Genomic DNA, 56,717 nt, shown 5'->3' on the forward strand with positions numbered 1-56,717 from the left:
GTGCGAGTCGTTCGTGGCGAGCATCGGGATGTCGAGGTCCCGGGCGATCTTGGTGAGGTCCTCGAGCACCCTCCGTTCGATCGACAGGCCGTGATCCATGATCTCGGCGAAGTAGTTCTCCTTGCCGAAGATGTCCTGGAACTCCGCCGCTGCAGCGCGTGCCGCGTCGTACTGCCCCAGCCGGAGCCTCGTCTGGATCTCACCCGAGGGGCAGCCCGTCGTGGCGATGAGTCCCTTGGAGTACTTCTGCAGGATCTCGCGATCCATGCGGGGCTTGAAGTAGTAGCCCTCCATGCTCGCCAGCGACGACAACCGGAAGAGGTTGTGCATGCCCTCGGTCGACTCCGACAGAAGCGTCATATGGGTGTACGCCCCCGCGCCGGAGACATCGTCGCTGGACTGCTCGGGCGATCCCCACCGCACCCGCGCCTTGTCGGAACGATGCGTTCCGGGGGTCACGTACGCTTCGATCCCGACGATCGGCTTGACCCCCACGTCCTTCGCCGCCTTGTAGAACTCGAAGGCCGCGAAGGTGTTCCCGTGGTCGGTGACCGCGATCGCCGGCATCTCGAGCCGGGCGGCCTCCTGGACCATCGAGTTGATGCGGGCGGCGCCGTCGAGCATCGAGTACTCGCTGTGTACGTGCAGATGAACGAAGGAGTCGGAGGCCACCCGACGAGTCTAAATCGCGCCTCCGACGCCGCGGCCGGCGGGCACGGCGGGTCGGCTAGCGTTGACCACGTGCCCACCCCCGACTTCATCCTCGAGTTGCGCCGCTTCGTCGGCACACGACCGCTCTTCCTCACCGGCGTCACCGCCGTCATCGTGCGCGACGACGACGTCCTGCTGGGCCGGCGAGCCGACAACGGCGCGTTGACCCCGATCACCGGCATCGTCGATCCGGGCGAGGAGCCGGCCGACGCGGCGGCGCGCGAAGCCGAAGAGGAGGCGGCGGTGCGCATTCGTGTCGACCGCCTGTCGTGGGTGCACCAGATCCCGAGGATCGTCTACGCGAACGGCGACCAGACGGACTACCTCGACCTCACGTTCCGATGCTCATGGGTGGACGGAGAGCCGTTTCCCGCCGACGGCGAGATGACCGAAGTCGGTTGGTATGCACTCGCCGACCTCGACGCGTACGACATCGACGCCGACATGCGCGCACGGATCGCCGCTGCCCTCACAGACGGGCCCGCCGCCTTCGAGGGCGGCCGCTGACCGGGTCTGCCCGCTCAGTCCTCGCGCAGCACGGCAAGTGCGTGCGCGAGATCATCCGGATACGCGGAGGTGAAGCCCACCCACTCCCCTGAGACGGGGTGGTGGAAGGCGAGCTGACGCGCGTGCAGCCACTGCCGGATCAGGCCCAGACGCGCGGACATCGTCGGGTCCGCGCCGTAGAGCGGATCGCCGACGCACGGATGCCGATGCGCGGCCATGTGCACCCGGATCTGGTGGGTGCGACCGGTCTCGAGGTGGACCTCCAGCAGGGACGCGCCGCGGAACGCTTCGAGCGTCTCGTAGTGTGTCACCGAGTCCTTGCCGGCCGGGGTGACCGCGAACTTCCACGAGTGCGACGGGTGGCGGCCGATCGGAGCATCGATCGTCCCGGAGAGCGGATCCGGGTGGCCCTGCACGACAGCGTGGTAGATCTTCTCGACATCGCGTTCCTTGAACGCCCGCTTCAGCGCGGTGTAGGCGCGCTCGGTCTTGGCCACGACCATGAGACCGCTCGTTCCGACATCCAGCCGGTGCACCACTCCGCGGCGTTCGGAGGCTCCGCTGGTGGCGATGCGGAACCCACCCGCGGCCAGTGCACCCAACACCGTCGGCCCCTCCCAGCCCACCGAGGGATGCGCAGCCACACCGGAGGGCTTGTCGACGACGACGATGTCGTCGTCGTCGAAGACGATCCCGAGGTCCGGCACCTCGACGGGCACCACCTCGGGTTCACGCCGGTCTTCCCAGGTCACGTCGAGCCACGCTCCGGCCTCGAGCCGGTCGGACTTCCCGAGAGACCGACCACCGGAGACGACTCCGCCGGCTTCGGCGACATCGGCGGCGAAGGTGCGGGAGAACCCCAGCATCTTCGCCAGTGCCGCATCCACCCGCGCGCCCTCGAGGCCGTCCGGCACGGGGATCATCCGGGTGGGCACGTCAGTCCCTCACCGGCTCGTCCGCGCCCGGTGCCGTCTCGGCCGATTCACGCGTGCCGTCGAAACGGACGCCGCGCAGGATCAGCACCGCAACCACGATCATCATGGTGACGATGAAGATGTCGGCGACGTTGTAGATCGCCGGGTTCATCCAGAACCACATCCATGGCGTCAAAATGAAGTCGACCACGTGCCCGACGCCGAACCCCGGCTCGCGGAAGAGGCGGTCGAAGAGGTTGCCGAGCACACCGCCGAGCAGAAGCCCGAGCGTCACCGCCCACACGCGGGAACGCACCGACCGGATGACGATCACCGGTATCGCCACGGCGACGAGGGCAAGGGCGATCGTGAAGATCCACGTATAGCCCTCACCGAGCGAGAACGCCGCTCCCGGGTTGTAGACGAGGAACCACTGGAGGAACTCTCCCCACACCGGCACGGGCTCCCGCAGCGGGAGATTCTCGATCGCGAGGTACTTCGACAACTGGTCGGCGGCCAGCACCGACGCCGCGAGGATCGCGACGAGGATGCCGGCCGCCGCCGTGTGAAGAGGGGCTCGGCCTGTCAAAGGCCGATCGCCGACACCGGGGTCGAGCCCGACGAGGTCGACGTGGTCTCGAGGTCGCGGAGCTTGCCCTCGATGTAGCTGCGCAACTGCGCGCGGTAGTCCCGCTCGAAGTTGCGGAGTTCGGTGATACGGCCTTCGAGCGTGGTGCGCTCGCGCTCGAGGCGCGCCATCTCGTCGCGTCCCTTGGCCTCGGCGTCGGCCACGATCGTTGCGGCGCGCGACTGGGCGTCGGCGATCAACTGGTCGCGCTGCGCCTGGCCCTCGGCGACGTGCTCATCGTGCAGGCGCTGGGCCAGCTCGATGATGCCGGCGCTCTGGGCGCCGGGAGCGCCGGCGGCCGGGGCCGGGGCCTCCGCTGCGGGTGCCTCCGCGGCCGGCGATTCCGTCGTTTCAGCGGCCGGAGCCTCGCCGGCGGGGGCCTGCTCACCGGACTCGTATGCGGCGAGCTTCGCCTTCAGCTCCTCGTTCTCGGCGAGGGCCTTGCGCCACTCCACGACGATCTCGTCGAGGAAGTCATCCACCTCGTCCGGGTCGAAGCCCTCCTTGAACCGGACGTGCTGGAACTGCTTGGTGACGACGTCATCGGGGGTCAATGCCATGGGTGGTACCTCTTTCGAGCGCGTATCGCTGGCCGATGTGGGGCCCGACGGCGGATGCCGACGGGGTCGCTTTCAGGAAAGCATAGCCCGGGGTCCCGGGGGTGTCGAAGACGATCAGCCCGCCGCGATCGCCCGTGTCACCGAAAGGAGGATGAAACACACGAGCATCGTGAGGGCGAAGCCGAAGTCGATCGCCACGGCGCCGACGCGCAGCGGAGGGATGAAACGACGGAACAGCCGGATGGGCGGGTCGGTGATCGTGTAGACGAGCTCGGCGAGCACGAGGCCGAAACCCCGCGGACGCCACTCGCGGTTGAACACCGGGATCCACTCGAGGACGAGTCGCCCGAGCAGGATGAAGACATAGATCAGCAGCAGGAAGTTCAGGACCCCTGCGACGATCTGGACGACGCCCACGACCTACGAGGAGTGTGCGAACGGCACTGCGTCGGGGTCGGCCTGGGCGACGGCGCCCTCGCCGGACACCGAGACGTTCTCCGGCGAGAGCAGGAAGACCTTGCTGGTCACGCGCTCGATGCGTCCGTACAGCCCGAGGGAGAGCCCGCTGGCGAAGTCGATGAGGCGACGCGCGTCAGCATCGCTCATCTGCGAGAGATTGATGATCACGGGCACACCGTCGCGGAAGCTCTCGGCGATGACCTGCGCGTCGCGATACTGCTTCGGGTGGACCGTCAGGATCTCACTGACCTGCGTGGCGACCGGCTGACGCACGACGGCGGGGCGATGGATCGGCGTGACCGGCGCAGTGGTCTTCTCCGGTGCCTGCGTCTTGCGCGCAGGCTGCGACTCGGTCTCGTCGTAGACCTCTTCTTCGTCCGCGAGTCCGAGGTACACCATGGACTTCTTCAGCACGTTCGACATCGTTCCTCCCTGTTCGCCTGTCGGCGAGGATCGCTCATCCTTTTCCGAGGCTAACCGCGGTCGGGCCTCGGACCCGTGATTGCCGAGCCGATCCGCAGGTGTGTCGCACCCGCGGCGATCGCCTCGGCGAAGTCTGCCGTCATTCCCGCCGACATCCAGGTCGCGTCCGGCACAACCCGCCGCACACGCTCGGCATAGCCGGCCAGGGCGTCGAAGGCGGGCGCGGCTTCCTGACCCAACGGCGCAACCGCCATCACTCCGCGCAGCACGAGAGTCCCGCACCCCGCGACATGCTCGGCGAGGCCCTCGAGCTCGTCGGGCGCGACACCGCCGCGCCCGACATCGTCCGTCAGGTTGACCTGGAGCAGCACGTCCAGCGGCGGCATCCCGTCACCGGCGCGATCCAGCGCATCCGCGAGCTTCGCACGGTCGACCGAGTGCACGACGGCGGCGGACGCCCGGATCGCCCGGGCCTTCTTGGTCTGGGCTTGCCCGACGAAGTGCCACCGGAGCCCCTCCAAGGGGCCGACGTCTCCGACCTTGGCGCTGAACTCCTGTTGGCGGTTCTCCCCCACATCCCGCACACCGAGGCGGTGGAGCTCGGACACCAGGCTCGCGGGATGGAATTTCGTCACCACGATGCGCGTGATCTCCGCGGGCGAACGACCGACCGCCCGCGCCGCATGCGCGACGCGGGCGTCGATGTCCGCGAGCCGACCCGCGAGGGTGTCTTCGGTCACCGCTTACTTCAGGAAGTCGGGGATGTCGAGGTCGTCGTCGTTGAAAGCCGAGTCGTAGGACGACTCGGGAAGCGCGGGCGCGGCGACGGAGACCTTCTCCGCGACGGCGGGCGCCGGCTCCTCGTCGCGGTCCTTGGCGGCTTCGTCCGCCGGGGTCGCCGGGAGCACGGGCGTCGTGGCGGTCGTCACACGGGCGGTCCCGACCGGGTCGAGCCGCAGCGACGGTTCGCCTCCGTCGAAGCCGGCGGCGATGACCGTGACCCGGACCTCGTCTCCGAGCGTGTCGTCGATGACGGTCCCGAAGATGATGTTCGCCTCCGGGTGGGCCGCCTCTTTGACCAGCTGGGCCGCGTCGTTGATCTCGAAGATGCCCAGGTTCGACCCGCCCTGGATCGACAGCAGGACGCCATGCGCACCCTCGATCGACGCCTCGAGCAGCGGCGATTCGACAGCCAGCTCGGCCGCTTTGATCGCGCGGTCCGCGCCGCGGGCCGAACCGATCCCCATGAGCGCGGATCCGGCGCCCTGCATGACGGACTTGACGTCGGCGAAGTCGAGGTTGATGAGACCGGGCGTCGTGATGAGGTCGGTGATGCCCTGCACACCGGCGAGGAGGACCTGGTCGGCGGTGGCGAAGGCCTCCATCATCGAGATGCCGCGGTCGCTGATCTCCAGGAGCCGGTCGTTCGGCACCACGATGAGGGTGTCGACCTCCTCCTTCAGCTTCGCCACGCCCGACTCGGCCTGGCTCTGCCGGCGTCGTCCCTCGAAGGAGAAGGGCTTGGTGACGACACCGATGGTGAGGGCGCCGATCGACTTGGCGATCTTGGCGACCACCGGCGCACCGCCGGTGCCCGTTCCGCCGCCTTCGCCCGCGGTGACGAAGACCATGTCGGCCCCGCGCAGCGCCTCTTCGATCTCGTCCGCGTGGTCCTCCGCCGCGCGGCGGCCGACCTCGGGATCGGCTCCGGCGCCGAGGCCGCGTGTCAGTTCGCGTCCGACGTCGAGCTTGACGTCCGCGTCACTCATCAGCAGCGCCTGCGCATCGGTGTTCACCGCGATGAACTCGACGCCGCGAAGGCCGAGCTCGATCATGCGGTTGACCGCGTTGACGCCGCCGCCGCCGACGCCGACGACCTTGATCACCGCAAGGTAGTTCTGGTTCTGGCTCATGCGGGCCTCCGTCTCGTCCGAACCCAACCTTCAACCTCTACTAGAGGCTTAAAGAATTGCCCGGTATGCAATTCCTGAGAACGACGGTATGCGCACGCGGCGCGTGCGTCCGGAGGGTCGCGGCGTGTCGCGCAAACCTTGTCGCCGACACCCGGGCGGTGTGTGCGTCGATCAGCCGACGACGACCACATCCGGTGACGAGACGTCGTAGAGCGACACCTCTTCGGGTGGGGTGACCGCCATCTGGCGCTCCAAGACGAGCGCCTTCAGCGCCGACTCCGCGGCGTTCCCCCACACCACTTCCGTGTCGGTGCCGCCGAGTGTCAGGGTGACGTCGTCCGCCGAGGTCGCCGCCACGCCCGTCACCTGTGCGCGGATGCCCTCCGGCAGACTCCGGACGACGTGGCCGACCGCCTCGAAGGCGGCCGAATCCGTTCCGCCGACGATGTCGAGCACCGGCTCCCCCTCGGGAACCTCGGGGGTCGTCGACAGCGTCACACCCGCGGCGTCGACGAGGGTGTAGCCCGCGGCGCCCGAGATCACGCCCACAGGGGTGCGCTCCACGATCCTGACGACGAGTTCGTGGGGCGGACGCGCCTCCAGCGTGTAGGTCTCGACGAGCGGGAAGGTCACGAGCATCGCCTTCACGGCACTCTCGTCGACGAGCGGCAGCGGTGTGCCCAGCTGACCGACGAGAGCATCCTCCACGGCGCTCGAGTCGAGGCTCTCCGCGCCGACCACCCGGATGCGCTCCACCGCGAACAGCGGCGAGTAGGCGGCTCCGAGGGTGACCACCACGAGAGCGACCAACGCACCGACGGACCACAGCCACACGGCGCGCCGGCGACGCTGACGCGCCGTGAAGCGCCGCATCTCCGCCCGCAGCGCCCGTCGGCGCGCCCGCGCGGCGCGCCATACGGCCCGCCACCCGACCTGCTCCTGCTCGGCGGAGTCCACGGTCGCGTCCTGGTCAGACGCATCCCGGTGCCCGCGATGGCCATGCAGGTCACGGACGGGGGCGGGCACGCCGGTGTCGGCGACATCCCTCCGGTCGGGGTCGGTCGGCGATGTCCGGCCGGCATCGGAAGCGGAGTCCTCGCCGACCGCGGTCGCCCCCGCCGCAGGGTCTGCGTGCGCGGACTCCGCGCGGCGCTCGGTCTCGTCCTCGCGGTTCGAACGCGGCGGCGGAGGGAGCGGGGCGGGCCGACGCACCGGTGCCTACTCCCCCGCCGCGGATCCCGCGCCGCCCGCGAGGGCCTCCAGCAGCTGCGGGATGATCAGATAGACGTTTCCGCAACCGAGCGTGATGATGTAGTCGCCGTCCCGCGCGACCGCAGCGGTGTGGTCTGCCGCAGCCTGCCAGTCCGCGACGAAGTGCACGCGCTCCCGGTCGGAGAAGGCGTCTGCCACCAGTGCGCCCGAGACCCCGGGCACCGGATCTTCACGAGCACCGTAGACATCGAGGACGACCGTGTGGTCGGCTTGAGTCTCGAGCACCTCCGCGAACTCGCGGTACATGGCCTGCGTGCGCGAATAGGTGTGAGGCTGATGAAGGGCGATGATGCGCCCGTCGCCCACGACCGTGCGCGCGGCCGCCAGCGCCGCGGCGACCTCGGTCGGATGGTGGGCGTAGTCGTCGAAGACGCTGACGCCTCGCTCCACACCGTGCAGTTCGAAGCGCCTCACGGTGCCGGAGAAGCCCTCGACGGCCCGGACGGACGCGGCGAGGGTCCACCCGAGGGAGAGGAGGACGGCCACGACGCCCGTCGCGTTGATCGCATTGTGCGACCCCGGGATCGGCAGCCGCGCCTCGGCGCGCTCCCCCGCGTGCTCGACCGTGAACGCGACGGGACCGTCGGTCCGGATGTCGGTGACGCGCACATCCGCGTCATCGCTCTCGCCGAAGGTGATCACGTTCTCGTGCGTCAGCCTCTCACGCACGCGGCGCGCACCGCGATCGTCGGCGGAGATCACAACGGCCTCGCGGGCCGCGTCGGCGAAGCGGACGAACGCATCGTCGAAGGCCTCGGCCGTTCCGTAGTGGTCCAGGTGGTCGGCGTCGATGTTGGTGATCAACGCGATCGAGGTCTCGTAGAGCAGGAACGTGCCGTCGGACTCGTCGGCCTCGATGACGACCAGGTCGTCCGTGCCCGTCCCACTGGACGCACCGAGCTGCGCGATGACACCTCCGTTGACGAAGGTCGGGTCGTCGCCGAGTTCACGCAGGGCCGTGACGATCATGCCGGTCGAGGTGGTCTTGCCATGCGCACCCGCGACCGACACCAGGCGACGACCGCCGATCAGCCAGAAGAGCGCCTGCGAGCGATGAATCACGTGCAGTCCGCGCTCCTTGGCGAGGACGAATTCCGGGTTCTCCGGCCAGATGGCCCCGGTGTGCACGACGGTGTCGACGTCGTCTGCGAGGTTGGTGGCGTCGTGTCCGACGTGAACGGTCGCGCCGAGCTCGGCGAGCTCCTGGAGGGCGGCGCTGTCGGCACGATCCGAACCCGACACGCGGATGCCGCGCTGAAGGAACATGCGCGCCAGCCCCGACATGCCGGAGCCGCCGATGCCGATGAAGTGAGCGGCCTCGATCCGCGCGGGGATCGGAAGGGAGAGGTCGGGTCTGATCATGACCCGACAATCCTAGGCCGCGTGGAGGTGTCGACCCTCCCGGCGCGCTGTGAGCCCGGTGTTCGTGTTGACACATCGGCGCGGCGACGGCGATGATGAGCGCCGATGAGACTCGCCATCGACACCACCGTGTCCACACCGCCCTTCGAGCAGGTGCGCGCCCAGATCGTCGAAGCGGTCCGCGACGGGTCGCTCACCGCCGGCGCTCGCCTCTCTCCGGTGCGCACGCTCGCCCAGGAGCTCGACGTCGCACCGGGGACCGTCGCGCGGGCCTACCGTGAGCTCGAGCTGGCCGGCGTGATCGAGACCCGCGGCCGTGCCGGCACCTTCGTGGCGATGTCCACCGACCCCGCGCGGCGCCGGATCGAACTCGCCGCCGAGGACTTCGCAGCCCAGGCCCGCCTGGTGGGTATGGACCCGAGCGACGCTCTCGCCCTCGTCGCCGACGCCCTACGCCGCTGAGTCCGCCCGTCTCCTCCCCCGGTCGAGCGGAGGATCAGGACCACGAAAGCGCGCGGTCCAGCATCGCGATGACGTTGTCGGTGCCCGACCGGGTTCCGACATGGTTCGCCGCCCGCGCCATCGCCTCGCGTCGCTCGGCGTCGGCGAGGAGGGGCACGATCTCCTCGCGCACGCGGGCAGCTGTGAAGTCGCCGTCGGAGATGAGGCGGGCTGCGCCCGCGTTGACGGCCGATGCCGCGTTCAACGCCTGCTCGCCGTTGCCGACGGCGTACGGCACGTAGACGGCGGGGATCCCCAATGCGCTGACCTCCGACACGGTCGCCGCGCCCGCGCGGGAGACGATCATGTCAGCGAGGGCGAAGGCGAGGTCCATCCGGTCGACGTAACGCCGCACCGCATACCCGTCGACTCCGGGATCGGACAAGGTGGAGCGTTCACCCGTGACGTGCAGCAGCTGCCACCCGGCGTCGATGACGTCTCGCCAGGCTCCCCCGTGCCCCTCCCCGAAGGCCTCGTTGAGACGTCGGGCGCCGAGGGAACCACCGAAGACGAGCAGCACCGGCCGATCCGCGTCGAGACCGAAATGGTCCGCGGCCTCGGCACGCCGTTCTCGCCGATCGAGCTCGACGATCTCGCGGCGCAGGGGCATGCCGACGACCTCCGAGCGCTTCAGCGGGGTGCCGTCGAAGGCGACCCCGACCTCGGCCGCCCGACGCGCCCCGAGGATGTTCGCCAGACCGGGTTTGGCATTGGCCTCGTGGACGACGAACGGCACCTTCTCGCGGGATGCCGCGACGTACGCCGGTGCCGACGCATAGCCGCCGAACCCGACGACGACATCGACGCCGTGCGCCCGGATGTGCTCTCGGACCTGCGCGATCGCGCGCCGGAATCTCGCGGGGAACGCCGCTGCGTCACGATTGAGGCGACGCGGGAACGGGACCTTGTCGACGATGAGGAGTTCGTAGCCGCGCTCCGGAACCAAGCGGGCTTCCAGTCCCTCCCGGGTGCCGAGGACCAGAACGCCGTCTTCGAGCGCCCGCCCGCGGAGTCCGTCCGCGACGGCGAGGAGGGGGTTGACGTGTCCGGCGGTTCCCCCGCCGGCGAGAAGGTAGGTGGTCACTCACCCGATCTTCGCACGTCGGGGTGGATCCGGTGGTGCGGCGACCGATGACGTGCGGACGGGAAGGGAGCGTGCGCACGCGAGCAGGACCCCGGTGGCCACGAGCAGCGACAGCAGCGACGTTCCGCCCTGCGACATGAAGGGCAACGGCACGCCCAGGACCGGGAACACACGCAGCACGACGCCGATGTTGATGAGCGCCTGGCCGACGATCCACACGGTGACGGCTCCGGCGACGATGCGCACGAACGGGTCGTCGGTCTTGCGGATGACGTGAAAGGCCCCGACGGCGTACAACGCGAACAGCGCGAGCACCACGATGCATCCGATGAGGCCGAGCTCTTCGCCGACGATGGCGAAGATGTAGTCGTTCGCCGCGGCGGGGAGCCAGTCGTACTTCTCTTTGGAGTTCCCGAGACCCAGCCCGAAGACACCTCCCTGGGCGAGACCGAAGACGCCGTGCATGGGCTGGTAGCACTCATCGAAGTAGTCGCAGTCGGCGTCGAGGAAGCTCATGATGCGCGCCATGCGGTTCGGGCTCGTGACGGCCAGCGCCGCCACCGCGCCCACGGCGACGATGAGCGGAAGGATGAAGATGCGAAGCTTCACCCCGGAGAAGAAGAGTGCCGCGAGCACGATCAGTACGAGGACCATGCCGGTGCCGAGGTCGCGCCCGGCGAGAACGGTGGCGATGACCGCACCGGCGACCGGGACCACGGGGATGAAGACGTGGCGCCAGAGGCCGAGAAGCGTCTGCTTGCGGAAGAGGACGAACCCGAGCCACAGGGCGAGCGCGAGTTTGAGGAACTCGGAGGGCTGGGCTTGCACTCCACCGATCACGATCCAGTTCCGGTTGCCGTCGTTCTCCACGCCCAGGGGGGTGAACACCAGCAACTGGAAGACGGTCGCGCCGATCAGCGCGGGCCACGCGATGCGCTTCCAGAAGCGGATCGGCAGTCGACTGGCGATGAACATCAGCGGGATGCCGAGAGCCGCGAAGACACCCTGCTTCACCGCCGCATCCCAGGGCGCCTCGCCGACGGCGGTGGAGGTCGCCGATGTGGCCGAGAGGATCATCACCAGGCCGAAGACGGTCAGGATGAGCGCGGTGGAGGCGATGAGCAGGAATTCGCTCGGCACCGGCGCGAAGACCCGCCCGAGCGAGACGCGCGCGGTCAGACCCCCTGACCCGCCGTGCGGGTCGCCGTCGTCAGCGGTCGCCGGGGGCGGCGTCTGCGTCGTGCTCACCCTCGGTCCCCCTCGCGATCCGGTCCTTCACCGCTGCGGAGAAGCGCCGCCCGCGGTCGGCGTAGGAGGAGAACTGGTCGAAGGATGCCGCGGCGGGAGCGAGGAGGACCACGTCTCCGTCGGCGGCGACTCCGGCCGCCAGTTCGACGACCCGTGCCATGACCTCTTCAGTGTCATCGGAGGCGACCTCGAACACCGGCACCGTGGGCGCGTGTCGTTCGAATGCCGCCGTCAGCGCGGATCGATCCGTGCCGATGAGGATCGCCGCCTTGGTGCTCGGACCGCGCGTCGCGATGAGGCCACTGACATCGACGCCCTTCAGCAGACCACCCACGATCCAGACCGCCCCCGGGTAGGCGGCGAGCGACGAGTGGGCCGCGTGCGGGTTGGTCGCCTTCGAATCATCGACCCACGTGACCCCGTCGGCGATGGCGACGACCTCCATGCGGTGCGGGTCCAGCGTGAAGCCGGCCAGAGCGTCGCGGATCGCGGCAGGCGGCGCCCCGACCGCCCGCACGAGCGCCGCGGCGGCGAGGATGTTGGACACCAGGTGCGGCGCCGCCAGGCCTTGCGCGTCGAGGTCGACGAGCGTCGTGAGCTCCAACGCACTCGTGCGTCGATCGTCGAGGAATGCGCGGTCGACCACGATGCCGTCGACCACACCGAGGTCGCTCGGTCCCGGCACCCCGAGGTCGAACCCGATGGCACGGGCGCCTTCCACGACGTCCGCCTCCTCGACCATGAGGCGCGTGGCCTCGTCGGCTTTGTTGTACACGCAGGCGATGCGCGTGTTGTCGTAGACGTGCGCTTTGGCATCGCGGTAGGCCTGGAACGAACCGTGCCACTCGAGGTGGTCATCGGCGAGGTTCAGGCACACGCTCGCGGCAGGTGAGACCGGTTCGGGGCCGTCCTGGAGGCCGAGGTACCAGAGTTGGTGGCTGGACAGCTCGACGACGAGGACGTCGAAGCCGGCGGGGTCGCGGATCGCGTCGAGCACCGGTGTTCCGATGTTTCCGACCGGCGCGGCGCGCAGACCGGACGCGACGAGCATCGTCGCGGCCATCCGCGTGGTGGTCGTCTTGCCGTTCGTGCCGGTGACGAGAAGCCAGTCCGCGGGGGCGCCGTCGGCACGTGTGACCTTGTCTCGCACCCGCCAGGCGAGTTCCACATCGCCCCACAGCGGGATGCCCGCCCCCTGGGTCCAGCGGATGATCGCGTGATCGGGGGCGAACCCCGGAGAGGCGATGACGACCTCCGGCGCGAAGGCGAGGAGCTCCTCCGGAACCGTGTCCAGAGAACCGGTCCACGCGCGGACGCCGATGACCGGGAGCAGCCGTGCGTACTCCTCGGAGGCACTCTCGGTGAGCACGAGCACGTCCGCACCGAGCTCGGCGAGGGTGTCGGCGACGGAGAAGCCGGTGACGGAGAGTCCGAGGACGGCCACCCGCAGCCCTGTCCACTCGGCGTACCAGCTGGTGAGCGAGGAGAGGCGTTCGGACGTCATGTGCGGGTGAGCCATTCGACGTAGAAGAGTCCGACGCCCGAGACCGCGAGGAGGCCCGCGATGATCCACATCCGAACGACGATGGTCACCTCCGCCCAGCCGCGCATCTCGAGGTGATGATGCAGGGGGCTCATGAGGAACAGCCGTTTGCCGCGGGTCAGTTTGAAATACAGACGCTGCAGAATGACCGAGCCCGAGGCGATGACATACACGCCCGCGACCAGGACCATGAGCAGCTCGGTGCGGGTGAGGATCGCCATGGCGGCGATGACGCCGCCGATCGCCATCGATCCGACGTCGCCCATGAAGACGTTCGCCTTCGGGGCGTTCCACCAGAGGAAGCCGACCAGGGCGCCGACGAAGGCGGCCGACACGATCGCGAGGTCGAACGGATCTCGCACCTCGTAGCATCCCGCTTGGACGTCCGGCAGGAGCACTTTTCCGCCCGCGCACGCCTGGTTGAACTGCCAGAAGGCGATGAGCGAGTAGGCCCCCACGACGAAGATGCCGGCGCCCGCCGCGAGACCGTCGAGACCGTCGGTCACGTTGACCGAGTTCGAGGCGGCGACGCCGATGAGCATGATCCAGACGAGGTAGATGAGCCATCCGATGATCGGTCCGAGGGCGAAGAACCACAGGATGGGGACGTCACGGAACACGGAGACATATGGCGACGCCGGGGTCGTTCCCGCGAGGTTCTGGAAACTCAGGCCCACCACGGCGAAGGGGACGACGACGATCACCTGCCCGAGGACCTTCCGCCAGCCGGACAACCCGAGGCTGCGTTGACTGCGCACCTTCATCCAGTCGTCGACGAACCCGACGACCCCGAATCCGACCATGAGCCACAACACCATCAGCCCCGAGATCGTCGGCGGGTTGTTGCCGACGTACGCACCGATGACGTACCCGATGATCGTGCCGACGATGAAGATCGTCCCACCCATGGTGGGGGTGCCGCGCTTGGCACCGTGCTTGGGGTTGTTGCCCGTCTCAGGGGTGCGGATCACCTGCCCCCAGCCCCACGTGCGGAACAGGCGGAGGAACACCGGCGTGAGGAAGAGGGTGAAGGCGAGCGAGATCGCCGCCGCGGTCAGGAGCGATCTCACGCGAACGCCTCCCCGAGCCGGTCGCCGAGAAGACGCAGTCCGGCCGAGTTCGAAGACTTCACCAACACGCGGTCACCGTCCCGCAACTCGGTCTCCAGGTAGGTGAAGGCATCGTCCGCGGTCGGGAAGAAGACGGCTTCGCCGTCCCACGATCCTTCGCCCACCGCGGCGAGGAACAGGCGTCGTGCGTCGTCGCCGACCACGACGATGCGCTGGATCCCGAGTCGCACCGCCAGCAGACCGACGCGATCGTGCTCTTCGCCGGCGTACTCCCCCAACTCGCTCATGGCTCCCAGGACGGCCACCATGCGTTCGGTGGGAGCCGTGATCTGCGCGAGGGTGCGCAACGCCGCTGCCATGGAGTCGGGACTGGCGTTGTAGGCGTCGTTGATGATGCGCACACGGTCGCTCCCGAGCGGCTGCATGCGCCATCGCTCGGCGAGCTCGACGGCTTCGAGCCGCGCGATCGCGGCGTCGAGGTCCACGCCGAACGAGAGTGCGGCGGTGAGGGCGGCCAGGGCGTTCATCACGTGATGCTCGCCCAGGACGCGCAGGCGCAGGGTGCGTTCCTCGCCGTCGACGAGGAGAGACGCGGCCGTCCCCGAGGCCGAGACCTCGACATCGACGGCTCGCACGTCGGCGCGTTCGCCGCGCCCGAACCACCGCACGCTCGCACCGATCTCTTCGGCGATGGGCGCCATCGCCGCCACACGGGGGTCGTCGACGTTCAGCACGGCGACACCGCCCGTACGAAGGGCGCGGACGAGCTCGGACTTGGCGTGGAAGGTCGCCTCGATCCCGCCGAATCCGCCGGCGTGGGCCATGCCGACCATCAGCACGATTCCGAGATCGGGCTCGACCAGCCCTGCCAGACGGGCGATTTCGCCCGGGGCGCTGGCACCGAACTCGCTGACGAGGAACCGGGTGTCATCGGTGACGCGCAGCATGGTCAACGGGGCACCGACCTCATTGTTGAACGACGCGCGCGGCGCGACGGTCGGGCCTTCGCCCTCGAGGATGCGGGCGAGAAGGTTCTTGGTCGTGGTCTTGCCGTTGGAGCCGGTGATCCCCGCGATGCGCAGGTCCCCGCGAGTGCGCACGGTACCGACGACGTGCTTCGCGAGCTCGGCGATCGCGGTGACGACGTCATCGACGACCACCTGCGAGACGGCGGCGTCGACCTCGTGCTCGACCAATGCCAGAGCGGCGCCGGCGTGCGCCGCCCCGGGAACGAAGAGGTGGCCGTCCGTGGTCTCACCGGGCTTGGCGACGAAGACGTCGCCCGGCCCGATGTTGCGCGAATCGGTGTCCACCGTTCCGGACACCACCGTGTCGAGGGTGTCGTCGGCGGACAGGATGGGGCGGCCCGAGACGATCCGGGCGAGCTGTTCGATGGTGAGCGCGATCATAGGTTCTCCGGCCGTCTCACTCACCCGAATTTGGGGAGTTCCTCCGGCGACGTCGTCGAAGGCATCACCCGGTAGTTCTTGAGCACCTGGGTCATGGCCTTCTGGAACGCCGGGACGTTGGCCGAAGACGATGCTACCTTCGTCGGCTCGTCGAGGTTGACGAGGACGATGTACTGCGGGTCTTCTGCGGGGGCGTATCCGATGAGGCTCGTGAAGTAGGCCCCGACCTTGTAGCCGCCCTTCCCGTCGGTCTTCTCGGCGGTTCCGGTCTTCCCGGCCATGCGGTAACCGGCGATCGCGATGTCGTCGGCGTACGTGCTCTGCAAGAACACGTTCTCGAGCATGGCGCCGACCTGGTCGGCGGTCGACTCGCTGATCACACGCACCGGGTCGGCCTGCTCGGGCTCGACGACGGTCCCGTCTGACAGTGTGCAGGATTCGATGAGCGACAGGGGCACGCGGACGCCGTCGTTGGTGATGGCTGTGAACGCCTGCGCGAGCTCGGGCATGGTGGTCTCCAGGCCCTGCCCGAAGGACAGGTTGTAGAAGGTCTGGTTGTCCCATTCATCGACGGGACGGACGTAGCCGGACTGCGAGGCCGAGTAGCCGACGTCGACTCCAGCGCCGATCCCGAAGTCGGCGAGGTAGTCGTAGCGCGTCTGCGCCGAAACGCGCTCGCTGAATTTCGACACCGCGACGTTGGACGAGTCGATGAGGGCGCCGGTGAGGGTGTACGTGTACGAGGGGTGCACGAAGGCGTCGCGGACCCGCGCGCCGTTCGGGAAGGTCTCGAAGCTGGCGGCGTCGACCGTCGAGTACGGCGTCTGCGCCCCCGTGTCCAGGAGCGTGGCCGCCGTGAGCGCCTTGAACGTCGACCCGGGCTCGCGCCGAGCGGTGAACAGTTGACTGTAGCGGGCGTCGACGTCGGCGGATTCGACGTCGTTCGGGTCCACGGTGGGGTATTCCGCGGCCGCCCGGATCTTTCCGGTCTCGGCCTCGACGACCAGGATGCTCCCGTACTGCGCCCCCATGTCCTGCGCCTGCTCGGCGATCAGCTGCTGCATGTACCACTGCAGGTCGCGATCGATGGTGAGCATGAGCGTCCCGCCGTCGACGGCGGGCTCCTCGACCGACGTGCCGGGGATGATCACGCCGTCCTTGCCTTTCTGGTAGCTGAGCGTGCCGTCCGAGGCCTCGAGGCACGCGTTCTGGCTGAGCTCGAGGCCGGCGAGGGGTACCCCGTCGCTGCCGACGTATCCGACGAGCGCGCCGGCGACCGCACCGTCGACGTAGGTGCGGTCCGGTCGCGCCTCGAAGTACAGGAAAGGGACGCCGAGGGAGACGAGGTCGCGATACTGCTGTGTGGTCAACCCCTGAGCCAGCTGCGCGTACTGCGAGTTCGGATCGGCCGCGAGTGCGTCATCGACGACCCGCATGACCTCCTCGCCGCTTTGACCGGTGATCGACGCGATCTCGGCGGCCACCGTCGGCCACGGGACGACCTCGCTGTCGCCACTCGCGTCGGCGCGGCGGATGTCGCCCGCGTTGGAAGGGTCCAGCTGCGCGTCGTAGGTGAGGATGCTCCCGGCGAGCTGCTCACCGTCGGCGTCGACGATAGAGCCCCGCGTGCCGTAGAGCTCCTGTGATCCGCCGAACGCCCACGACAGTGAGTCCTCGATGTGGTCGTCGGCATTGACGACCTGGATGTCGACGAGTCGGACGATGAAGGCGGCGAGGACCGAGAGCACCACGGCGAGGGCGACGACGGTGCGGCGGCGTGGACTGCGGGTTGCGCGAGTCGTCATGGGATCAGCGTGTCGCAGGAGTGGGCAGTCCGTCGGCCACGGGGAGCGGCGTGTCGGCGGTGAGCCCCATCTCCTCGGCGGTGACGGGGTCTCCGGCGATCGTCGCATCCGGCGCGGTGACCAGCGGCGTTTCTGAGATCAACGCGTTTTCGACCGAGCCACGCCCGATCGCGTCGACGGAGGACGCGGCTCCCGCCGCCTCACCCGCGCCGATCACGGCGCCGTCGCTGAGTCGCAGGTAGGCCGGCGTCTCATCGATGACCATCCCGAGCGCGGCGGCGTTGGCGGCCAAGTACTGCGGCGAGCTCAGACCGGCGAGCTCATCGGCGAGGATCTGCTTCTCGTACGTGAGGTCGCGCTGCTGGGAGGTGAGTTCGGCGATCTCGTAGGACGTCTGCGTCGTCAGGACCGACAGCGCCATCTGCGCGCCCGCGATGGCGAACGCCCCGATCAGCGCGACGATGCCGTAGAGGAGCTTCGGGCGCCGCGCGCGGTCGGGTTCCGCCACGGCGTGGAGGCGACGCTGCGGCGGCGCGACGGGACGTCGGAGCGGACTGACGGCAGGAGCGGTGCTCATCGTGCCTCCCTCACTCGTTCGGCGGCGCGCAGCCGCACGGGGATCGCCCGTGAGTTCTGCGCGCGCTCTTCGTCGGATGCGAGCTCGGCACCCTTGACCAGCAGGCGGAAGCGGGGCGCATGCTCGGGGAGCTCGACGGGGAGGCCCGCGGGCGCGGTCGAGGAACTCGCCTCGGCGAAGGCTCGCTTGATGAGTCGATCTTCGAGCGACTGATACGACAGCACCACGATGCGCCCCCCGACCGCCAGCGCGTTCATCGCGGCGGGTACGGCGCGCTCGAGCGCGGCGAGTTCGCCGTTGACCTCGATGCGCAGGGCCTGGAAGACCCGCTTGGCCGGGTGCCCCGCCCGTTGGACCGCGGCCGGGGTCGCGTCGCTGAGAATCTTCACCAGCTGCCCGGACCGCTCGATCGGCGCGTGGGCACGGGCGGCGATGATGGCGCGGGCGTACCGCGCCGACAGCTTCTCCTCGCCGTAGCGCTCGAAGATGCGGCGGAGATCGCCTTCGCCGTACTCCCGTACGACGTCGGCGGCGGTGATGCCGACGCTCTGGTCCATCCGCATGTCCAGGGGCGCGTCCTGCGCGTACGCGAAGCCCCGATCGGCCACGTCGAGCTGGAGCGATGACACACCGAGGTCGTAGAGGATGCCGTCCACCCGGTCGACGCCCGCGGCGCGCAGCGCCGTGCTCACATCGTCGTAGACGGTATGGACGAGCGTCATCCGACCGGAGAACCGTTCCAGGCGACCGCCGGCGATCCGGAGGGCATCCTGATCGCGATCGAGGCCGATCAGATGCAGCTCCGGGAACCGCTCGAGGAAGGCCTCGGAGTGCCCGCCCATACCGAGCGTTCCGTCGATCAGCACGGCACCGGGCTTCTGGAGCGCCGGGGCCAACAGCTCGATGCAGCGCTCGAGCATGACCGGGGTGTGGAGGTCGCGTGCGTCCATGATGTCGACGGCCGGTCCCTCTTCGCTGATCCCCATCCGTTCCTGACCTGGCACCGGGGAAGTGGTGCCAGGGCTGAACGGCTGGGAGTCGACGGAGAGGGCTCAGAACAGGCCCGGGATCACCTCCTGCTCCATCTCGGCGTAGGTCTCTTCGTTGCTTTCGGCGTAGGCGTTCCACGCGGCGGCGTTCCAGATCTCGGCGTGGGCACCCACGCCGGTGACGACCAGGTCCTTTTCGAGCCCCGCGTACGCACGCAGGGGCGCCGGGATGGTGATCCGGTTCTGGCCGTCCGGCTTCTCGGCGCTGGCCCCCGAGAGGAACATGCGCAGGAAGTCGCGCGCCTGCTTGTTGGCCAGGGGCGCTTCGCGGATGCGCTCGTGCACGCGCTCGAACTCCTCCGTGGCGAAGACGTAGAGGCAGCGATCCTGGCCGCGGGTCACGACGACCCCTCCGCCGAGGTCATCGCGGAACTTGGAGGGAAGGATCACGCGGCCCTTGTCGTCGAGCTTGGGGGTGTGCGTGCCCAACAGCATGTGCCACTCACCCCCACCCTTCGTCCGGCCCCTCCAGGTTGACCCCCACTTTACTCCACTTCCCTCCACTTTGTAACACTCATGGCACGATTTTCTCCCCCTGACGGCCAGAAAGCCCCTCCCCGCGTCTCGCGGAAAGGGGCTCGAAGACAAAAAAACACCGGCCCGAAGGCCGGTGTTCTCAGAAGGTGGAGGGAGGTGGAGGGATCAGCTTTCGCCCTGGCGACGGTCCCACCTGTCGTTCATGCGATCCATGAACGACGGCCCCGCGGCGCGCGGCTGCGACGCCGACGTTCGCGGCTTGACCGACGGGCCGGCGGAGCCGCCGCGCATCGGTGTGACCGCCAGCACGACACCGCCCAGCATGACGACGAAGCCGATCACGCCCACGACGATCAACTGCACGGCAACGCCGACGATGAGGCCGGCGAGCCCGAGCAGCACCAGGATGGTTCCGTAGACGATGTTGCGATAGCTGAGGGAGCGGCCGCCTTCGGGGGCGGTGACCACGTCGGCCTCGTTGCGCATGAGATGGCGTTCCATCTCGTCGAGCAGACGCTGCTCCTGTTCGGACAGTGGCATGCATCCCCCTCTGGACTGCTGTTGTGTTCCCGCACATTCTACCCGGGCTGTCGATTACTAGGCTAGGCCCGTGTCAACCGCTCCAGACCTCCCCCAGGTGATTTCCCAGCGACTGGATACCTTCTTGTCCACCCAGCGTCGCGACGCACGGAACTGGGGCGACGAAGCGTCACTCCTGGTGGAGGCCGGCGCTGCGGCCGTGACGGGCGGAAAGCGACTGCGCGCCCGCTTCTGCATCACGGGTTGGCGCGCCGTCGCCGCCGCAGCCGCGCCCGTCGAGAGCATTCCGGCGCCGGTCCTGTCATCCGCCGCCGCCCTCGAGGTCTTCCACGCCGCCGCCCTCGTCCACGACGACATCATCGACAACTCCGATACGAGACGTGGCCGCCCCGCCGCGCATCGCTCGCTCGAGGCTCGGCATGTCGCCGCCGGGTGGAGCGGCGACCCCGCGGCGTTCGGCCGCTCGGGGGCGGTGCTGTTGGGCGATCTGCTGGTGGCGTGGTCCGACGACCTCCTCGAGGAAGGGCTCGCTGCGACCACGCCGGATCGCGCTGCCCGAACCCGCTCCGAGTACGCCACGATGCGCCGCGAAGTCACCGTCGGGCAGTTCCTCGACGTCGCCGAAGAGTCCGCGTGGACGACAGAGCCGGACCGGACGCACGCCGCGCGGGCTCTGCGTGTCGCAGAGATGAAGTCGGCACGGTACAGCATCCTCCAGCCGCTCCTCATCGGAGCCGCCCTCGCCGGAGCAGACGAGCAGCAGACGTCAGCGCTGGCGGCCTTCGGCACACCCGTCGGCCTCGCCTTCCAGCTCCGCGACGATGTGCTCGGCGTCTTCGGCGACACCGAACAGACCGGCAAACCGTCAGGAGACGACCTGCGCGAGGGAAAGCGCACCGTCCTCGTTGCCTATGCGCGCGAATCGCTCGATCCTGGTGCCCGGCGACTGATGGACGAGCTGCTCGGCGACCCTGGACTGGACGACGCGCAGATCGCGGCCCTCCAACGCACGATCATCGACTCGGGCGCCCTCGACCGCGTCGAGGCGCTGATCTCGGACTGGGCCGATCAGGCCGATCGTGCGCTGAGAGGAGTGCGGCTGGACAATGCCGCCGTCGGGCAGCTGCGCGACCTCGCTCGCGCGGCGACCGTGCGCGTCATGTGAGCCCGGGACTCAGGCGAGCGCCTGGGCGACGCGGCGCACCTCGCTCTTGCGCCCCTCACGGAGCGCGTCGATCGGCGCCGCCCCGATGGACTCCTCGGGCGCCAGCAACCAGTCGATCGTCTCGTCGTCGTCGAATCCGGCGTCCTGCAGCACGATCACCGTTCCCCGCAGCGCAGACAGCGGCTTGCCGTCGGCGATGAAGACGGCCGGCACACGGGGGGCGCCGTGACGGCGCGAAGCCACCAGATGGGACTCGTCGAGCAGGCGCTTGACCCGCCCGAGCGGCTCGTCGAGCAGCTCCGATAGCTCCGGCAGGGAGAGCCAGTCCGTCGGCGTCGGGGAAACATCCTCAGTCACCTTCCCACTATCTCACCCGGCGCCCCTCCCCTGCGGCACCGTCGGTGCGTCTGCGGCGATCGATCGCACGGGTCGATATGACAGAAGTCTCATCTTTCACACGAGTCACGATGGTTGACACTGGATGACACGCGTGACACCGTGGCGGGGCGAACGGAAGGATGCCCGTGAACCAGACCACCGATCTCTCCCGCCCGCGCGGTGCTCGCATCCACGCGCCTGCTGCGCTCCTCGGCTCGCTCGCCGTCCTCGCGACCACATTGCCGACAGAGGCTGCCGAGGCTGCCGACACGGGCATCATGGGTGCGAAGCACGGCCCCGCCGTCGAAGCCACCAACCGCGCCGCGACCACCACCACCGCAGCCATCACCACCGCGACACCGACGCGGCATGTCGTGCGCCCCGGAGACACCATCAGCGGGATCTCCTCGGCATACGGTCTGCGCACGGCGGACGTCCTGGCCCTCAACGGCCTCGGCTGGGCAAGCGTGATCCATCCCGGGCAGGAGATCATCCTCACCGCCGCTCCCGACGGGGCCGTCGCGGCGTCGGGCATCGGCGGCACCCACACCGTCGCCGCGGGCGACACCGTCTTCGCCATCGCCCAGCGCCATGACACGACGGTCGACGCCGTCTTGGCCGCCAACGGCCTCGGCCGCGACGCCATCATCTACCCGGGCCAGACCCTCGCGCTCCCCGACCGGATGGCGCTCGCGTCGGCGTCGTCCGCGACGACCGCGCCGGCGACGGGCTCGGGGTCGTCCGAGGCCGTCGACGCCCTCGATGCCGAGCAGATCGCGAACGTGCAGATGATCATCTCGATCGGTCGCGAGCTCGGCGTGAGCGAGCGCGGCATCGCCATCGCCCTCGGCACCGCGATGCAGGAGTCCTGGCTGCGCAACCTCGACTGGGGCGACCGCGACTCCCTCGGGCTGTTCCAACAACGCCCGAGCACCGGCTGGGGCACCGCGGACCAACTCCTGGACCGCCGGTACGCCATCCTCGTCTTCTTCGGCGGCGACGGGGACCCGAACGGCTACACCACCCGCGGCCTTCTCGACATCCCCGGCTGGGAGGCGATGTCGTACGCCGAGGCCGCGCAGGCCGTGCAGATCTCCGCCTACCCCGATCGGTACGCGCGGTGGGAGCAGCCTGCGTACGCGTGGCTCGCCGCCCACGGGTGATCACCGGCCGGAGTCCGATCGGGCGGTGCGCCGCACCGGGGCTCACAGCCAGGCGTCCGTAGACTTCACTCGTGAGCACGAGTCAGCAGACGGATCCGCTGATCGGCCGTCTGGTCGACGGTCGATACCGTGTGCGTGCCCGCATCGCCCGAGGCGGGATGGCCACCGTCTACGTCGCAACCGACCTGCGCCTGGAACGACGCATCGCCCTGAAGGTGATGCACGGCCACCTCAGTGACGATTCGGTGTTCCAGAGCCGATTCATCCAGGAAGCCCGCGCCGCCGCGCGTCTGGCCGATCCGCACGTCGTGAACGTCTTCGATCAGGGTCAGGACGGGGACATGGCCTACCTCGTCATGGAGTATCTCCCCGGGATCACGCTGCGCGAACTCCTCAAGGAGCAGCGAAGACTGACCGTCCCCCAGGCGATCTCCATCATGGATGCGATCCTCTCCGGGCTCGCCGCCGCGCATCGCGCGGGAATCGTGCACCGCGACGTCAAACCCGAGAACGTTCTGCTGGCCGAGGACGGTCGGATCAAGATCGGCGACTTCGGCCTGGCCCGGGCCACCACCGCCAACACCGCCACCGGGGCGCAGCTGCTGGGCACCATCGCCTACCTGGCGCCTGAGCTGGTGACGCGAGGCACGGCGGATGCACGCAGCGACATCTACGCGCTCGGGATCATGCTCTACGAGATGCTCACCGGTGAGCAGCCCTACAAGGGCGAGCAGCCGATGCAGATCGCCTACCAGCACGCGACGGATTCCGTCCCGCGACCCAGTGCGAAGAATCCCGGCGTGCCGGAGCAGTTGGACGAACTGGTCCTGTGGTCGACGGAGAAACTGCCCGATGACCGGCCGCTGGATGCGCGGGAGATGCTCGAACGCCTGCGGGAGATCGAGCGGGAGCTCGGCATCACGCCCCAGGTCGCACGGACCGTCGAGACCGGCATCACGCGCGAGGACAGCGGCGCGTCGGGCGAGCTCACCAAGGTCCTTCCCGCCGCGGTCACCGCGCCGTCCGCCGTCATCGAAGACGTCGACAACACCTCACGGCTCCGGCAGGCGACGCGGCGGCGCTCCCGGCGCGGTGCGTCGATCCTCGTCCTCGTTCTGCTCCTGACCGCTCTGGCGGGAGGAGCCGGGTGGTGGTTCGGCTCCGGGCCCGGGTCCCAGGTCGCGGTGCCCGACGTCTCGGGGCTGACCTTCGCCGACGCGCAGACCGCACTCGCTCAGGAGTCCTTGATCGGTGTCGAAGAGGGGGTATACAGCCTGGAGGTCGACACCGGTCTCGTCGTCGACACCGATCCGTCAGCCGGAGCGCGTCTCGACAAGGACGCCGAGGTCGCGGTCCGCGTCTCGCTCGGCCCCGCCGAGGTCACGCTGTCGGCCCTGAACGGAAGACCCGAGGACGATGTGCGAACCCAGCTCGAGGCAGCGCGGATCGCCGTCGGCGAGAGCAGTACGTACTACACCGACGCCGATGCCGGCGTCGTCATCGGCGTGGCCGTCACGCCCCGCGAGGGCGGGGATGCCGTGGAGTGCGGCGAGGAGTGCACCGTCCACGAAGGAGACAGCGCGACCCTGCGTGTCTCCCTCGGCCCGCTCCCGTCGGTCCGCGACATGACCGAAAGCGATGCCCGTTCGACCCTGGAGGCCGCCGGCATCGAGGTCGCGTCCGTCTCGCAGGAGGCCAGCACCGAGATCGCCGAAGGGCGCGTCATCTACATGACCGATCGCGAAGGCGGTGGGTCATGGCGGCCCGGCGATCGAACGACGCTGGTCGTCTCGAGCGGTCCTCCCCTGTTCCCCGTTCCGGACGTCGTGGGGATGACGCGGGACGGCGCGGCGGACGCCCTGAGAGCCGAAGGGTTCGAGGTGAACTACTCCGCCCTGTGGAACGTCTGGCCCGACGACCTCACCGAGGTGACGGCCCAGGATCCCGAGGGATCGAGCATGAGGGTCCGCGGAACCACGGTGACCCTGCAGATCACCGTGACCGGCTGACTCAGCGCTTCTCGAGCTCCTCGGCGACGAGGAACGCCAGCTCCAGTGACTGCATGTGGTTCAGTCGTGGGTCGCACAGCGACTCGTACCGCGTGGCGAGCGTCGCCTCGTCGATCATCTCGGATCCGCCGAGACACTCGGTGACGTCGTCGCCGGTCAGCTCCACGTGGATCCCGCCGGGATGCGTGCCGATGGCACGATGCGCTTCGAAGAACCCGCGGACCTCGTCCACCACGTCGTCGAACCGCCGCGTCTTGTACCCGGTCGGCGTCGTGATGCCGTTACCGTGCATCGGATCGGTGACCCACAGGGGCGTCGCACCCGAGTCCTTCACGGCCTCGAGCAGCGGCGGCAGGGCGTCCCGGATCTTGCCGGCACCCATGCGTGTGATGAAGGTGAGCCGACCGGGCTCGCGCTCCGGGTCGAGCTTGTCGATCAGCTCGAGCGCGACCTCGGGCGACGTGGTGGGGCCGAGCTTGACGCCGATGGGGTTGCGGATCTTCGAGAAGTAGTCGATGTGGGCGCCGTCGAGTTCGCGCGTGCGCTCACCCACCCACAGGAAGTGTGCCGAGGTGTTGTAGGGCGTCGCGGTGCGGGAGTCGATGCGCGTCATCGGGCGCTCGTAGTCCATCAGCAGCCCCTCGTGACCGGTGTAGAACTCGACGCGGCGCAGTTCCTCGAAGTCGGCCCCCGCCGCCTCCATGAACTTGATGGCGCGGTCGATCTCGGTCGCCAGGCCCTCGTAGCGCTGGTTGGCCGGGTTCTGGGCGAAGCCCTTGTTCCAGCTGTGCACCTCGCGCAGATCGGCGAAGCCACCCTGCGTGAAGGCGCGGATGAGGTTCAAGGTCGAAGCGGCGGTGTGGTAACCCTGCAGAAGCCGACGCGGATCGGCGGTGCGTGAGGCCTCGGTGAAATCGAATCCGTTGACGATGTCACCGCGGTAGGCGGGCAACGTCACGTCCCCGCGCGTTTCGGTGTCCTTCGACCGGGGCTTGGCGAACTGCCCCGCCATGCGACCCATCTTCACCACCGGCATCGACGCGCCGTAGGTGAGCACGACGGCCATCTGGAGCACCGTCTTGATCCGGTTGCGGATCTTCTCGGCCGTCGCGCCTGCGAAGGTCTCCGCGCAGTCGCCGCCCTGCAGGAGGAACGCCTGCCCCGCGGCCGCACCGGCCAGACGCTCGCGCAGCAGGTCGACCTCGCCGGCGAAGACGAGCGGCGGCAACCCGGCGATCTCGTCCGACACGGCCGCGACGGCGTCGGCGTCGGGCCACGCGGGCTGCTGCTTGATCGGGAGGTTCCGCCAGTGGTCGAGGGAGTCTAGCTGCTGGAGCACCAGCCAAGTCTAGCCGCGCTTGGGGAGGCGATCTTTCACCGTGGACGCGTACACGTCGTCATAGCGCTGCTCGCCCAGGCGCTGGAGCGCCACCATGATCTCGTCGGTGATGGATCGGAGGATGTAGCGGTCGCCCTCCATGCCCTCGAAGCGTGAGAAATCGAGCGGCTCGCCGATCACGACCCCCACCCGCACCACGCGCGGGACGCGGCGGCCGATCGGCATCATCGTGTCGGTGTCGACCATGACGACCGGCACCACCGGAACATGCGCCTCGAGGGCCATGCGTGCGATGCCGGTTCGGCCGCGGTACAGGCGCCCGTCCGGACTCCGGGTTCCCTCGGGGTAGATCCCGAGGAGATCTCCGCGACCGAGCACCTGGAGACCGGTGTTCAAGGACGCCTCCGACGCTTTGCCGCCCGACCGGTCGATCGGCAACTGGCCCGTCGCCTTGAAGAAGACGCGGGTCGCCCAGCCTCGCAGGCCCTTGCCCGTGAAGTAGTCGCTCTTGGCGAGGAACGAAACGGGCCGGTCGATCATCAGCGGGAGGAAGATGGAGTCGGCGAAGGACAGGTGGTTGCTGGCGAGGATCGCCGCCCCCTGGGCGGGGACGTTCCGCCGGCCGACGATCCACGGCCGGAACACGGCCTTGACGACGGGTCCGATGACCACGTACTTCATCAGCCAGTAGAACACCGCTACGCGACCTCCGCCAGATCCGCGACACCGATCAGACCGGCATCGTTGCCGAGTTGCGCGATCGCGAAGTCCGCGACCGGGCGATCGCCGTATCCGGGCAGCGCGGTCCGGTACGCCTCGCGCATCGGCACCAGGAGGTCCTCACCCAACTGGGCGACGCCGCCACCGATGACGAACAGCTCCGGGTCGAGCACAGCCTGGAAACCGCCGCACGCCTCGCCGAGGGCGGTCGCCACCCGATGCAGCGCCTCGACGGCGCCCGGGTCGCCCGCGAGGATCAAGCGGGAGATCGCCGGCCCCTTCAGCGCGCCGGTCTCCCGGCGCAGTTCTGCGAGCCCGGCGCCGATACCCGATTCGGCATCGGCGATCTCATGCGCCTCTCGCTGCAGGGCCCGACCGGAGGCATACTGCTCCAGGCATCCGTTCTGACCGCACCCGCACGGTCGCCCGTCGCGGATGAACCGGATGTGGCCGAGCTCGCCCGCGATGCCGTGACCGCCCACCAGCAGCGCACCGTCGATGACGACTGCGCCGCCGACCCCGGTTCCCATGGTGAGCATGGTCATGTTGTCGACGTCACGGCCGGCGCCGAAGCGGAACTCCCCCCATCCGGCTGCGTTCGCGTCGTTCTCGATGGTCACGGGGACATCGATGCGGGCGGCGAACGCGGCTTTGAGGGGCTCGTTGCGCCACGCGATGTTCGGCGCATGGAGCACGATCGCGCGGTCTCGGTCGATGAAGCCCGCGGCAGCCACGCCCACCGCGGCGATGTCGTGGTTCTGGGTGAAATGACGCGCCATGTCGACCACCGCGTCGGCGAGGGAGGCGGTGTCCGTGGGGGTGGCGACGCGCAGCTTCTCCACGATCCGTCCCTCGGCGTCGACGACGCCTCCCGCGATCTTCGTGCCACCGATGTCGATACCGACCTTGAGCAACGTCTTCCCTTCCGGCCGGCCGCGGTCGCGACGGCGCAACCACTCTAGTAGGGCGGGCCGCGCGGTGACCGCGACCCCGACGCGCAGACGTGAAGACCCACGAGAACCGAACGTCACTCGGTTACACTCGATTCACGACCCGACCGCCGTAACCGCAACCGGTACCAAAGGAGTTGCCGTGACCGAGTTCACCATCCCCGCCGTCGTTCCCGCCGATCCCGACGCGAACATCACCGACCTCCTCGTGGAGCGGGTCAAAGAGACCCCGAATCGCGCGCTGTTCGCCGTCCCCGAAGGGTCCGGCTGGCGCGACATCACCGCGGCGCAGTTCCACCAGCAGGTCGTCGCCCTCGCCAAAGGTTTCGTCGCGGCCGGTGTCGAACCGGGCGACAAAGTCGGCTTCATCGCGCGCACCACCTACGACTGGACGCTCGTGGACTTCGCGTTGTTCTTCGCCGGCGCGGTGATGGTCCCGATCTACGAGACCTCCTCTGCGTCGCAGATCGCGTGGAACCTCTCCGACTCCGGTGCCGTGGCGTGCATCGTGGAATCGGAGGATCACTCGTCACGGCTGGAAGAGGTCCGCGGCGACCTTCCTCTGATCCGTTCGGTCTGGGCGATGCATGGGGGCGACCTGGACCGCCTCGTCGCAGAAGGCACGGGCATCGAGGACGATGAGATCGAGCGACGCCGGAACCTCGCGCAGGGCGACGACATCGCCACGCTGATCTACACCTCCGGCTCGACCGGCCGCCCGAAGGGATGCGTCCTCACGCACAGCAACTTCGTCGAGCTTTCGCGGAACTGCTTCGTCTCCCTGAATGACGTGCTGACCACGCCCGGTGCCTCGACCCTGCTGTTCATCACCACCGCGCACGTCTTCGCACGATTCATCTCGATCCTCAACGTGCACGCCGGGGTCAAGACCGGACACCAGCCCGACACGAAGCAATTGCTCCCCGCACTCGGGTCCTTCAAGCCGACATACCTGCTCGCCGTCCCGCGGGTGTTCGAGAAGGTCTACAACTCGGCGGAGCAGAAGGCGGAAGCCGGCGGCAAGGGCAAGATCTTCCACGCCGCCGCGAACACGGCGATCGAGCACTCGAAGCTAGAACAGGAGGGGAAGCGGGTCCCGCTCGGGCTCCGCCTGAAGTTCCGCCTGTTCGACAAGCTCGTCTACAGCAAGCTGCGCGAGGCCATGGGCGGCAAGGTGGTCTACGCCGTGTCGGGTTCCGCCCCGCTCGGTCCGCGACTCGGCCACTTCTTCCACAGCCTGGGCGTCGTCATCCTCGAGGGGTACGGACTGACGGAGACGACCGCGCCCGCCACGGTCAACACGACGCAGTTGATGAAGATCGGCACCGTCGGGCCCGTCATCCCCGGCGTCGGCGTTCGCATCGCCGACGACGGCGAGATCCAGGTCAAGGGTGTCAACGTCTTCAAGGAGTACTGGCGGAATCCGGAGGCGACCGAGGCCGCCTTCGACGGCGAGTGGTTCCGCACCGGAGACATCGGGGCCTTCGATGCCGACGGGTGCCTGGCCATCACCGGCCGCAAGAAGGAGATCATCGTCACCGCCGGCGGAAAGAACGTTGCCCCTGCCGCGCTCGAGGATCCGATCCGGGCCAACCCGATCATCGGCCAAGTCGTCGTGGTGGGCGACCACAAGCCCTTCATCTCGGCGCTGATCACCCTCGACCCGGAGATGCTGCCGACCTGGCTGGCCAACAACGACCTTCCCGGCGACATGTCGCTGGAGGACGCAGCCAAGAACGACAAGGTCCGAGCCGAGGTCCAGAAGGCGATCGACCACGCCAACACCCTCGTCTCACGCGCCGAGTCGATCCGCAAGTTCACGATCCTCCCGACCGAGTGGACGGAGGCGTCGGGACACCTGACACCGAAGATGAGCATCAAGCGCAACGTCATCATGGACGACTTCTCAGCGCAGGTCGAGGAGATCTACGCCGTGCCGGTGAACACCACCAACGTCTCACTGAAGTAGCCGACGACGGCGGCGCACGCGCAGAGGTGGAGCCGGTGGCCGGTCAGGTCGCCGGCTCCACCTCTGCTCCTCGCCGCCCCGAAGCGACTCAGAACCAGTCGGACTCCCGGATCTCGCGCATCGCGAGCTTGCGGATCTCCGGTGTCAGCCTGCTGAGGTAGAGCTTCCCGTCGAGATGATCCGTCTCATGCTGGAGCGCCTGTGCCATGAGGCCGTCGCCTTCGACGACCACCTCGCGCCCGTCCAGGTCGATGCCGCGTGCGGCGGCGTGCGGGTATCGCAGAGCATCGTGCCAGAGGCCCGGTACCGACAGGCAGCCCTCCCCGATGTACTGGGGCTCGCCGGAGAGTTCGATGATCTCGGGGTTCAGCAGGTACCCGATGTCACCGTCGATGTTGTAGCTGAAGGCGCGCAATCCCACCCCGATCTGCGGGGCGGCTACTCCGGCCCGTCCGGGCAGCTCGACCGTGTCGATCAGGTCCTGCACCAGAGCCCTGATGCCGTCGTCGATCGTCTCGATCGTCGCACTGGGCGCCCGCAGGACGGGGTCGCCGAAGACGCGGATCGTGCGAACGGCCACGTCAGGCCGCCGTCGGTGTCGCGCGAAGGCCGTCGACGACCACAGCAGCGAGGTCCCGTGCGGCCTGCCGGGTACCGGCGTCGAGGTCCCGGAACACGATGGACGACCCCGTCGCGATGTGGGCGTCGTAGGGGATGCGGACGACCGCGCGCACGCGCGTCCGGAAATGCGCCTCGAGCTGGTCGAGCTGCACGAGCGGCGCACCCGGACGCCCGCTGTTGAGGACCACGACGGCCTTCCGGACCTGATCGGCGTATCCGTTCGCCTCCAGCCACGTCAGCGTCTCCGAGGCCAAGCGCGCCTCGTCGACGCTGAGCCCCGCGACGAGGACCAGCTGGTCGGCGAGATCGAGCGTCGCGCCCATCACGGAATGGACGACACCGGTCCCCGTGTCGGTGAGCACGATGGAGTAGTAATGGGCGGCGACGCTCGCGACGTCGTGATAGTCGCGGCCGCTGAAGGCTTCGGAGACCTGCGGGTCGGCGTCGGAGGCGAGCACGTCCAGCCGCGTCTCGTCGCGGGCGACGATCGTGGAGATGTCGCTGTACCCGGAGACCTGACCGCGCACGCGGGCGAGGTCGCGAACGGTCTTGCCGCTGGTGCGACCGATCCGGTCGGCGAGGGTTCCCCGGTCGGGGTTCGCGTCAACGGCGATGATGCGGTCATCCCGCGCGTCGGCGAGGGCCATGCCGAGGAGCGTCGTCACCGTCGTCTTGCCCACCCCGCCCTTTCGCGACATGACGGGAACGAATCGGGCAGCGCCGGGCAGGGGCGCGGCGATCTTGCGGTCGAGTTCCTTGCGGGCGCGCGCCTTCTTGCTGTCGCCGAGGTGGATACGCCGACCCGAGAGGGCGTAGATCAGCTGCTGCCAGTACCCCTCGGGCTCCGACCGCGCCATCTGGGCGGGGTCGAGGAGTCGGTCGGCGGTGAGCAGATCCGCGGTTTCGCGGTCGGCTTCGAACTCCCCGAGACGCTTCGAGGCGAGTGTGACATCGGCACGCGGCTGGACCCGCTCGACCTCCTCCATCCGACCGGTCGGATGCGGTTCGCCGGGGTGCTGAGCCTCCCACCGCGTGGCCGGCACGCTCCCGGTCGCGGTGGTGGGCGCAGGTTCTCTCGTCGGCGCGGTCACGGGTGCGTCGGCGGGGGTCTCGGTCACAGCCTCATCCTGCCCGAGTGACACGGGCGCAGGCGAACCGTGCGCCCGCTCGGGCGCGGCGGACGACCCGGTGCGCCCCTGGTCTCCGGCGTCCGGATCGGCGTGCTCGGCGCCGCGGACCTCGGGCTCGTCACCCATGACGGCGAATCCCCCGGGAGCCCCATCGGAAGCCCGGGCGGTCGTCGCGTCTGCTTCGTCGACGCCTTCGTCCGGTGTCTCGTCGGTGACGATCTCGGCCGTGTGCGCCTCGACGGGCGCGGGGTCGGACGGCAGCTCGTCGGCCTCCAGGTCTCCTTCGAAGACCTCCTCGGCAGACGCGGACGTCTCAACGTCGACGGTCTCCCCGTCGCGGCCGAGGTCGACCGCCGAAGCCGATGTCAGGACCTGGTCGTGCGAAAGCGGGTCGCCCAGGGGCGCGTGCACGAACGGGACCTCATCGTCGATGACGTCCTCGTCATCGTCGTCGTGGTCGGTCGGCAACGACACCGACACCTGCTGCGTCGATGTCCCGAGCAGTCCGATGGCGTGCGTGTCGAGGTTCCCGGCGTCGTCGAGGACGGCGTTCTCGGCCGCCTCGTCGTTCGGCGAGTGGTCGGGATGATCGGGGTTCACGGGGTGCTCCTGGGTTCTCACGCGCGTTCGCGCGCCGTCCAGGCTAACCCGCGGGTCTGATCACGAGCAAAAGATCGCCCGCATCGACCTGCGCCGTGGCGGCGATCGCGAGGCGCTCGACGACACCGTCGACGGGTGCGGTGATGGCCGCCTCCATCTTCATCGCCTCGATCGACGCGACAGCCTGCCCGGCCGCGACCGTGTCCCCCGCGCTCGCTTTCAGGGTCACCACTCCGGAGAACGGGGCGGCGACCTGGCCGGGTCGAGAGGTATCCGCCTTCTCGGCCTGGTGCGTCTCGACCGTGATACTGCGATCGCGCACGAAAACAGGACGCAGCTGCCCGTTGAGCGTGGTCATCACGGTCCGAATACCCTTGTCGTCCGCCTCGCCGATGGCTTCGAGCCCGACGAAGAGCTTCACGCCCCGATCGATCTCGACGACGTGCTCGCCCCCCGGTTCCAGCCCGTACAGATAGTCGGCGGTGTCGAGCACGCTCAGGTCACCGAACACGTCGCGCGACTGCTCGAACGCCCGCGTCGGGGCCGGGAACAGCAGTGTGTTCAGTGCACGGCGCCGCTCAGCGGCGTCGCCGCCGAGAGCGGCCGACTCGTCAGGTGTCAAGGGGGTGACGCCCGTCTTGATGTCACGCCCCTGGAGAACCTTCGAACGGAACGGCTCGGGCCACCCGCCGGGAAGGTCGCCCAGTTCCCCGGCCATGAATCCCACCACCGAGTCGGGAACGTCGTACTTCTCGGGATTCGCCTCGAAGTCGGCGGGGTCGGCCTTGACCGCCGCGAGGTGCAGGGCGAGGTCTCCCACCACCTTGGACGAAGGCGTCACCTTCGGTACGCGCCCGAGGATGCGGTTCGCGGCGGCGTACATGTCCTCGATGAGCTCGAAATCCTCCGCCAGACCGAGAGCGATCGCCTGCTGGCGGAGGTTGGACAGCTGCCCCCCGGGGATCTCATGGTGGTAGACGCGCCCGGTGGGTCCGGGCAGCCCCGACTCGAACGGGGCGTAGAGATTCCGCACCGCCTCCCAGTAGGGCTCGAGGTCGTTCACCGCCGTCAGGTCCAGGCCGGTGTCGCGTTCGGTGTGCGCGAGGGAGGCGACGAGGGCCGACAGAGACGGCTGGCTCGTCGTCCCGGACATCGGCGCCGATGCGGCGTCGACCGCGTCGGCCCCTGCGGCGCTCGCGGCGAGCAGCGTCGCAAGCTGGCCGCCCGCGGTGTCATGGGTGTGGACGTGCACGGGCACGTCGAATCGTTCGCGCAACGCCGAGACGAGCGTCGCCGCCGCTGCGGGACGCAACAGACCTGCCATGTCCTTGATCGCAAGCACGTGCGCACCCGCATCGACGATCTTCTCCGCGAGCCGGAGATAGTAGTCGAGGGTGTAGAGGTCTTCCGCTGGATTCAGCAGGTCACCGGTGTAGCACACCGCGACCTCGGCGACGGCTGTGCCGGTGGCGAGGACGGAGTCGATCGCCGGCCGCATCTGGGCGACGTCGTTGAGGGCGTCGAAGATCCGGAAGATGTCGATCCCCGTCGCGGCGGCTTCGTGCACGAAGGCGTCGGTCACCTCGGTCGGGTACGGCGTGTACCCCACCGTGTTGCGCCCGCGCAGCAGCATCTGGATCGCGACGTTCGGAAGGGCACCACGAAGCTTCTCGAGGCGTTCCCACGGATCTTCGCCGAGGAATCGCAGCGCGACGTCGTATGTCGCTCCGCCCCATGCCTCCACCGAGAGCAGCTGTGGCGTCATGCGCGCCACATACGGGGCGACCGCGAGGAGGTCTTTGGTGCGCACCCGCGTCGCCAGGAGCGACTGGTGCGCGTCGCGGAACGTCGTGTCGGTGACGCCCAGCGCCGTCTGCGACCGGAGGTCAGCGGCGAAGCCCGCGGGCCCGAGGGCACGCAGCCTCTGACGGCTGCCGTCCGGCGCGTCGGCCGCCAGATCGAGCGTCGGGAGCTTCTGACGCGGTTCGACGCTCACCGGGTTCGTGCCGTGTGGCTTGTTGACGGTGGTGTCGACGAGCCAGTTGAGGATCTTCGTCCCGCGGTCCTTCGATTCCCGCCCCTTGAGAAGGCCGGGTCGCTCATCGATGAACGAGGTGCTGATGTCACCGGCGATGAACGACGGGTCGTCCAGGACGGCCTGGAGGAAGGGGATGTTGGTGGAGACACCGCGGATGCGGAACTCCGCCAACGAACGCCGCGCCCGCAGCACAGCCGCACCGAAGTCACGCCCCCGGCAGGTGAGCTTGGAGAGCATGGAGTCGAAATGCGGGCTGATCTGGGCGCCCGCCGCCGTGGTCCCACCGTCGAGTCGGACGCCGGCGCCCCCGGGCGACCGGTACGTGGTGATCTTGCCGGTGTCGGGACGGAACCCCTGGGTGGGGTCCTCCGTCGTGATGCGGCACTGCAGGGCGGCTCCGCGCAGGTGGATGCTGTCCTGCGAGAGTCCGAGGTCCTCGAGCGACTGCCCCGACGCGATCCGCATCTGGGACTGCACGAGGTCCACATCCGTGACCTCCTCGGTGACGGTGTGCTCGACCTGGATGCGCGGGTTCATCTCGATGAAGACGGCCTCACCGGCGCGGGGCCCGGCGGTCTCGAGGAGGAACTCCACCGTGCCGGCGTTCTCGTATCCGATGGATCGGGCGAAGGCGATCGCGTGGGCGTGGAGCGCACGGGCGACTGCGGGGTCGAGATTCGGCGCCGGAGCGATCTCGATGACCTTCTGATGCCGCCGCTGCACCGAACAGTCGCGCTCGAAGAGATGGACGGTGTGGCCGGACTGGTCGGCCAGCACCTGCACTTCGACGTGGCGGGGCCGCTGCACGGCCTGCTCGAGGAAGACGCGCGCGTCCCCGAACGCGCTGCCGGCTTCGCGCATCGCCTCGGCGATCGCCGGGGCCAGCTCCTCGGCGGAGGCGACCCGGCGCATGCCTCGGCCGCCGCCTCCGGCGACCGCCTTGACGAAGATGGGGAACCCGATCCCGTCCGCCTGGGCGAGGAGTTCATCGACGTCATCCGATGCCGGCGTCGAGCGCAGCACCGGGACACCGGCCGCGATGGCGTGCTCTTTCGCCGTCACCTTGTTGCCCGCCATCTCGAGCACCTTCGCCGGCGGGCCGATGAAGACGATCCCGTTCGCCGCGGCTTTCTCCGCCAGTTCGGGGTTCTCCGACAGGAACCCGTAGCCGGGGTAGATCGCATCGGCGCCGGACTCGGTGGCGACACGGATGATCTCGTCGACATCGAGATAGGCGCGCACCGGATGTCCGGGTTCTCCGATCTGGTAGGCCTCGTCTGCCTTCAGCCGGTGGAGCGAGTTGCGATCCTCGTACGGAAAGACCGCGACGGTCCTCGCGCCGAGTTCGAACGCCGCACGGAACGCGCGGATGGCGATCTCCCCGCGATTGGCTACCAGGATCTTTCGGAACATGCGCACCTCGCTGAGCATGGCGGATCGGTCGAGTGTGCTCACAGCCTAGAGGACGGTAACGTAGTGCCTCGTGCACGTACTCTCCGTCAGCTCCCTCAAGGGCGGGGTCGGAAAGACGACGGTGACCCTCGGGCTCGCCTCCGCTGCGTTCGCGCGAGGCGTCCGCACTCTCGTCGTCGACCTCGACCCCCAATCCGACGTGTCTACGGGCATGGACATCCAGGTCGCCGGGCGACTGAACATCGCCGACGTCTTGGCCAATCCCAAGGACAAGGTCGTCAAGCAGGCGATCACCGCCAGCGGCTGGGCGAAGGTCCACCCCGGAACGATCGACGTGATGATCGGAAGCCCGTCGGCGATCAACTTCGACGGACCGCACCCGAGCGTGCGCGATGTGTGGAAGCTCGAGGAGGCGCTGGCGACGATCGAGTCGGAGTACGACCTCGTCCTGATCGACTGCGCGCCGTCGCTGAATGCGCTGACCCGCACCGCGTGGGCGGCGAGCGACCGTGTCGTCGTCGTCACCGAGCCCGGCCTGTTCTCGGTCGCGGCAGCCGACCGCGCGCTGCGCGCCATCGAGGAGATCCGGCGAGGTCTTTCGCCCCGCCTCCAGCCGCTGGGCATCGTCGTCAACCGCGTGCGACCGCAGTCGATCGAGCACCAGTTCCGGATCAAAGAGCTGCGCGACATGTTCGGTCCGCTCGTTCTGTCACCCCAGCTCCCGGAGAGAACCTCGCTCCAGCAGGCGCAAGGGGCGGCGAAGCCCCTGCACATCTGGCCCGGCGACTCCGCCCAGGAGTTGGCCGCCGATTTCGACGCTCTGCTGGACCGCGTGATCCGCATCGGGCGGATCCCGTCACCGCCACAAGGTCCCACTGCTTCTGCCTGATACTCCCTCGCAAGGCAGCATGCTCATCCGAGAGCTGCCGGAGAGTCATCGCGCACAGCTACCGAAGTACTAGTTGCGCATTTCGTCTCGATCGCACACCATGCCGTCATGGCATCATCGTCGCTGCACGTCGACAGCGCTGCCGTCCATGCCGGACGCGACGACCTCGCGGGCCTGGGCGTGCACGCACTCCCGATCGACCTGTCCTCCACCAACCCTCTGCCCGACGTCGAGCTGGGAGGTCACTCCTATGAGGTGATCGCCGGAGGCGGGCACCCTCCGGCGGATGGGTCGAGCGTGTACGCGCGCCTGTGGAATCCCACCGTCGCTCGGTTCGAGAAGGGCTTGGCGCGACTGGAGGGCGGAGCGGATGCGGTGGCCTTCGCGTCGGGGATGGCTGCCGTCACGGCGGCGCTGCTCACCCTGACATCCGCGCATCGCCGCCACATCGTCGCCGTGCGCCCCCTGTACGGCGGCACCGATCATCTCTTGGCGAGCGGCCTGCTGGGCACCACCACCACGTTCTGCGCGCCGGAACGGATCGCGTCATCCGTGCGGGCGGACACGGCCGCCGTCTTCCTCGAGACCCCCGCGAACCCCACCCTGGAGCTGGTGGACATCGCCGACGCCGTCGCGCAGGCCGACGGCGTTCCCGTCGTCGTCGACAACACCTTCGCCACCCCCGTGCTGCAGCGACCGCTCGCACACGGTGCAGCCATGTCATTGCACAGCGCCACGAAGTACATCGGCGGACACGGCGACGCGGTCGGCGGCGTCATCGCCTGCGACGACGACCTCGCGACCGCCCTGCGCCGCACCCGCGCGATCACCGGAGGCATCCTTCACCCGATGGCGGCTTACCTCCTGCACCGGGGTCTGCCGACCTTGCCCACCAGGGTTCGCGTGCAGCAGTCGACCGCACACGAGGTGGCCGCGTGGCTGACCACGCACCCCGCGGTCGAGCGCGTGCACCACCCGTCGCTGCCGGGCGCCGACCCTTCCGGGCTGATCGGCCGCCAGATGCACGGGCCGGGCGCGATGATCGGCGTCGTACTGACCGGCGGCTTCCCCGTTGCCGCCGCGCTCACGACCGCGGTGTCGCTGTTCACGCACGCTGTCTCGCTCGGTGGCGTCGACTCGCTGATCCAACACCCCGCGGCACTCACGCACCGGCCGGTCACCGCTGAGGCCCGCCCCTCCGAGGCCCTCGTGCGCCTGTCGATCGGGCTGGAGAACGCCGCGGACTTGATCGCCGACCTCGATCGTGCGCTGAGTCTCGCCGCACGCCAGGTCCCCTCCCCGGCAGGGGCGGGAACGCGCGTGCGCCCCTGAGAGCCCTTGTCGCCTCGCGCCGAGCCGTCCCGTGCGACAGGATGATGGGCATGCGGAAAGCCCCAGACACGCACGCCGACGTCGCATGGGCGAACGCATGAGAGTCCTGCTGGTCACGGCGGGTTCGCGTGGTGACATCGAGCCGTTCCTCGCACTTGCCAGACGCCTCGGCGCCGACGGCCATGACGCCGTCGTGGCCCTCCCCGACCGTTCCGGCGCAGTCACCGACGGCGTCGCGACGATCTCACTCGGCGCGGACTTCACGCGGGTGATCGAGCAACAGGGAGTGTCGCCGATCAGAGCCATGCGGTCACTGAGGTCGGTGATCCGCCCCATCATGCGCGCCGTCCTCGTCGGGACGGCACGGGCGATCGCCGACACGTCGCCCGATGTGGTGGTTTATCATCCGAAAGCGCTGTCGGCGCCGATGGCCGCCGATGCGTCGAGGATCCCGCATGTCGTCGCGGAGCTCGTCCCCGCGATGACCCCCACGCGGGCCTTCCCCGCCGCCGGCACCGTACCCTTCGACATCGGGCCGCTGAACCGCGCGACCTATGCCGCCGCGACCGCCGGTCGACGCATGTTCAGCGCCGAGATGGACGCTGCCGCAACCGCCCTGGGACTCTCGGAGCGCCCCCGCCTGGACTCCCCCGCCGCATCGAATCTCGTGCCGGTGAGTTCAACGCTTCTGTCGCGACCCGCCGACTGGCCCGCCACCACGACGCTCACCGGCGCGTGGGTCGACAAACCAGAGGGAGCACCGAACCTCGACCTCGACCTCGAGGAGTTCCTCCGTCTCGGCGACGTTCTCTACGCGGGGTTCGGCTCGATGGCCTCGCCGGGTGCTGCTCGACGGGGCCGCGCCGTCTTGCAAGCGGCCCGCTCGAACGGAATGCGGGTCCTCATGGCGACAGGGCTCGGCGGGCTCGAGATCGACGGAGACCTCGCGGGCTCCGATGTCTTGACGAGAACAAGCGTCGACCATCGGAGCGTCCTCCCCCGGGTGACGGCGGCGCTCCATCACGGCGGCGTCGGGACCGTGCACGCGGCGGTCGGCGCCGGTGTGCCTTCGGTCGTGGTGCCGTTCATCGCCGATCAGCCTTTCTGGGGCGCACGACTCGCCGACGCCGGTCTCGCCGCCGCTCTGATCCGCGCGTCGCGGCTCACCGCCGAGCGGCTCGCACGCGCGCTCGCGGATGTGGATCGTCTGCGACCGGCCACGATTGCAGCATCTCAACGGATGCGCGGTGAAGACGGCACGGGTACCGCCGTGCGGATCCTCGAACAGGTCACCCGCCGACGGGTGTGAACGTGGCGTGGCTCAGGCGCTGCGCGCTGCCCGACGTGCGGCCAGCTCGTCCATCTGATCAGGCTGTTGCGGGTCGAACTCGACGAGGGTGGACTCCACCTCTCGGAGCACCTTGCCCACCGCGATTCCGAACACGCCCTGACCGCGGCTGACCAGATCGATGACCTCATCGCTCGAGGTGCACAGGTACACGGACGCCCCGTCGCTCATCAGGGTCGTCCCGGTCAGATCCCGGATACCTGCGGCACGGAGCTGCTCGACGGCGGTACGGATCTGCTGCAGCGAGATCCCCGTGTCGAGAAGCCTCTTCACCAGCTTGAGCACGAGGATGTCGCGGAATCCGTAGAGACGCTGGGATCCGGAGCCGCTGGCTCCGCGCACGGTCGGTTCGACGAGCTCGGTCCGCGCCCAGTAGTCCAGTTGTCGGTAGGTGATGCCTGCCGCTCGTGCCGCGACGGCGCCCCGGTATCCGGTCTCATCGTCCATCTGGGGCAGACCGTCCGTGAAGAGAAGATCGGTCGCGAAAGCGGGTTCGTCACTCGCTTCGAATGCGCCCATGCGCGTCTCCTCCCGATCAGTTATCCCCAACGCTAGAACAGCGAAGGGCGCCGGGCAACGACATCGGGTGTCAGAGCTCGGCGTGTCGCGTTAGGTGAGCAGTCGATCCAGAGCGGCGCGCAGATAGATCCCACGCATCTCATCGAGCCGGCGGGCCAGTTCCGGGGCGATCTCCCCCGCGCGACCGCGAGAGGCAGCGTCGGTGCGGCGGAGAAGCGGGGCCAGAGCCGACTCGATGAGCGCGGCGTCCCGCTCGGCGCCCTGCCGAAGCGCGCGGACGTGCCGGGGTTCGATGCCGTGTCGATGCAGGGCGACCAACGAGCGGAGCAGCGTGACGGTCTGCTCGCCGTAGGTCTCGGCCCCCTGGATGACGCCGGTGCCGATCGCGTCGTTGAGCAGCTGCGGCGGACACCCGGCCTCGCTCAGGAGTTCCTCGCGCCGATAGCGCCGCGGTGCCGGCACGAGGGGGGCCGCATTCACCGAGGACGGCGGGGCCGGCTCGCGGCCGGCGTCGAGTTCGACGAGGTAATCGCGGATGACGCTCAGCGGCAAGTAGTGGTCCCGCTGAAGGGTCAGAGCGAGCCGGAGGCGCTCGACATCGTCCCTCGAGAACTTGCGGTAGCCGGATTCGGTGCGCACCGGGGTGACGATTCCCTGCACCTCGAGGAACCGCAGCTTGCTGGAGGTGAGGTTGGGGAACTCGGGAGCGAGACGGGCCAGGACCTGGCCGATGCTCAATAGGCCCGCGGACGGCATGCGTTCGCGGGCTGATGCCGGAGCCATCAGCCTTCCGAGGCGGGCAGATCGGACGGAGAAACGAAGAAGTTGAGACGGAACTTGCCGACCCGGACCTCCGCGCCGTTGTCCAGGCGCGCTCGATCCGCGCGTTCGCCGTTGACGTAGGTGCCGTTCAGCGAGCGCTGGTCGACGAGCTCGAAAGCCGTGCCCGAGCGCGTGATCTCGGCATGTCGACGCGACACCGTCACATCGTCGAAGAAGATGTCGGCTTCCGGGTGGCGTCCGACGGTGGTGACGTCGGAGTCGAGCAGATAGCGGGCACCGGCCGTCGGGCCCGACCGGACGAGCAGCAGAGCCGCGCCGGTCGGAAGCGCCTCGATGGCCTCGAGCTCAGCTTCGCTCAGCTCGCTGCCGAAGGGCACGTAGGACAGATCGGAGTCATGCCCGAAGGTCTGCGTGGTATCGCTCGGGACGGGCCGGTCGGCGCCGTCACCGGGTCGTCCGGCCCGGTGAATGTCGTCCGGTTCCGGGCGGCGGTATTCCTCCACGGTGGTCCTTCCTCTCCGATGCCCAAGCCTATCCGATCGGCGCCCTCGCGGAACCGCGCTCAGCGCGTGAGGGGGGTACTCGAAACTACTCAGAAACGACCGTCCGTGTCGAGCCGGCGGACGAGGCCGTCAGGCGGCGAAGACCGCGGAGTAAGCTCGGCCGGGTGACGCACGCGATTACTTCCCGATTCCGTTGCCTCCTCATCGCCCTCACCGCCCTCCTGCTGACCGTCGGCTCCCTCGCGACCGCGACGCCGGCGTCAGCTCACGACGAACTGGTGTCGACGGACCCTGAGTCGGGCTCCACGGTCGAAACCATGCCGGAAGAGCTCGTCCTCACCTTCAGTGGGATTCTTTCGACCGAGGACGGCGCGACGGAGCTCGCCGTCACGGATGCCGACGGCGCGTCGCTGGCCGATGGAGACCCCGAGGTCGTCGAAACGACGGTCACGCAGCCACTCGCGGGCGAAGCGACAGGGCCCATCACCGTGCAGTGGAAGGTGGTCTCCTCCGACGGCCACCCGATCTCGGGTGAGTTCTCCTTCGATGTCGCCGCACCGGATCCGACCCCGACTCCGACCCCGACCGCCTCGAGCCCCACCGCAGCACCGACGGCGACCGAGACACCCACAGCGACTCCGAGCGCCTCTCCCGAGACGCCCGCCGAGGCCTCGTCGACGGTGCCGTGGATCGTCGGCGGGATCGTCGCCCTCGCGGTCATCGCGGCCGTCGTCTACCTCGTCGCCTCACGGCGTCGCACTCCCCCGAGCGCCCCCGGTTCGAACAGCTCCGCCCCGGACTCCGACCAGCCCTCCGAACGATAGGCTTACAGCCATGCCTCACTACGACGTCGTCATCCTCGGCGCGGGTCCCGGCGGGTACGTCGCGGCCGTGCGCGCTTCCCAGCTCGGCAAGTCCGTCGCGATCATCGAAGAGAAGTACTGGGGCGGTGTGTGCCTGAATGTCGGGTGCATCCCCTCGAAGGCACTCCTGCGCAACGCCGACCTCGCGCACACGTTCACCCACAAGGCCGATCTGTTCGGCATCTCGGGCGATGTGTCCTTCGACTTCGGCACGGCATGGGACCGTAGCCGGAAAGTGGCGGAGACCCACGTCAAGGGCATCCACTACCTGATGAAGAAGAACTCCGTGACCGAGTACGACGGCCGCGGCACGTTCGTCGACGCGAACACCATCGACGTCGCCAAGAGCGACGGATCGTCGGAGCGGGTCACGTTCGACAACGCGATCATCGCCACCGGTTCGACCGTCCGCCTGCTGCCCGGCGTGCAGCTGAGTGAGAATGTCGTCACCTACGAGGAGCAGATCCTCGCCCGCGACCTGCCCGAGTCCATCGCGATCGTGGGCGCCGGCGCGATCGGCATGGAGTTCGCCTACGTGTTGACGAACTACGGCGTGAAGGTCACGATCATCGAGTTCCTCGACCGCGCACTGCCGAACGAGGACGCCGAGGTCTCCAAGGAGATCGCCCGTCAGTACAAGAAGCTCGGCGTCGAGATCCTGACCTCCACCAAGGTCGAGTCGATCACCGACCATGGCGACAAGGTCACCGTCGCCTACACCGGCAAGGACGGCGCGCAGGGTTCCGTCGACGCCGGCAAGGTGCTGATGTCCATCGGCTTCGCACCGAACGTCGAAGGCTACGGCCTCGACAAGGCCGGCGTGACACTGACCGAGCGCGGCGCCATCGAGATCGATGACTACATGCACACCAACGTGCCGCACATCTACGCCATCGGAGACGTCACGGCCAAGCTGCAGCTCGCTCACGTCGCCGAGGCGCAGGGCGTCGTGGCTGCCGAGACGATCGCGGGCGCCGAAACGATGGCGCTCGGCGACTACCGCATGATGCCGCGCGCGACGTTCTGCTCCCCGCAGGTCGCGAGCTTCGGCCTCACCGAACAGCAGGCGCGCGACGAGGGATACGACGTCAAGGTCGCGAAGTTCCCGTTCAGCGCGAACGGCAAAGCGAACGGCCTCGGCGAGCCCGTCGGATTCGTGAAGATCGTCGCCGACGGCGAGCACCTCGAACTGCTCGGGGCGCACATGATCGGCCCGGACGTGTCCGAGCTGCTGCCGGAGCTCACCCTCGCGCAGAAGTGGGATCTCACCGCGCTCGAGGCTGCCCGGAACGTTCACACCCACCCGACCCTGTCGGAAGCGGTGCAGGAGGCGTTCCACGGCATCGCCGGTCACATGATCAACATCTGATCGATCGAGCAACGAGAAAGGAGCGGGCCTTCCGGCCCGCTCCTTTCTCGTTGAGAATCGGCAGCTCGTCGGGGGCGCCTCATACGCCGAGCGCCCGAGCCAGTTTCGACTCGGACGTCGCCTCGGTCGCCCCCGCGGCGTGTGCGATGCGCGTGATCTCTTCGAACAACGCCTCGTGGTCAGCCGGAGCGGCCGGGCCGAGTTCGACCTCCCACTCGCGCCAGCGCCGCTCCACCCCGCCACGCTCGTCTTTCGTACTGACGTGGTCGTCCACGAACTCCGCGATCACCTCGCCGGCCGGATCGAGCATCTCGTACGCGACACGTTCGTTCCGGATGCGCGCCAGCGGCGCAAGCGCCCCCTCCGCGATGTGCGCGACGGCGGCGCGCACCGCTTCGGGGGGATCGTCCACGGGACCATCCCCCAGCGGCCAGCCGAGCTCCTCGCGTCCGGCGCCGAGGCGCGGACCCTTGACATGCCACCCCGCGTCGTGGCCGCCGGTCCGGCGGCGCAGCGCGTATCCCGCGCGACCGAGCTCGGCCTCCTCGGTGTCGAAGTACACGGCATCGAGCTCGCGTCGCTCCCCCGCCGTGACCGAGGCGACCGCCGAAACGATCGACCAGTCGGGAACGGCGACGTCTGCCTCGACGTCGAATTTCACCTCGACCTCGAGCGTGCGCTGCGGATCGGTCACTCTTCAGCGCCGATCGCGCGGTGAGTCGCTGTACGGGTCGATGTCGTCCTCCGACTCGACGAACCAGAACTCACCCTCGGTGGGTCCGTCGTCATCACCCGTGTTGGCAAGCTCGCCTCGCCGCTCGTAGACCACCTGGGTCTCGCTGTAGGGGACGATGAGCTGCTCCTGCTCGATGTCGTCGACAGGGATCACCTGTCCGTCGAGCGGACCTCCGTGAAGTCGTGCGATAGCCATGGCCCGAGCCTAGCCCTCGGGGTCTGCCATCGGATCCACCTTGCGATCGCCGCCCGGATGTGGTCCGTTCCCCGGTGCTCGCTGCTTGCCGCGCGGAAGCATCCGCACCCCACCGTCGGGTTATCGTGAGGTGTGAAGCCGTTCGTCCTCCTCGCCACGCGCGCCGAAGACGTGCCGGCCGATGAGGAGTACCGCCTCTTCCTCGAGGGCACCGGATTGACCGAGCGAGATCTGATACGAGTCCGGCTCGAGGCAGGTCCACTGCCCCCGCTGAACCTCGACGCCCTCTCGGGCATCTTCGTCGGCGGCGGACCGTTCAACGCGTCGGACCCGTTTGAGAAGAAGTCGCTCGTGCAGCGTCGCGTCGAGTCGGAGTTCGCCGCGCTCCTCGATGAGGTCGTCGCGCGCGACTTTCCCTTCCTCGGCGCCTGCTACGGCGTCGGCACCGTCGGAGCGCATCAAGGCGCCGTGATCGACCGCACCTTCGGTGAGCCGATCGGAGTGGCGGATATCACTCTCAGCGCGGATGGAGAGGCGGATCCCCTGCTCCGAGGCCTCCCCCGCGACTTCGGGGCATTCGTCGGCCACAAGGAGGCGATCAGGTCGTTGCCCCCTGACGCCGTGCTGCTGGCTTCGTCGCCGTCTTGCCCGGTGCAGATGTTCCGCGTGGGGACCAACGTCTACGCAACACAGTTCCACCCCGAGCTTGATCTCGACGGAATCATCGCGCGCATCCATGCCTATGCCGGCTACGGATACTTCGCGGCCGACGAGCTCGCGGCGACGTTGGCGGCAGTGCGACGAGAACCCGTGACGCAGCCGCGTCAGATCCTCCGCACATTCGTCGACCGCTATGCGCGCTGAGCGGCGCGCCCGTCCACGACCCGTTCCACCTCGACGAGGTCCAGCCCGTCGGGAAGGTCCAGTCCCAGGTCGACCAGGACGATCCGTCCGACCACTCCGGGGCCCGCTGCGACACCGACTCCGCGCTTGACGGCACCGAAGGTGACGGTGACGGCGGCGGGAAGGACCGCGTCGTCGGCGCTGCCTTCATCGGGATGCAGTCCGCTGGGCAGATCGACGGCCACCACCGGTGGGATGTCGGCACCGCGCATGGCTGACACCGTCTCACGGGCCGCCCCGCGAAGCGGCCCGCGCGCACCGAGGCCGACGATGCCATCGACGACGAGATCGTACGCGGTGGCATCGAGCCCGTCGGCTTCGATCCGACGCACGCCGGCGGACGTCGCCGCCGCCAGCGCGGCGACGTGGGCATCTCCCGAGGTCAGGAGGGTGTCGACGTCCATCCCTGACTCGACCAGGCGCTGTGCGGCGTACAACGCGTCTGCACCGTTGTCTCCGCGTCCGGCAAGGACCAGCACCCGCGGGTGCGGTCGCCCAACCAACTCATCGGCGATCACGCGCGCCAGCGCCGAGGCCGCCCACCGCATGAGAGGCTCGCCCGCTTCGAGGAGCGGCTTCTCTGCGGCGCGCACCTGGTCGGCGGTATAGGCCGGCGCGGTGGAGGTCATTCCGACTTCTCCCGTTCTTCCCGCTCGGCTTCGCGTGCTTCCTCCAGGTCGTCGACGGCGGTCCGCACGGCGCGTTCGGCGCGCTGGACGCGCCGCTGGGCGAAGGTGGAGGCGCCGTACTTGGCGCGCACCCGGTCACGGTCCTCTTCGACGCCGGTGACGATGTACGCGCTGGCGATGAGGATCACCTGCGCGGAGAGGTTGATCCACAGCAACAGGGCGATCAGGGACGCGAACGACGCCAGCAGCGGGTTGCTCGTGGCTCCTCCGACGAAGAGACCGGAGAGCTGCTGCAGCACCGTGAGGCCGACCGCCCCGAGCAGTGCTCCGCTCCACAGCGACCGCGCCGAGGCCCGCACGCCGGAGAGCAGCCGGAAGGACGCGGCGATGAGGCCGGCATCGAGTGCGAAGACCGCTGCGACGGTGACGGCACGGGTGAGGATGATCTCGACGGGCCCTTCATCCGGACGGCCGAGCCACTCCGTCACGATGCCGACACCGGCGGTGCCGAGGATGGTCACCGCGGCGGAAGCGGCGAGCCCGAGACCGATCCCGATCGCCAACGCGAGGTTGCGCAGGAGCACCCATACGATCATCAGGTCGTTGGGTGACTCGTCGGCGATAGTCCGCATCGCAAGGCGGAGTGAGCCGATCGCTCCGATGGCTGCTCCGACGAGTCCGATCGTGGCGATCGCCCCGGTGATGCTCAGTCCCGTCGGCGCGCTGATGGCCTCGGCGTCGATGAGGCCATCGCCGTCCGTGCCGATCAGGCCGGGAATGGCGCGGTTCACCGCATTCACGAGCGCCTGGAACGCCTCGGGATTGCCCGAGAGCCACAGGGCCGCGAAAGAGAATCCGAGCAGGACCCCGGCGAACACGCTGAACAGCGTGCGGTAGGTGACGCTGTCACTGAGCTGGGGACCGCGGCGCTCCGTATACAGGAGCACGGCACGCACGATCTTGAGGGTAAGGATCCACCGGACGGCGCGGGCGAGGACGTCCTTCATGTCGCTAGATTATCGAGCGCTCGGATCCCGGAATCCGACCTTGACGTCTTACCCGGTCACCCGATAGCGGCCGTAGTGATCGTGAGGAGGATCGCCCCCCAGGCGCCGGCGAGAAGCCAGGGTCCGAAAGCGATGCGCGTCTTTCCGCCCGCACGTCGAACGATCACCAGCACCGCCGCGAACAGCCCTGCGCCCGCGAAGGCGAGCAGGACTCCCACCAGCACCGCGTCCCACCCGAGCCAGCCGAGGTGGATGCCGATCAGACCGGCGAGCTTGACGTCGCCGCCCCCGATCGCATGCGGCGAGATGACCCTGACGACCAGCAGTGCGGCGAACAGGACGAGCCCAGCGCCGACGGCACGGAGAAGTGGCGCGGAGTCGCCTCCCGCGATGCCGGCGACGAGAAGAGCGACGCCCGCCGCGCCGTAGCCCGAACCGACGATGCGATTCGGGAGGCGGTGGGTGCGGGCATCGATGATCGCAAGGGTGACGCTCACGCCGCCGAACGAGGCGTACGCCGCGGCGATGGCGACGTGCGCGATCGTCTGCGCGGTATCGCCCTCCATGTCGGCGAGCCTAGATCCGTCTGCGCACCGGACCACGCGTTCCGGGGGATCTGTGGAGAACGCCGCGCATGCCGGGGTCGTCCTTTCAGCTCACCAGTGAGAGTGGATCGCCTCGCGAAGATGGCGATCGTACACATCCTGCACGGCACGGTCGAACTTATCGAGGTCGAAGCCTCCCTCGATGAGTTCGCCGGCGTCGGCGTTGCGCGATGCCTGCGTGACGTTGCGCGCGCCGGGGATGACGGTTGTCACACCGGGCCGGGTGGCGACCCAGGCGAGGGCGGCCGCCGCCAGCGGAACCGACTTCGGCAACGTGGCGGCCAGTTCGCGAGCCGCCTGCACGCCGACGCCGAAATCGACCCCCGAGAAGGTCTCGCCCCGATCGAAGGCCGCGCCGTCACGGTTGTAGGTGCGGTGATCGTTCGCAGCGAAGGTCGTCTGGGCCGTGTACTTCCCTGAGAGCAGTCCGGATGCGAGCGGCACGCGTGCGAACACGGCAACACCCGCCCGCTGCGCGGCTGGAAGGACCTCGTCGAGCGGCTTCAACCGGAACGGGTTGATGATGATCTGGATGTTGCTCACCTTCGGCCGGCTGATCGCCGAGAGCGCCTGGTCGCAGGTTTCCACCGACACTCCGTACGCGGCGATCCGGCCCTCGGCGACGAGTTCGTCGAGGGCCTGATAGGTGCCGTCGGATTCGATGATCTCGGTGGGCGGGCAGTGCAGCTGAACGAGATCGAGGGTTTCGGTGCGGAGGTTCTCCCGCGACCGGTCGGTCCAGGCGCGGAAGTTCTCGGGTGTGTAGTTCTGCGGCTCTTGCGCAACACGGCGCCCCATTTTCGTCGCGACGGTGACCTTGCGCTCGTGTCGCTCGGCGAGGAACTCTCCGATCAAAGTCTCGCTGCGCCCGTCTCCGTACACGTCCGCCGTGTCGAAGAGGTTGACGCCGCGATCGACGGAAGCGGCGAGGACCGCGCGGGCGTCGTCTTCCGACACGTCGCCCCAGTCGGCACCGAGCTGCCAGGTGCCCAGGCCGAGGGCGGATACGTTGCGGCCGGTACGGCCGAGGCTTCGCTGCTCCATATCCCCGATCCTACGGAGGCGGTCTCCGCGATTGTGGGTCTTGACATGCTCCCGCTCGAAGCCGGAGCCGAGGGGCTAGAACGGTGCGTTTTCGGTATCCGGTGTGAACATGACGGTGCGCGGCGGATCTTCGATGTACGAGCGGCCGAGAGGAGAGGTGAAGTGCAGACGCCCGCCGGGATGCTGGACGACGGTCCATCCCGCGACGTGTTTGAGGGTGTGGTGCCGTTTGCAGAACGCTCCGAGATTCTCCACGTCCGTTCTGCCGCCGAGTGCGTAGTCCTCGCGGTGATCCCACTCGCAGGTTCTCGCAGGTGTGCGGCATCCGGGAAACCGACATCGGACGTCGCGCGCTGTGAGGAACCGGCGTTGCGCAGCGGTCGCGGACCGGCGATCGACGGCGAGGACCGCGGCGGACACGGGGTCGAGGAAGACCCGATCGAATCCGGGGGCGTTCCCCGTGAGGATCTGCACGGTCTTGGGGTCGACCGCGCATGTGCCATCGAGCATTGCGCCGCCCTGCGTGCTGCCGGTGAGAGACGTGGCCGGGATGGTCACCTGAACCTGCGCGCGGATCGCGGCCAGCCCACCCTCGACGGCGTCCGCGGTCGGGTCGACCGTGGGGGTGGCCGTCAGCAGCATGTCCAGCAGCAGGTCGGCGCGCATCTGGTCAAGCGTGCGCTCGTCGAACGGAGGCGATGTCAGCGCGTCCGCCGCGGTCGCCTCCGGGGTGGCCGCATCCGACCCGGCCCCTTCGCGATCAGCGGCCTCTCGGCGAGCGGCTCGGTCGGCGGCCTTGAGCGCGCGACCCTGTCGCGTGAGGCGATCGTAGGTCCCGTGGATCTCTGCGCTCGGGCCGATGGCGCCGAGCATCGACATGCCGTCTCGGAGATCTTCGACCCACACCCGTCGCCCCTGCACGGCGTCGTCGTGGCGGTCCTGCATCGTGTGGGGGTCGTACTTCTCGGCGACCTGTTCGGCGAACGACCGCAACCGCGCAGCGGATGTCGACTCGCCGTACTCCACCACCTCCCGCTCGAACGCCGACCGCCGCTCCGGCTCGATGAGGTTCGCACCGGCATCAACGATGACCTGCACGTGCCGGCCTGAGAGCCTCCCCTCGTGCCACGCCGTCCAGGCCGCGGGGAACCGCGTCACGATGCGGTGAGCGTCGAACAGGCGGGTCTGCATCGTCCGGTCACTGACCCGCGCCGGCACCGCGAACTCGGCCGCCATCGCCCGCAACGGCATTTCACGCTCCCGGGTGGATGCATCACGGAGCCTGTCGGTCTGTGCCTGACTGATCGCGTATGCCTCGGCGAGCGCCCGCGATCTCCGCGCCTCCAGACGGGCGATCGCCGCGTCCACTTCCGCGGCGATCGCGACCAGCTCATCCGTTCGCCGCGCCTCCGCCGCTGTCGCGTTTCCCGTCATGATCCCCCCGCCTTCTGACACCACCGAGCCTAGGGACGGGTTCCGACATTTCTCCCCATGTGAACGATCAGTGAGATACGTAGGCTCGTACTTTTCCTCGAAGGATCAGCTCGACCACCGCGTCACTCCTGGTCAGTCCCAGGTCGAGAGACGGACCCGGGTGGGGTTCCCCACGTCGAGACCCTCGGCCTGACGGACCGACTTCTTGATCGGCAGCACGAAACAGCCCGACGACGTGTCTGGGAAGATCGACGTTTCCCAGCGGGACCCGCCGATCTCGACGCGAACCTTGACCGAGCCGAAACCGCGGCTCGGTCGGGGGAACTCTCGGATGTCCTCACTCGGCCCCGGCGGGACCGTCACGAAGTACCAGGACGAGTCGTTGCGCGCATCCCACAGCCACAGCTCCGCATCGAACTCGATGTTCACCCGGTGATCACCACCGGAGTCCCCAAGGGCAGTGCGGCGAGAGCTTCGGCACCGGCGGCGTCGATGCGCAGGCAGCCGTTGGAGACCGCCCCCGACCGCGCATCGTGGTAGTGGAAGGCTGTGATGGCGACGTCGGCGCCACCGAAACCGTCGAGGGTGGGACTCTGCACGGAGAGGTAGATGAGCGGATTGCCGCGCGTGTAGGCGAAGCTCGGCTCGGTGCGCACCGTCATCACGAACGATCGACCGACCGGTGTCGGCGTCGCCTCGACCCCGTACCCGAAGTCGGTCGCGACGCTCTCGCGGCGATCTCCTCTCACGATGTCGACGGTGCGGTCGCCGAGGGAGACTTCGACGACCGCATCCTGGGCCGTCAGCTCGACGTCTTGGGTTCTCATCCACCCGGTCAGCTGCGCCGGATCGCCGCTCGAGGGGTATGCCTGCCGCCCCACGAGCATCACACGGACCCATGCGTCGTACTGCTCGATCACCGGCACCACCGTGCCGTCGTAGACGTAGTCACGCGGAAGCGCCGCCACGGGTTCTCCACCGGGCTCCGCGAAGACCGGGGCACGTTCTTCGACGGAGCGCGCAGCGACACCGACGACGTCGCCCAGGGGGTCGTCGTCGACCGGGAGCTCGGGGATGACCGCGAAGACGGTCACTTCCGGGAGCCCGGAGAGGTCGTAGACCGTCGTGTCCGCGGCGGGCCCGGTCGGTGTGGGTGTCGCCGTGGGCGTTCGCACAGGTTCGACGGTGGCGGTCTGCACCGGGGCAGGGGTCGCGGCGGTCTGCCGACTCTCACCGGGCTGGGCGATCCAGGCGACGATGAGTGCTGTGACGACGAGCACGGCGGCAACGGCGAGCGCCATCCATCCCGCGTTCCGTCGGGTGAGCACGCGGTGCGAGGTCATGTATCCATCGTCGGCTCGGATGCTGGCCCGCGCAAGCGATCTGACGGCGGCGAGACGGGCGTGCGTACGGCTACCCGATAGGCTCGGCGACGATGCTTCCTCTCGCCATCATCACCATCACGCTCGCCCTGGTGCTGTACACGGTCGGGGTGTGGGCGGAGCGCATCCAGAAGACGCTTCGCTGGTGGCACGTGGTGTTCTTCGGTCTCGGCCTCGCCGCCGATACGACCGGGACGCTGATGATGACGGCCATTGCGGGCGAACGCCGTGACGCGGGCATCCAAGCGAATGCAGCGAATGTGCTGATGGCCTGGACGGGCACCTTCGCCATCCTCCTGATGGCGGTTCACCTCGTCTGGGCGATCGTCGTGCTCGTGCGCGGACGAGAGCGCGAACTGCACACCTTCCACCGCTTCAGCATCATCGTGTGGGCCGTTTGGCTGATCCCCTACGTCGCGGGCGCGGCCGGTTCGATGGCCGGCTGATCCTCCGTCGGCGTACAGGCTGGACATCTGCGCGACGAGCAGCGCGTGCTCTCGAACTGCGGCGTCAGAGCGCGGCCCGTTGCAGTTCACCGTAGGCGCCCTCGACCGCGGCGGCCAGTCCCGCGACGTCGGGCACCGCGGTGGGGTCGGTGCAGAATCCGATTCCCACGGCGTCGGCGTGCGAGATCGCGGCGATACGAAGTGTGTGGTGCGCGCCGGGCTCGGACGATGAGAACAGTTCCGCGACACGACGACCCGAGACGGTCGTCTCCCCACGGGGCCCCGGGACGTTCGAGATGGCGACGCTGAACTCGCGCGGACTCGACTCGACCCGATCGAGAAGTGTCGATGCGGAGGGCAGTCCCGCGATCGCGTGCAGCTGGCCGACGGCGTGCAGGAGGTCGTACATGAGCTCGGCATCGTCGGCCTGCTTCGCCGCACGGGTCTGCGCGCTGATCCGGTCGAGGCGGGTCAGCGGGTCGGATGCGCCGAGGGCGAGAGTGACGTTCATGAACGAGTCGCGATTCCCCACCCCGGGGCCATCGTCCTGGTGGTGGAGGCTCACCGGAATCTGGGCGCGCAGATCGAGATGGGCGGCAGTCTCCCCCAGCCACGACCGCAAACCGCCGGCGACCACGGCCATCAGCGCGTCATTCACGGTCGCATATGCGGGGCGAGAAGCGCCGATCGCCTTGAGTCCGCTGAGGGAGACCGTCGCGAATGCCAGCTCGCGGCGAGCGGTCAGGGGTCGGTCGAACGGCGAGCGCGAACCCGGATGCCCGAGCTCGCGGCCGATCGCTGCGGGGAGCCTGTGCCAGAGACTCCGACGCGGGCGGCGCGTGTGGGGGCGCACGCCGACCGTCGACGTGGGATCCTCCCGTGGATCTGCCACCAGGTCCTGAAGCAGTCTCGTGCCCGCGATGCCGTCGACCATGGCGTGATGCAGGCGGGCAGCCAACGCCTGTCGTCCGTCGTCGAGGGGCCCGATGACATCGACCGTCCACAACGGGTGGCGGTGATCGAGGTGCTCGGCCATGAGCGTCCCGACCGCACGGCGCAAGTCCTCGCTGGACGCGACGCGCTCCGGATAGCGGCGGACGTGGCGGCTGACATCGAAGTTCTCCGCCGCGACCCAACGGGGTCGACCTCCCTCGGTCTCGACTCGTTCCCGAGCCCTCGGGTGCTCGTGCAGCTGAGACTCGACGCGGCGGCGGATGTCCTCGAGGTCCAACGGTTCCCCGGGCTCGAGGATCATGAGTTTCAGCGTGTGGCCGGTGACGACCGCCGATTCGAGGGCGAGGATGCGCGCGTCGTCCGGGGAAAGGAATCCTTCTTCCGCCATCACGCCGCCAGCCTACTCAGGCGGATGCTGTTCCCCGGCGCCGCGCCCTCCATGCGGCGGCCGCGAGGCTGGCGGTGTGGGGCACTCGGCGTCTCGGGACTGCGGACTCCTGCGTCCGCCGAGGGGCGCGAAGGCCCCCGCAAGGGCGCTCGGGGACGCGCGGTAGCGGGTATTCCGTTGCGACAATAGGTGAGTGGACCGTCTGCGCGTGGCACAGCACGTCGAGATTCGTCGGTATCGAAGCGAGGATGCAGGAGCCACGCTGGCGGTGTTCCTCGATGCCGTAACGGTGACCGCTGCGGCTGACTACTCACCGGAGCAGATCAGTGCGTGGGCGCGCCCGCAGCAACGGAATTCGCATGCGTGGAACCGCGAAATGAGCGACCGGAACAGCTACGTCGCGCTCGTCGACGGTGCGGTCACCGGATTCTCCGATGTCACTGCGACCGGTCATATCCACATGATGTTCGTCTCCTCCCGCCACGCGCGTCGAGGCGTGGCCAGCGCGCTCCTCGGCCGGATGGAAACGGAGGCGTGGACCACGGGCGCCACCGCACTCTCTGCGGACGCGAGTATCACCGCGCGACCATTCTTCGCGCACCACGGCTTCGTCGTGGTAGCCGAACAGATCCCCGCTCCGGCCGGCGTGCCGATGACGAACTTCCACATGGTCAAGGACATCCACGAACCGCGCGGACAGGGGTGATGTCTCCGGACATGGCGGGGCGCGTCACCGGCGATCTCGCCGTCACCCGAACAGTGCGCACGTCGCGAACGTCCGACACCACATCCGCCCCTTCCCCCCGCGCACAACATCATCCGATGAGAACGTGACGCAGCACACGTCACCCCCCTCACCAGCCGGAGACGGCAACCACCCCGCTCACAGAACGATTCGGCGCGCCCGGAAACGAGCGGACTGAGCCCCCAACGATCCCGTCACCGCTCCACACGGGATCACGCAACCAATACCTGCGCACAAAACACCGAAAACACGAATGGCCTCTGCGAAACCGCAGAGGCCATTCGTGTTTTCCGACCTTGCCAAGCTGTTTTGCAATCACTATTGCCAACAGCCCTGCGGTGGGCTGTTGGCAAAACCTGTAGGGGCGCCGATCGCCCGCACCTCCCCTCTAGGTCTTTCCTGCGACGCTCCGCAGATTTTCCTGCAACCAGGCGTCGCACAATCCAGATCAACGCTCGCATCGGCGGACGCTGCTTTCCTCGCCCAGGGCCCACTGCAGCATTGGTTCCCTCTTTCGTCGAAGGTGACGTCACCCAGCCTCGGGACCGTGAGGCGCGCTGATTGTCGGCACATCCTCACTTACTGAACATGTTCACTAACGGTGTACAGTGATCGCATGCCGACGTTTCCGGGGCCAGTGGTCGTACTTGCTGGCGCGAGCGGGTTCATCGGGAGCGCGGTCGCTGACGCGTTCGTCGAGGACGGATACGAGGTGAGATTCGTCGGCCGCGATGCGCCTGTCCGGTGGGATGATCCCGATGCTCTCGGCCGCGCGGTGAACGGGGCCGACGTTGTCGTCAACTTCGCAGGCAAGTCTGTTAACTGCCGGTATACCGACCGAAACCGCTACGAGATCCTCGCCTCGCGCGTGCAGACGACCCGTGCGTTACGGGAGGCAATCGCGCACGCCGACCATCCCCCGCGGGTCTGGATGAACGCGTCGACGGCGACGATCTATCGGCACGCGATGGACCATGCAAATACGGAGGACTGCGGGGAACTCGGCTCGGGGTTCTCCGTCGATGTTGCGACGTCTTGGGAACGCGAGCTGTTCGCGGACTCGCTCCCCGCCACGCGCCGGGTGGCGCTTCGGATGGCGATCGTCGTCGGCGACGGACCTGCAACACGCATGCTGTTCAGGCTCACGCGGAGGGGTCTCGGTGGAACCCAGTTCGACGGCTGGTGCCCGCCGCATCGCCGCTACCGTGGAATCGGGGAGCACCCCACCGGCAGCGACCGTGCACCGTGGCACCGCACTCACGGACGTCAGAAGTTCAGCTGGGTCCATATCGACGATGTCGTCGCCGCCATTCGCTTCATCCGGGACGAGGAGAATCTGTCCGGCCCGATCAACATCGCGTCACCGCAGCCGTCCGATAACCGTGCGCTCATGCGAACGCTCCGGCGGGTCGTCGGCCGCCGGGTCGGCCTGCCGAGTCTTCGATGGATGCTGGAATGCGCGATGTGGGTGATGTCCACCGAGCCCGAACTTGTCCTCAAGAGCCGGTGGGTCATCCCGCAGGCCCTTACCGACGCCGGATTCACCTTTTCGCACCCCAACCTGCAGGAGGCGCTCACGGAAGTCCACACCCGCCATGCCAACACGACAACACCCGGGGCGGCCAGGACAGAGAAGACCACGAGCCATGCCGCGTAGCGCGGAACCTGGAACCAAAGGCGAGCGCACCCGCGAGCGCATCCGCACCGCCGCGCTCGCGTCCTTCCGCGACAACGGGTATGACGCAACGACGATCCGGAAGATCGCGGACGAACTCGGGATGTCTGTGGGAGCGACGAACTACCACTTCCCCTCGAAGAACCACCTCGTTCAGGAGCTGTACCTCGATGTGCAGCACGCGCACCGCGCCGCCGCCGAACGCCTGCTGGAAAACGAGACGCGACTCATCGACCGGCTGGCCATCGTCTACGCAACCGGAATCGACCAACTGATGCCGTACCACGCTCACGCCGGTGAATTCCTCTCGGCCGCGGTCTCGCCACGATCACCGATCAACCCGTTGTCGGCCGAATCCGCTAGCTCCCTCGACATTGTCGAGGAACTGTTCGCACAGGCGGTCGAAGGCGCCGCACCCTCGGGTCTGCCCGCCGACGTCCGCGCACTCCTCCCTCGCGCACTGGTTCTCGCGCACCTGCTGCTCGCGCTCTTCTGGGTGTACGACACCTCCGAAGGCCAGCGCCACACACGGGCGCTACTCGAGCGCGGTCTCAAGCTGTTGGGGAATGTGCTCCCGCTGGCCCGGGTGCCCATCCTCCGAGGCCCCCTACGCGACGTGCTCTCACTCGTCACCGAGGTCCGCGCATGACAGCGCCCGGACAGCGACCGGGATACATCACCTACGCGGCCGCGATGGTCGGACAGGGATCATAGGGATGGCCAATCCCGCGACGGCAACCAGAGGCCACCAGGTCGAGGTCATGACGGAAATGACGACACCGGTAAGCGCGATAACGCCCAGGGCGATCCAAAGGATCACGCGCGTATGAACAGACGCTGAAGACGCCGCTTTCGTCATGACCTCATGCTACGAAGGGCTCGCATTGTTCTCCACTGTCGCCGGGCGATCGCTCATGGACCGCTTACTGGGTGGCGCTGAGGAGGGCGTAGAGGTACCGGCGGCGGGCGAACAATTGCGCCGCCAGGCCATGTTGACCAAGAGGTTTCACTCCCGGCTAGGTGAGTCTTGAACGGTGACCTTCATGGTGGTGACCGCCGCAGAAGTGACCGCCCGCGAACTGTTCGATATCTCGCTCGACATCGACGCGCAGGCGTCTTAGATGCAGCAATCCGACGAGCGCGATCGCCGGGACAACGCGAGCAGGCGAAGATCGAAGGCGTCCGACTCGCGTGAGCATCGCGCGGCGGAGGGTGGAGTGGCGGCGTTGCCAGCCAGAATCAGGTAGTCGGATCCCCGGGGGCGGCGCGCCGGCCGACCGTCAGCCACGCGACCGAACCGATGAGCGGTACGAGAAGCACGACGACCGTCCACACCAATGCTTGCGTCGCAGCGAGCCGGCGCGCAGAACGAGCGAGCGTCACCAGCGCAACGATAGTGAGTGCGATGACGAGCACGACGA

The 56,717-nt window shown here is 68.6% G+C and carries 57 protein-coding genes (2 of these 57 running past the window's edge); 16 read left to right on the top strand and 41 right to left on the bottom strand.

The window, feature by feature from the left end; all coding sequences use genetic code 11:
• Positions 1–672, bottom strand: the 5' end (the start) of a protein-coding gene (dnaE, locus tag RZO50_RS14010) for a DNA polymerase III subunit alpha (RefSeq protein WP_322600348.1). The gene continues 2,847 nt to the left of window position 1, outside the view; 672 of the gene's 3,519 nt are visible here — the first part of the coding sequence; it begins with the start codon at positions 670–672; the stop codon falls past the left edge of the window.
• A gap of 69 nt (positions 673–741) precedes the next feature.
• On the opposite strand from dnaE, the gene RZO50_RS14015 reads away from it, so the two are divergent.
• Positions 742–1,218: an NUDIX domain-containing protein gene (locus RZO50_RS14015; RefSeq protein WP_322600349.1), complete on the top strand. Its 477-nt coding sequence runs from the start codon at positions 742–744 to the stop codon at positions 1,216–1,218.
• A 14-nt stretch (positions 1,219–1,232) separates the two neighbouring features.
• Here RZO50_RS14015 and RZO50_RS14020 read toward each other — a convergent pair whose 3' ends face one another.
• The 9 genes from RZO50_RS14020 to murC all read right to left on the bottom strand — a co-directional run bounded on the left by RZO50_RS14020 (position 1,233) and on the right by murC (position 8,749).
• Complete coding sequence (locus tag RZO50_RS14020) at positions 1,233–2,153, bottom strand: RluA family pseudouridine synthase (protein WP_322600350.1); 921 nt, start codon at positions 2,151–2,153, stop codon at positions 1,233–1,235.
• A gap of 1 nt (position 2,154) precedes the next feature.
• Positions 2,155–2,721 (bottom strand): signal peptidase II, encoded by a 567-nt coding sequence (lspA, locus tag RZO50_RS14025; RefSeq protein ID WP_322600351.1) that lies wholly within the window; start codon positions 2,719–2,721, stop codon positions 2,155–2,157.
• On the bottom strand, positions 2,718–3,320 hold the full coding sequence (locus RZO50_RS14030; protein WP_322600352.1) for a DivIVA domain-containing protein: 603 nt from the start codon (positions 3,318–3,320) through the stop codon (positions 2,718–2,720). The genes lspA and RZO50_RS14030 overlap by 4 nt, the downstream gene beginning before the upstream one ends.
• Positions 3,321–3,434: 114 nt before the next feature.
• Positions 3,435–3,737 (bottom strand): YggT family protein, encoded by a 303-nt coding sequence (locus RZO50_RS14035; RefSeq protein WP_322600353.1) that lies wholly within the window; start codon positions 3,735–3,737, stop codon positions 3,435–3,437.
• Positions 3,738–3,740: 3 nt separating this feature from the next.
• Positions 3,741–4,202, bottom strand: coding sequence for a cell division protein SepF (locus tag RZO50_RS14040; protein WP_322600354.1), 462 nt, complete (start codon positions 4,200–4,202; stop codon positions 3,741–3,743).
• Between the two features lie 50 nt (positions 4,203–4,252).
• Positions 4,253–4,942, bottom strand: coding sequence for a YggS family pyridoxal phosphate-dependent enzyme (locus tag RZO50_RS14045; protein WP_322600355.1), 690 nt, complete (start codon positions 4,940–4,942; stop codon positions 4,253–4,255).
• Between the two features lie 3 nt (positions 4,943–4,945).
• Positions 4,946–6,115 (bottom strand): cell division protein FtsZ, encoded by a 1,170-nt coding sequence (gene ftsZ, locus RZO50_RS14050; protein ID WP_416211608.1) that lies wholly within the window; start codon positions 6,113–6,115, stop codon positions 4,946–4,948.
• A gap of 171 nt (positions 6,116–6,286) precedes the next feature.
• Positions 6,287–7,327, bottom strand: a complete 1,041-nt coding sequence (locus RZO50_RS14055) for a cell division protein FtsQ/DivIB (protein ID WP_322600357.1) — start codon at positions 7,325–7,327, stop codon at positions 6,287–6,289.
• A 6-nt stretch (positions 7,328–7,333) separates the two neighbouring features.
• Positions 7,334–8,749: a UDP-N-acetylmuramate--L-alanine ligase gene (gene murC / locus RZO50_RS14060; RefSeq protein ID WP_322600358.1), complete on the bottom strand. Its 1,416-nt coding sequence runs from the start codon at positions 8,747–8,749 to the stop codon at positions 7,334–7,336.
• 105 nt (positions 8,750–8,854) lie between these two features.
• On the opposite strand from murC, the gene RZO50_RS14065 reads away from it, so the two are divergent.
• Complete coding sequence (locus tag RZO50_RS14065) at positions 8,855–9,211, top strand: GntR family transcriptional regulator (protein WP_322600359.1); 357 nt, start codon at positions 8,855–8,857, stop codon at positions 9,209–9,211.
• Positions 9,212–9,245: 34 nt separating this feature from the next.
• Here the strand turns inward: RZO50_RS14065 and RZO50_RS14070 are convergent, their stop codons facing one another.
• From RZO50_RS14070 to RZO50_RS14115, 10 genes are all read right to left on the bottom strand, one after another.
• Positions 9,246–10,334 carry a UDP-N-acetylglucosamine--N-acetylmuramyl-(pentapeptide) pyrophosphoryl-undecaprenol N-acetylglucosamine transferase gene (locus RZO50_RS14070; protein WP_322600360.1) on the bottom strand — a complete coding sequence of 363 codons (1,089 nt, stop codon included), beginning with the start codon at positions 10,332–10,334 and terminating at the stop codon, positions 9,246–9,248.
• The gene (gene ftsW / locus RZO50_RS14075) at positions 10,335–11,582 is read right to left on the bottom strand and encodes a putative lipid II flippase FtsW (RefSeq protein ID WP_416211609.1); all 1,248 of its coding nucleotides are present in this window, start codon (positions 11,580–11,582) and stop codon (positions 10,335–10,337) included.
• Positions 11,545–13,086, bottom strand: coding sequence for a UDP-N-acetylmuramoyl-L-alanine--D-glutamate ligase (murD, locus tag RZO50_RS14080; RefSeq protein WP_322600361.1), 1,542 nt, complete (start codon positions 13,084–13,086; stop codon positions 11,545–11,547). The genes ftsW and murD overlap by 38 nt, the downstream gene beginning before the upstream one ends.
• The gene (gene mraY / locus RZO50_RS14085) at positions 13,083–14,195 is read right to left on the bottom strand and encodes a phospho-N-acetylmuramoyl-pentapeptide-transferase (RefSeq protein ID WP_322600362.1); all 1,113 of its coding nucleotides are present in this window, start codon (positions 14,193–14,195) and stop codon (positions 13,083–13,085) included. Before mraY ends, murD begins: the two co-directional genes overlap by 4 nt.
• The gene (locus RZO50_RS14090) at positions 14,192–15,604 is read right to left on the bottom strand and encodes a UDP-N-acetylmuramoyl-tripeptide--D-alanyl-D-alanine ligase (protein WP_322600363.1); all 1,413 of its coding nucleotides are present in this window, start codon (positions 15,602–15,604) and stop codon (positions 14,192–14,194) included. Before RZO50_RS14090 ends, mraY begins: the two co-directional genes overlap by 4 nt.
• Positions 15,605–15,624: 20 nt before the next feature.
• Positions 15,625–17,409 carry a peptidoglycan D,D-transpeptidase FtsI family protein gene (locus RZO50_RS14095; RefSeq protein ID WP_322600364.1) on the bottom strand — a complete coding sequence of 595 codons (1,785 nt, stop codon included), beginning with the start codon at positions 17,407–17,409 and terminating at the stop codon, positions 15,625–15,627.
• Positions 17,410–17,413: 4 nt separating this feature from the next.
• Complete coding sequence (gene ftsL / locus RZO50_RS14100) at positions 17,414–17,986, bottom strand: cell division protein FtsL (RefSeq protein ID WP_322600365.1); 573 nt, start codon at positions 17,984–17,986, stop codon at positions 17,414–17,416.
• Positions 17,983–18,936: a 16S rRNA (cytosine(1402)-N(4))-methyltransferase RsmH gene (rsmH, locus tag RZO50_RS14105; RefSeq protein WP_322600452.1), complete on the bottom strand. Its 954-nt coding sequence runs from the start codon at positions 18,934–18,936 to the stop codon at positions 17,983–17,985. Before rsmH ends, ftsL begins: the two co-directional genes overlap by 4 nt.
• A 102-nt stretch (positions 18,937–19,038) precedes the next feature.
• Positions 19,039–19,470: a division/cell wall cluster transcriptional repressor MraZ gene (gene mraZ / locus RZO50_RS14110; protein WP_322600366.1), complete on the bottom strand. Its 432-nt coding sequence runs from the start codon at positions 19,468–19,470 to the stop codon at positions 19,039–19,041.
• A gap of 207 nt (positions 19,471–19,677) precedes the next feature.
• Positions 19,678–20,052 carry a DUF3040 domain-containing protein gene (locus RZO50_RS14115; RefSeq protein WP_322600367.1) on the bottom strand — a complete coding sequence of 125 codons (375 nt, stop codon included), beginning with the start codon at positions 20,050–20,052 and terminating at the stop codon, positions 19,678–19,680.
• Between the two features lie 70 nt (positions 20,053–20,122).
• Between RZO50_RS14115 and RZO50_RS14120 the strand changes: the two genes are divergently transcribed.
• Complete coding sequence (locus RZO50_RS14120; protein ID WP_322600368.1) at positions 20,123–21,217, top strand: polyprenyl synthetase family protein; 1,095 nt, start codon at positions 20,123–20,125, stop codon at positions 21,215–21,217.
• 9 nt (positions 21,218–21,226) lie between these two features.
• On the opposite strand, the gene RZO50_RS14125 is transcribed toward RZO50_RS14120, so the two are convergent.
• Complete coding sequence (locus tag RZO50_RS14125) at positions 21,227–21,574, bottom strand: Rv2175c family DNA-binding protein (RefSeq protein WP_322600369.1); 348 nt, start codon at positions 21,572–21,574, stop codon at positions 21,227–21,229.
• Positions 21,575–21,735: 161 nt separating this feature from the next.
• Here RZO50_RS14125 and RZO50_RS14130 point away from each other — a divergent pair, with 161 nt between their 5' ends.
• Positions 21,736–22,758 carry a LysM peptidoglycan-binding domain-containing protein gene (locus RZO50_RS14130; RefSeq protein ID WP_416211610.1) on the top strand — a complete coding sequence of 341 codons (1,023 nt, stop codon included), beginning with the start codon at positions 21,736–21,738 and terminating at the stop codon, positions 22,756–22,758.
• A gap of 71 nt (positions 22,759–22,829) precedes the next feature.
• Complete coding sequence (gene pknB / locus RZO50_RS14135; RefSeq protein ID WP_322600371.1) at positions 22,830–24,767, top strand: Stk1 family PASTA domain-containing Ser/Thr kinase; 1,938 nt, start codon at positions 22,830–22,832, stop codon at positions 24,765–24,767.
• A gap of 1 nt (position 24,768) precedes the next feature.
• Here the strand turns inward: pknB and RZO50_RS14140 are convergent, their stop codons facing one another.
• Genes RZO50_RS14140 through RZO50_RS14150 form a run of 3 tightly spaced genes read right to left on the bottom strand, consistent with a single transcriptional unit; the run spans position 24,769 to position 27,740 of the window.
• Positions 24,769–26,106 (bottom strand): class II 3-deoxy-7-phosphoheptulonate synthase, encoded by a 1,338-nt coding sequence (locus RZO50_RS14140; protein ID WP_322600372.1) that lies wholly within the window; start codon positions 26,104–26,106, stop codon positions 24,769–24,771.
• Positions 26,107–26,115: 9 nt separating this feature from the next.
• Complete coding sequence (locus RZO50_RS14145; RefSeq protein ID WP_322600373.1) at positions 26,116–26,802, bottom strand: lysophospholipid acyltransferase family protein; 687 nt, start codon at positions 26,800–26,802, stop codon at positions 26,116–26,118.
• Positions 26,803–26,804: 2 nt separating this feature from the next.
• Positions 26,805–27,740, bottom strand: coding sequence for an ROK family glucokinase (locus RZO50_RS14150; protein ID WP_322600374.1), 936 nt, complete (start codon positions 27,738–27,740; stop codon positions 26,805–26,807).
• Between the two features lie 178 nt (positions 27,741–27,918).
• Between RZO50_RS14150 and RZO50_RS14155 the strand changes: the two genes are divergently transcribed.
• Positions 27,919–29,745: an AMP-dependent synthetase/ligase gene (locus RZO50_RS14155; RefSeq protein WP_322600375.1), complete on the top strand. Its 1,827-nt coding sequence runs from the start codon at positions 27,919–27,921 to the stop codon at positions 29,743–29,745.
• Positions 29,746–29,833: 88 nt separating this feature from the next.
• On the opposite strand, the gene def is transcribed toward RZO50_RS14155, so the two are convergent.
• The 3 genes from def to RZO50_RS14170 are packed head-to-tail and all read right to left on the bottom strand — an operon-like array spanning position 29,834 to position 35,547.
• Positions 29,834–30,325, bottom strand: coding sequence for a peptide deformylase (gene def / locus RZO50_RS14160; protein WP_322600376.1), 492 nt, complete (start codon positions 30,323–30,325; stop codon positions 29,834–29,836).
• A 1-nt stretch (position 30,326) separates the two neighbouring features.
• Positions 30,327–32,096: a nucleotide-binding protein gene (locus RZO50_RS14165; RefSeq protein ID WP_322600377.1), complete on the bottom strand. Its 1,770-nt coding sequence runs from the start codon at positions 32,094–32,096 to the stop codon at positions 30,327–30,329.
• A gap of 43 nt (positions 32,097–32,139) precedes the next feature.
• The gene (locus RZO50_RS14170) at positions 32,140–35,547 is read right to left on the bottom strand and encodes a pyruvate carboxylase (RefSeq protein ID WP_322600453.1); all 3,408 of its coding nucleotides are present in this window, start codon (positions 35,545–35,547) and stop codon (positions 32,140–32,142) included.
• A 70-nt stretch (positions 35,548–35,617) separates the two neighbouring features.
• Between RZO50_RS14170 and RZO50_RS14175 the strand changes: the two genes are divergently transcribed.
• The 3 genes from RZO50_RS14175 to RZO50_RS14185 all read left to right on the top strand — a co-directional run bounded on the left by RZO50_RS14175 (position 35,618) and on the right by RZO50_RS14185 (position 39,077).
• Positions 35,618–36,436, top strand: coding sequence for a ParA family protein (locus RZO50_RS14175; protein ID WP_322600378.1), 819 nt, complete (start codon positions 35,618–35,620; stop codon positions 36,434–36,436).
• A gap of 108 nt (positions 36,437–36,544) precedes the next feature.
• Complete coding sequence (locus tag RZO50_RS14180) at positions 36,545–37,768, top strand: trans-sulfuration enzyme family protein (protein WP_322600379.1); 1,224 nt, start codon at positions 36,545–36,547, stop codon at positions 37,766–37,768.
• A 97-nt stretch (positions 37,769–37,865) separates the two neighbouring features.
• Positions 37,866–39,077: a glycosyltransferase gene (locus RZO50_RS14185; RefSeq protein ID WP_322600380.1), complete on the top strand. Its 1,212-nt coding sequence runs from the start codon at positions 37,866–37,868 to the stop codon at positions 39,075–39,077.
• A gap of 12 nt (positions 39,078–39,089) precedes the next feature.
• Here the strand turns inward: RZO50_RS14185 and RZO50_RS14190 are convergent, their stop codons facing one another.
• From RZO50_RS14190 to RZO50_RS14200, 3 genes are all read right to left on the bottom strand, one after another.
• Complete coding sequence (locus tag RZO50_RS14190) at positions 39,090–39,635, bottom strand: MerR family transcriptional regulator (protein ID WP_322600381.1); 546 nt, start codon at positions 39,633–39,635, stop codon at positions 39,090–39,092.
• A gap of 90 nt (positions 39,636–39,725) precedes the next feature.
• A complete protein-coding gene (gene ftsR, locus RZO50_RS14195) occupies positions 39,726–40,418 on the bottom strand; it encodes a transcriptional regulator FtsR (protein ID WP_322600382.1) in 693 nt (230 codons plus the stop codon).
• Positions 40,418–40,921: an FHA domain-containing protein gene (locus RZO50_RS14200; protein WP_322600383.1), complete on the bottom strand. Its 504-nt coding sequence runs from the start codon at positions 40,919–40,921 to the stop codon at positions 40,418–40,420. Before RZO50_RS14200 ends, ftsR begins: the two co-directional genes overlap by 1 nt.
• 164 nt (positions 40,922–41,085) lie before the next feature.
• On the opposite strand from RZO50_RS14200, the gene RZO50_RS14205 reads away from it, so the two are divergent.
• Together RZO50_RS14205 and lpdA are read left to right on the top strand one after the other, a co-directional pair.
• Complete coding sequence (locus RZO50_RS14205) at positions 41,086–41,745, top strand: copper resistance CopC family protein (RefSeq protein ID WP_322600384.1); 660 nt, start codon at positions 41,086–41,088, stop codon at positions 41,743–41,745.
• A 10-nt stretch (positions 41,746–41,755) separates the two neighbouring features.
• The gene (gene lpdA / locus RZO50_RS14210; protein ID WP_322600385.1) at positions 41,756–43,153 is read left to right on the top strand and encodes a dihydrolipoyl dehydrogenase; all 1,398 of its coding nucleotides are present in this window, start codon (positions 41,756–41,758) and stop codon (positions 43,151–43,153) included.
• 79 nt (positions 43,154–43,232) lie between these two features.
• Here lpdA and RZO50_RS14215 read toward each other — a convergent pair whose 3' ends face one another.
• Both RZO50_RS14215 and RZO50_RS14220 read right to left on the bottom strand, forming a co-directional pair.
• A complete protein-coding gene (locus tag RZO50_RS14215) occupies positions 43,233–43,847 on the bottom strand; it encodes a CYTH domain-containing protein (RefSeq protein WP_322600386.1) in 615 nt (204 codons plus the stop codon).
• Between the two features lie 3 nt (positions 43,848–43,850).
• A complete protein-coding gene (locus RZO50_RS14220; protein WP_322600387.1) occupies positions 43,851–44,084 on the bottom strand; it encodes a response regulator in 234 nt (77 codons plus the stop codon).
• 132 nt (positions 44,085–44,216) lie between these two features.
• On the opposite strand from RZO50_RS14220, the gene RZO50_RS14225 reads away from it, so the two are divergent.
• Entirely contained in the window at positions 44,217–44,948 is a 732-nt protein-coding gene (locus tag RZO50_RS14225) for a glutamine amidotransferase (protein WP_322600388.1), read from the top strand.
• Here RZO50_RS14225 and RZO50_RS14230 read toward each other — a convergent pair.
• The 7 genes from RZO50_RS14230 to RZO50_RS14260 form a co-directional block, all read right to left on the bottom strand.
• Positions 44,936–45,616 (bottom strand): NAD(P)H-hydrate epimerase, encoded by a 681-nt coding sequence (locus RZO50_RS14230; RefSeq protein ID WP_322600389.1) that lies wholly within the window; start codon positions 45,614–45,616, stop codon positions 44,936–44,938. The genes RZO50_RS14225 and RZO50_RS14230 overlap by 13 nt on opposite strands.
• Positions 45,613–46,623 carry a YihY/virulence factor BrkB family protein gene (locus RZO50_RS14235; RefSeq protein ID WP_322600390.1) on the bottom strand — a complete coding sequence of 337 codons (1,011 nt, stop codon included), beginning with the start codon at positions 46,621–46,623 and terminating at the stop codon, positions 45,613–45,615. Before RZO50_RS14235 ends, RZO50_RS14230 begins: the two co-directional genes overlap by 4 nt.
• Positions 46,624–46,679: 56 nt before the next feature.
• The gene (locus RZO50_RS14240; RefSeq protein ID WP_322600391.1) at positions 46,680–47,189 is read right to left on the bottom strand and encodes an A24 family peptidase; all 510 of its coding nucleotides are present in this window, start codon (positions 47,187–47,189) and stop codon (positions 46,680–46,682) included.
• A 90-nt stretch (positions 47,190–47,279) separates the two neighbouring features.
• The gene (locus RZO50_RS14245) at positions 47,280–48,272 is read right to left on the bottom strand and encodes an aldo/keto reductase (protein WP_322600392.1); all 993 of its coding nucleotides are present in this window, start codon (positions 48,270–48,272) and stop codon (positions 47,280–47,282) included.
• 75 nt (positions 48,273–48,347) lie between these two features.
• Entirely contained in the window at positions 48,348–49,706 is a 1,359-nt protein-coding gene (locus RZO50_RS14250; protein ID WP_322600393.1) for an HNH endonuclease signature motif containing protein, read from the bottom strand.
• 132 nt (positions 49,707–49,838) lie between these two features.
• Positions 49,839–50,135 (bottom strand): DUF1905 domain-containing protein, encoded by a 297-nt coding sequence (locus RZO50_RS14255; RefSeq protein ID WP_322600394.1) that lies wholly within the window; start codon positions 50,133–50,135, stop codon positions 49,839–49,841.
• Positions 50,132–51,049: a L,D-transpeptidase family protein gene (locus RZO50_RS14260; RefSeq protein ID WP_322600395.1), complete on the bottom strand. Its 918-nt coding sequence runs from the start codon at positions 51,047–51,049 to the stop codon at positions 50,132–50,134. The genes RZO50_RS14255 and RZO50_RS14260 overlap by 4 nt, the downstream gene beginning before the upstream one ends.
• A 92-nt stretch (positions 51,050–51,141) precedes the next feature.
• On the opposite strand from RZO50_RS14260, the gene RZO50_RS14265 reads away from it, so the two are divergent.
• The gene (locus RZO50_RS14265; protein ID WP_322600396.1) at positions 51,142–51,534 is read left to right on the top strand and encodes an HsmA family protein; all 393 of its coding nucleotides are present in this window, start codon (positions 51,142–51,144) and stop codon (positions 51,532–51,534) included.
• Positions 51,535–51,598: 64 nt separating this feature from the next.
• Here RZO50_RS14265 and RZO50_RS14270 read toward each other — a convergent pair whose 3' ends face one another.
• On the bottom strand, positions 51,599–52,876 hold the full coding sequence (locus RZO50_RS14270; RefSeq protein WP_322600454.1) for a wax ester/triacylglycerol synthase domain-containing protein: 1,278 nt from the start codon (positions 52,874–52,876) through the stop codon (positions 51,599–51,601).
• 208 nt (positions 52,877–53,084) lie between these two features.
• Between RZO50_RS14270 and RZO50_RS14275 the strand changes: the two genes are divergently transcribed.
• The 3 genes from RZO50_RS14275 (at position 53,085) to RZO50_RS14285 (ending at position 55,945) form a co-directional block, all read left to right on the top strand.
• The gene (locus RZO50_RS14275; protein WP_322600397.1) at positions 53,085–53,582 is read left to right on the top strand and encodes a GNAT family N-acetyltransferase; all 498 of its coding nucleotides are present in this window, start codon (positions 53,085–53,087) and stop codon (positions 53,580–53,582) included.
• A gap of 655 nt (positions 53,583–54,237) precedes the next feature.
• Positions 54,238–55,278, top strand: coding sequence for an epimerase (locus RZO50_RS14280; protein ID WP_322600398.1), 1,041 nt, complete (start codon positions 54,238–54,240; stop codon positions 55,276–55,278).
• Positions 55,268–55,945 carry a TetR/AcrR family transcriptional regulator gene (locus RZO50_RS14285; protein ID WP_322600399.1) on the top strand — a complete coding sequence of 226 codons (678 nt, stop codon included), beginning with the start codon at positions 55,268–55,270 and terminating at the stop codon, positions 55,943–55,945. Before RZO50_RS14280 ends, RZO50_RS14285 begins: the two co-directional genes overlap by 11 nt.
• Before the next feature lie 590 nt (positions 55,946–56,535).
• Here RZO50_RS14285 and RZO50_RS14290 read toward each other — a convergent pair.
• Positions 56,536–56,717, bottom strand: the 3' portion of a protein-coding gene (locus RZO50_RS14290; protein WP_194425379.1) for a PLDc N-terminal domain-containing protein. The gene runs 58 nt beyond the window's last position; 182 of the gene's 240 nt are visible here — the last part of the coding sequence; its start codon lies beyond the right edge, outside the window; the stop codon is at positions 56,536–56,538.

The organism is Microbacterium xanthum (assembly GCF_034531355.1).
In the GTDB taxonomy this organism is placed as follows: Bacteria; Actinomycetota; Actinomycetes; order Actinomycetales; family Microbacteriaceae; genus Microbacterium; species Microbacterium xanthum.

What these genes read in the sequence shown, in the direction of transcription:
- RZO50_RS14030 (WP_322600352.1), bottom strand. Translation starts at nt 3,320, where the DNA reads ATGGCATTGACCCCCGATGACGTCGTCACCAAGCAGTTCCAGCACGTC.
- RZO50_RS14040 (WP_322600354.1), bottom strand. Translation starts at nt 4,202, where the DNA reads ATGTCGAACGTGCTGAAGAAGTCCATGGTGTACCTCGGACTCGCGGAC.
- ftsZ (WP_416211608.1), bottom strand. Translation starts at nt 6,115, where the DNA reads ATGAGCCAGAACCAGAACTACCTTGCGGTGATCAAGGTCGTCGGCGTC.
- murC (WP_322600358.1), bottom strand. Translation starts at nt 8,749, where the DNA reads ATGATCAGACCCGACCTCTCCCTTCCGATCCCCGCGCGGATCGAGGCC.
- RZO50_RS14065 (WP_322600359.1), top strand. Translation starts at nt 8,855, where the DNA reads ATGAGACTCGCCATCGACACCACCGTGTCCACACCGCCCTTCGAGCAG.
- murD (WP_322600361.1), bottom strand. Translation starts at nt 13,086, where the DNA reads ATGACGTCCGAACGCCTCTCCTCGCTCACCAGCTGGTACGCCGAGTGG.
- RZO50_RS14090 (WP_322600363.1), bottom strand. Translation starts at nt 15,604, where the DNA reads ATGATCGCGCTCACCATCGAACAGCTCGCCCGGATCGTCTCGGGCCGC.
- RZO50_RS14095 (WP_322600364.1), bottom strand. Translation starts at nt 17,409, where the DNA reads ATGACGACTCGCGCAACCCGCAGTCCACGCCGCCGCACCGTCGTCGCC.
- ftsL (WP_322600365.1), bottom strand. Translation starts at nt 17,986, where the DNA reads ATGAGCACCGCTCCTGCCGTCAGTCCGCTCCGACGTCCCGTCGCGCCG.
- rsmH (WP_322600452.1), bottom strand. Translation starts at nt 18,936, where the DNA reads ATGGACGCACGCGACCTCCACACCCCGGTCATGCTCGAGCGCTGCATC.
- mraZ (WP_322600366.1), bottom strand. Translation starts at nt 19,470, where the DNA reads ATGCTGTTGGGCACGCACACCCCCAAGCTCGACGACAAGGGCCGCGTG.
- RZO50_RS14115 (WP_322600367.1), bottom strand. Translation starts at nt 20,052, where the DNA reads ATGCCACTGTCCGAACAGGAGCAGCGTCTGCTCGACGAGATGGAACGC.
- RZO50_RS14130 (WP_416211610.1), top strand. Translation starts at nt 21,736, where the DNA reads ATGCCCGTGAACCAGACCACCGATCTCTCCCGCCCGCGCGGTGCTCGC.
- RZO50_RS14170 (WP_322600453.1), bottom strand. Translation starts at nt 35,547, where the DNA reads ATGTTCCGAAAGATCCTGGTAGCCAATCGCGGGGAGATCGCCATCCGC.
- RZO50_RS14180 (WP_322600379.1), top strand. Translation starts at nt 36,545, where the DNA reads ATGGCATCATCGTCGCTGCACGTCGACAGCGCTGCCGTCCATGCCGGA.
- RZO50_RS14185 (WP_322600380.1), top strand. Translation starts at nt 37,866, where the DNA reads ATGAGAGTCCTGCTGGTCACGGCGGGTTCGCGTGGTGACATCGAGCCG.
- RZO50_RS14190 (WP_322600381.1), bottom strand. Translation starts at nt 39,635, where the DNA reads ATGGGCGCATTCGAAGCGAGTGACGAACCCGCTTTCGCGACCGATCTT.
- ftsR (WP_322600382.1), bottom strand. Translation starts at nt 40,418, where the DNA reads ATGGCTCCGGCATCAGCCCGCGAACGCATGCCGTCCGCGGGCCTATTG.
- lpdA (WP_322600385.1), top strand. Translation starts at nt 41,756, where the DNA reads ATGCCTCACTACGACGTCGTCATCCTCGGCGCGGGTCCCGGCGGGTAC.
- RZO50_RS14220 (WP_322600387.1), bottom strand. Translation starts at nt 44,084, where the DNA reads ATGGCTATCGCACGACTTCACGGAGGTCCGCTCGACGGACAGGTGATC.
- RZO50_RS14230 (WP_322600389.1), bottom strand. Translation starts at nt 45,616, where the DNA reads ATGACCTCCACCGCGCCGGCCTATACCGCCGACCAGGTGCGCGCCGCA.
- RZO50_RS14235 (WP_322600390.1), bottom strand. Translation starts at nt 46,623, where the DNA reads ATGAAGGACGTCCTCGCCCGCGCCGTCCGGTGGATCCTTACCCTCAAG.
- RZO50_RS14240 (WP_322600391.1), bottom strand. Translation starts at nt 47,189, where the DNA reads ATGGAGGGCGATACCGCGCAGACGATCGCGCACGTCGCCATCGCCGCG.
- RZO50_RS14245 (WP_322600392.1), bottom strand. Translation starts at nt 48,272, where the DNA reads ATGGAGCAGCGAAGCCTCGGCCGTACCGGCCGCAACGTATCCGCCCTC.
- RZO50_RS14250 (WP_322600393.1), bottom strand. Translation starts at nt 49,706, where the DNA reads ATGACGGGAAACGCGACAGCGGCGGAGGCGCGGCGAACGGATGAGCTG.
- RZO50_RS14260 (WP_322600395.1), bottom strand. Translation starts at nt 51,049, where the DNA reads ATGACCTCGCACCGCGTGCTCACCCGACGGAACGCGGGATGGATGGCG.
- RZO50_RS14265 (WP_322600396.1), top strand. Translation starts at nt 51,142, where the DNA reads ATGCTTCCTCTCGCCATCATCACCATCACGCTCGCCCTGGTGCTGTAC.
- RZO50_RS14270 (WP_322600454.1), bottom strand. Translation starts at nt 52,876, where the DNA reads ATGGCGGAAGAAGGATTCCTTTCCCCGGACGACGCGCGCATCCTCGCC.
- RZO50_RS14280 (WP_322600398.1), top strand. Translation starts at nt 54,238, where the DNA reads ATGCCGACGTTTCCGGGGCCAGTGGTCGTACTTGCTGGCGCGAGCGGG.
- RZO50_RS14285 (WP_322600399.1), top strand. Translation starts at nt 55,268, where the DNA reads ATGCCGCGTAGCGCGGAACCTGGAACCAAAGGCGAGCGCACCCGCGAG.